This is a genomic window from Pseudomonas sp. LBUM1661 (genome assembly GCF_059695925.1).
This window is the reverse complement of the sequence record NZ_CP166794.1, coordinates 3,768,462-3,826,132: the sequence shown is the minus strand read 5'-3', so window position 1 is coordinate 3,826,132 and position 57,671 is coordinate 3,768,462. Positions and strand designations below refer to the sequence as shown.

At 58.6% G+C, this 57,671-nt stretch carries 41 protein-coding genes; 18 read left to right on the top strand and 23 right to left on the bottom strand.

The window, feature by feature from the left end:
* The first annotated feature begins 74 nt into the window (after positions 1–74).
* From ACA057_RS17380 to ACA057_RS17360, 5 genes are all read left to right on the top strand, one after another.
* Positions 75–1,196, top strand: coding sequence for a sugar diacid recognition domain-containing protein (locus ACA057_RS17380; protein WP_497340780.1), 1,122 nt, complete (start codon positions 75–77; stop codon positions 1,194–1,196).
* Positions 1,197–1,338: 142 nt separating this feature from the next.
* On the top strand, positions 1,339–2,481 hold the full coding sequence (locus ACA057_RS17375) for a glycerate kinase (protein ID WP_497340778.1): 1,143 nt from the start codon (positions 1,339–1,341) through the stop codon (positions 2,479–2,481).
* Between the two features lie 250 nt (positions 2,482–2,731).
* On the top strand, positions 2,732–4,357 hold the full coding sequence (locus ACA057_RS17370; protein WP_497340776.1) for a methyl-accepting chemotaxis protein: 1,626 nt from the start codon (positions 2,732–2,734) through the stop codon (positions 4,355–4,357).
* A 90-nt stretch (positions 4,358–4,447) separates the two neighbouring features.
* On the top strand, positions 4,448–5,635 hold the full coding sequence (locus ACA057_RS17365; RefSeq protein WP_497340774.1) for a pyridoxal phosphate-dependent aminotransferase: 1,188 nt from the start codon (positions 4,448–4,450) through the stop codon (positions 5,633–5,635).
* A 638-nt stretch (positions 5,636–6,273) separates the two neighbouring features.
* Complete coding sequence (locus tag ACA057_RS17360; protein WP_497340772.1) at positions 6,274–6,780, top strand: hypothetical protein; 507 nt, start codon at positions 6,274–6,276, stop codon at positions 6,778–6,780.
* Positions 6,781–6,903: 123 nt separating this feature from the next.
* Here the strand turns inward: ACA057_RS17360 and ACA057_RS17355 are convergent, their stop codons facing one another.
* From ACA057_RS17355 to ACA057_RS17325, 7 genes are all read right to left on the bottom strand, one after another.
* Entirely contained in the window at positions 6,904–7,881 is a 978-nt protein-coding gene (locus tag ACA057_RS17355; RefSeq protein ID WP_497340770.1) for a 2-hydroxyacid dehydrogenase, read from the bottom strand.
* Positions 7,882–7,895: 14 nt separating this feature from the next.
* Positions 7,896–9,194, bottom strand: coding sequence for an MFS transporter (locus ACA057_RS17350; protein WP_497340768.1), 1,299 nt, complete (start codon positions 9,192–9,194; stop codon positions 7,896–7,898).
* A gap of 100 nt (positions 9,195–9,294) precedes the next feature.
* A complete protein-coding gene (locus ACA057_RS17345) occupies positions 9,295–10,281 on the bottom strand; it encodes a sugar kinase (RefSeq protein ID WP_497340766.1) in 987 nt (328 codons plus the stop codon).
* Complete coding sequence (locus tag ACA057_RS17340; protein ID WP_497340764.1) at positions 10,274–11,056, bottom strand: sugar phosphate isomerase/epimerase family protein; 783 nt, start codon at positions 11,054–11,056, stop codon at positions 10,274–10,276. The genes ACA057_RS17345 and ACA057_RS17340 overlap by 8 nt, the downstream gene beginning before the upstream one ends.
* Before the next feature lie 174 nt (positions 11,057–11,230).
* Positions 11,231–12,256 carry a LacI family DNA-binding transcriptional regulator gene (locus ACA057_RS17335; protein ID WP_497340762.1) on the bottom strand — a complete coding sequence of 342 codons (1,026 nt, stop codon included), beginning with the start codon at positions 12,254–12,256 and terminating at the stop codon, positions 11,231–11,233.
* A 130-nt stretch (positions 12,257–12,386) separates the two neighbouring features.
* Entirely contained in the window at positions 12,387–12,995 is a 609-nt protein-coding gene (locus ACA057_RS17330) for a LysE family translocator (RefSeq protein ID WP_497340759.1), read from the bottom strand.
* Positions 12,996–13,047: 52 nt separating this feature from the next.
* Positions 13,048–13,887 (bottom strand): AraC family ligand binding domain-containing protein, encoded by an 840-nt coding sequence (locus tag ACA057_RS17325; RefSeq protein ID WP_497340757.1) that lies wholly within the window; start codon positions 13,885–13,887, stop codon positions 13,048–13,050.
* Between the two features lie 266 nt (positions 13,888–14,153).
* Here ACA057_RS17325 and ACA057_RS17320 point away from each other — a divergent pair, with 266 nt between their 5' ends.
* The 3 genes from ACA057_RS17320 (at position 14,154) to ACA057_RS17310 (ending at position 20,229) form a co-directional block, all read left to right on the top strand.
* On the top strand, positions 14,154–16,187 hold the full coding sequence (locus ACA057_RS17320) for a hypothetical protein (protein ID WP_497340755.1): 2,034 nt from the start codon (positions 14,154–14,156) through the stop codon (positions 16,185–16,187).
* A gap of 237 nt (positions 16,188–16,424) precedes the next feature.
* Positions 16,425–18,635 (top strand): autotransporter outer membrane beta-barrel domain-containing protein, encoded by a 2,211-nt coding sequence (locus tag ACA057_RS17315; RefSeq protein ID WP_497340753.1) that lies wholly within the window; start codon positions 16,425–16,427, stop codon positions 18,633–18,635.
* A 130-nt stretch (positions 18,636–18,765) separates the two neighbouring features.
* Positions 18,766–20,229 carry a hypothetical protein gene (locus ACA057_RS17310; protein WP_497340751.1) on the top strand — a complete coding sequence of 488 codons (1,464 nt, stop codon included), beginning with the start codon at positions 18,766–18,768 and terminating at the stop codon, positions 20,227–20,229.
* Between the two features lie 165 nt (positions 20,230–20,394).
* On the opposite strand, the gene ACA057_RS17305 is transcribed toward ACA057_RS17310, so the two are convergent.
* A complete protein-coding gene (locus tag ACA057_RS17305) occupies positions 20,395–25,353 on the bottom strand; it encodes an RHS repeat-associated core domain-containing protein (RefSeq protein ID WP_497340749.1) in 4,959 nt (1,652 codons plus the stop codon).
* 321 nt (positions 25,354–25,674) lie between these two features.
* On the opposite strand from ACA057_RS17305, the gene ACA057_RS17300 reads away from it, so the two are divergent.
* The 5 genes from ACA057_RS17300 to ACA057_RS17280 all read left to right on the top strand — a co-directional run bounded on the left by ACA057_RS17300 (position 25,675) and on the right by ACA057_RS17280 (position 39,708).
* A complete protein-coding gene (locus ACA057_RS17300) occupies positions 25,675–27,159 on the top strand; it encodes a hypothetical protein (RefSeq protein ID WP_497340747.1) in 1,485 nt (494 codons plus the stop codon).
* Between the two features lie 42 nt (positions 27,160–27,201).
* Entirely contained in the window at positions 27,202–29,517 is a 2,316-nt protein-coding gene (locus tag ACA057_RS17295) for a hypothetical protein (RefSeq protein WP_497340745.1), read from the top strand.
* Positions 29,518–29,573: 56 nt separating this feature from the next.
* Positions 29,574–31,856 (top strand): hypothetical protein, encoded by a 2,283-nt coding sequence (locus tag ACA057_RS17290; RefSeq protein WP_497340743.1) that lies wholly within the window; start codon positions 29,574–29,576, stop codon positions 31,854–31,856.
* Positions 31,857–31,924: 68 nt separating this feature from the next.
* The gene (locus tag ACA057_RS17285) at positions 31,925–34,870 is read left to right on the top strand and encodes a hypothetical protein (protein ID WP_497340741.1); all 2,946 of its coding nucleotides are present in this window, start codon (positions 31,925–31,927) and stop codon (positions 34,868–34,870) included.
* 122 nt (positions 34,871–34,992) lie between these two features.
* Positions 34,993–39,708, top strand: a complete 4,716-nt coding sequence (locus ACA057_RS17280; protein WP_497340739.1) for an RHS repeat-associated core domain-containing protein — start codon at positions 34,993–34,995, stop codon at positions 39,706–39,708.
* 104 nt (positions 39,709–39,812) lie between these two features.
* Here ACA057_RS17280 and ACA057_RS17275 read toward each other — a convergent pair whose 3' ends face one another.
* The 4 genes from ACA057_RS17275 to ACA057_RS17260 form a co-directional block, all read right to left on the bottom strand.
* Positions 39,813–40,097: a LuxR family transcriptional regulator gene (locus ACA057_RS17275; protein ID WP_497340737.1), complete on the bottom strand. Its 285-nt coding sequence runs from the start codon at positions 40,095–40,097 to the stop codon at positions 39,813–39,815.
* 300 nt (positions 40,098–40,397) lie between these two features.
* Entirely contained in the window at positions 40,398–41,039 is a 642-nt protein-coding gene (locus ACA057_RS17270) for a DUF1345 domain-containing protein (RefSeq protein WP_497340735.1), read from the bottom strand.
* Positions 41,040–41,223: 184 nt separating this feature from the next.
* Complete coding sequence (locus tag ACA057_RS17265) at positions 41,224–44,322, bottom strand: multidrug efflux RND transporter permease subunit (protein WP_497340733.1); 3,099 nt, start codon at positions 44,320–44,322, stop codon at positions 41,224–41,226.
* Between the two features lie 15 nt (positions 44,323–44,337).
* Positions 44,338–45,495 (bottom strand): efflux RND transporter periplasmic adaptor subunit, encoded by a 1,158-nt coding sequence (locus ACA057_RS17260; RefSeq protein ID WP_497340731.1) that lies wholly within the window; start codon positions 45,493–45,495, stop codon positions 44,338–44,340.
* A 268-nt stretch (positions 45,496–45,763) separates the two neighbouring features.
* Between ACA057_RS17260 and ACA057_RS17255 the strand changes: the two genes are divergently transcribed.
* Positions 45,764–46,465, top strand: coding sequence for a response regulator (locus tag ACA057_RS17255; RefSeq protein ID WP_059405437.1), 702 nt, complete (start codon positions 45,764–45,766; stop codon positions 46,463–46,465).
* A 4-nt stretch (positions 46,466–46,469) separates the two neighbouring features.
* Positions 46,470–47,771, top strand: coding sequence for an ATP-binding protein (locus ACA057_RS17250; protein WP_497340728.1), 1,302 nt, complete (start codon positions 46,470–46,472; stop codon positions 47,769–47,771).
* A 178-nt stretch (positions 47,772–47,949) separates the two neighbouring features.
* Here ACA057_RS17250 and ACA057_RS17245 read toward each other — a convergent pair whose 3' ends face one another.
* Genes ACA057_RS17245 through ACA057_RS17230 form a run of 4 tightly spaced genes read right to left on the bottom strand, consistent with a single transcriptional unit; the run spans position 47,950 to position 50,378 of the window.
* Positions 47,950–48,711 (bottom strand): anti-sigma factor family protein, encoded by a 762-nt coding sequence (locus tag ACA057_RS17245; protein WP_497340726.1) that lies wholly within the window; start codon positions 48,709–48,711, stop codon positions 47,950–47,952.
* Positions 48,708–49,205, bottom strand: coding sequence for an RNA polymerase sigma factor (locus tag ACA057_RS17240; protein ID WP_497340724.1), 498 nt, complete (start codon positions 49,203–49,205; stop codon positions 48,708–48,710). Before ACA057_RS17240 ends, ACA057_RS17245 begins: the two co-directional genes overlap by 4 nt.
* Before the next feature lie 54 nt (positions 49,206–49,259).
* Positions 49,260–49,790, bottom strand: coding sequence for a tetratricopeptide repeat protein (locus ACA057_RS17235; protein ID WP_497340722.1), 531 nt, complete (start codon positions 49,788–49,790; stop codon positions 49,260–49,262).
* Between the two features lie 27 nt (positions 49,791–49,817).
* Positions 49,818–50,378 (bottom strand): cytochrome b, encoded by a 561-nt coding sequence (locus ACA057_RS17230; RefSeq protein WP_497340720.1) that lies wholly within the window; start codon positions 50,376–50,378, stop codon positions 49,818–49,820.
* Positions 50,379–50,515: 137 nt separating this feature from the next.
* Between ACA057_RS17230 and ACA057_RS17225 the strand changes: the two genes are divergently transcribed.
* The gene (locus tag ACA057_RS17225; protein ID WP_497340718.1) at positions 50,516–51,289 is read left to right on the top strand and encodes a class I SAM-dependent methyltransferase; all 774 of its coding nucleotides are present in this window, start codon (positions 50,516–50,518) and stop codon (positions 51,287–51,289) included.
* Positions 51,290–51,396: 107 nt separating this feature from the next.
* On the opposite strand, the gene ACA057_RS17220 is transcribed toward ACA057_RS17225, so the two are convergent.
* The 5 genes from ACA057_RS17220 to ACA057_RS17200 form a co-directional block, all read right to left on the bottom strand.
* Positions 51,397–52,350 (bottom strand): D-2-hydroxyacid dehydrogenase family protein, encoded by a 954-nt coding sequence (locus tag ACA057_RS17220; RefSeq protein ID WP_497340716.1) that lies wholly within the window; start codon positions 52,348–52,350, stop codon positions 51,397–51,399.
* Positions 52,351–52,363: 13 nt separating this feature from the next.
* A complete protein-coding gene (locus ACA057_RS17215; RefSeq protein WP_497340714.1) occupies positions 52,364–53,389 on the bottom strand; it encodes an alpha/beta fold hydrolase in 1,026 nt (341 codons plus the stop codon).
* Positions 53,390–53,473: 84 nt separating this feature from the next.
* On the bottom strand, positions 53,474–53,908 hold the full coding sequence (locus ACA057_RS17210; protein ID WP_497340712.1) for a YqaA family protein: 435 nt from the start codon (positions 53,906–53,908) through the stop codon (positions 53,474–53,476).
* Positions 53,908–54,354, bottom strand: a complete 447-nt coding sequence (locus ACA057_RS17205) for a DUF411 domain-containing protein (protein WP_008155198.1) — start codon at positions 54,352–54,354, stop codon at positions 53,908–53,910. The genes ACA057_RS17210 and ACA057_RS17205 overlap by 1 nt, the downstream gene beginning before the upstream one ends.
* A gap of 238 nt (positions 54,355–54,592) precedes the next feature.
* The gene (locus ACA057_RS17200) at positions 54,593–55,588 is read right to left on the bottom strand and encodes an aldo/keto reductase (protein WP_497340710.1); all 996 of its coding nucleotides are present in this window, start codon (positions 55,586–55,588) and stop codon (positions 54,593–54,595) included.
* Between the two features lie 117 nt (positions 55,589–55,705).
* Here ACA057_RS17200 and ACA057_RS17195 point away from each other — a divergent pair, with 117 nt between their 5' ends.
* Positions 55,706–56,617, top strand: coding sequence for a LysR family transcriptional regulator (locus ACA057_RS17195; protein WP_497340708.1), 912 nt, complete (start codon positions 55,706–55,708; stop codon positions 56,615–56,617).
* Here the strand turns inward: ACA057_RS17195 and ACA057_RS17190 are convergent.
* Positions 56,614–56,751: a hypothetical protein gene (locus ACA057_RS17190; RefSeq protein WP_497340706.1), complete on the bottom strand. Its 138-nt coding sequence runs from the start codon at positions 56,749–56,751 to the stop codon at positions 56,614–56,616. The two genes, ACA057_RS17195 and ACA057_RS17190, sit on opposite strands and share 4 nt — an antisense overlap.
* A 170-nt stretch (positions 56,752–56,921) precedes the next feature.
* Between ACA057_RS17190 and ACA057_RS17185 the strand changes: the two genes are divergently transcribed.
* Positions 56,922–57,110, top strand: a complete 189-nt coding sequence (locus tag ACA057_RS17185) for a hypothetical protein (RefSeq protein WP_059405111.1) — start codon at positions 56,922–56,924, stop codon at positions 57,108–57,110.
* A 19-nt stretch (positions 57,111–57,129) separates the two neighbouring features.
* Here the strand turns inward: ACA057_RS17185 and ACA057_RS17180 are convergent, their stop codons facing one another.
* On the bottom strand, positions 57,130–57,504 hold the full coding sequence (locus ACA057_RS17180; protein WP_497340704.1) for a fe2+ zn2+ uptake regulation protein: 375 nt from the start codon (positions 57,502–57,504) through the stop codon (positions 57,130–57,132).
* Positions 57,505–57,671 lie beyond the last annotated feature (167 nt).

Sequence of the window (57,671 nt, the reverse complement as noted above, 5' to 3'; positions counted from 1 at the left end):
GAGGCGTTTTTTATCGTCAACGTTACTGTTCTTGCGTCCCCGGCCCGTGCCTTACGCTTTCAAGGATCACCGCTATGTTCGAACTCGATCACGACCTGGCCCAGGACATCGTCGACCGGGCGATGGCCATCCTGCCGTACAACGTCAATGTCATGGACAGCCAGGGCCTGATCCTCGGCAGTGGCGAACCGGAGCGTGTCAACACCCGGCATGAAGGCGCGCAACTGGTGTTGGCCAACGGCCGCGTGGTGGAGATCGACGCGCAGACCGCGATCCACCTCAAAGGCGTGCAGCCGGGCATCAACCTGCCGCTGATGCTCGATCAGCGGCTGATCGGCGTGCTGGGCATCACCGGCGAACCGGAGCAATTGCGCACCTATGCCGAACTGGTGCGCATGACCGCCGAGATGCTGGTGGGCCAGCGCAATCAGCAGGCCGAGCAGCAATGGCGGCGCCAGCGTTGCGATGATCTGCTGGCATTACTGCTCAGCGAGGCCGGGGATTCGCCCCGGCTGATCGACGAGGCGCAACAGTTGGGGCTCAAGCCGCAGCTGACTCGTACGCCGTCTCTGTTCGAATTGGGGACGGCGCACGGTCCGGGGCAGACCGTCGAGGCGCTCAGTGCCTGGTTGACCTCACGCTACCCGGACAGTTGGTGCGTGAGTTCGGCCAAGTCCTCGTTGCTTTGGTGCCGGCCGGCCAACCAGGCGATCGAGCATGATCGGTTGCTGGAAAAACTCGACGGTCTGGGCTGGAGCATCTTGCGTATCGCCGTGGGTGGACAGGCTGATGGGCTGGCGGGATTGCGCCGTTGCTGTCGCCGGGTGAGTGACTTGCTGGCCTACGGGCGTGAGGTGCTGCCCCAGTCGCGGTTGCTGACCCTGAACCGCTATCGGTTGCCAGTGTTGCTCTGGCGTCATCGTAACGACGATGCGCTGGACGAGTTGCTCAGCCCGCTGCGCAAAGTCGTCGCCAAGGACAACAACGGCCAGTTGCTGGCGACCCTGCGCAGTTGGTGCGAACACGATGGCCAGAGCCAGGCGTGCGCCGACGCCCTGGGCATCCACCGCAACAGCTTGCGTTATCGCATGGAGCGGATTGCCGAACTCAGCGGCGTTGATCCGTTGCGCCTGGACGGCATGCTCGCGCTCTACCTCGGCGTACAACTCCTGCCCCAAACCGACACAAATCCGTAAACAACCCGCTCCCACAGGTAACGCGTCCATCCAAAGGGTTTTGTGGGAATGAACAATAATCCTCTGTGCCGCTTGTGCAGCGGACCGGCGTTATTGTTCTAACCTGCTGGCAGCATGAGGGCATTGGAACTGGAGAACTCCCATGAAAATCGTTATCGCCCCGGATTCGTTCAAGGACAGCCTCAGCGCTCAAGGCGTGGCCGATGCCATTGCCCTCGGGCTGGCCGAGGTCTGGCCCGATGCGCAGCTGATCAAGTGCCCGATGGCCGACGGCGGGGAAGGGACGGTCGAGTCGGTTCTGGCCGCCTGCGATGGCGAACTGCGCCGCAACACAGTCCGCGGACCACTCGGCGCGCCGGTCAACGCTGCCTGGGGCTGGCTGCCCCACAGTCACACCGCGATCATCGAAATGGCCGAAGCCAGCGGTTTGCAGTTGGTCCCGGTGGGCCAGCGCGATGCGTGCATCAGCAGCACTTTCGGCACCGGTGAGTTGATCCGCGCGGCACTGGAGGCCGGCGCGCAGCGGGTGATACTGGCGATTGGCGGCAGTGCGACCAACGACGGCGGTGCGGGTGCCGTGCAGGCCTTGGGCGTGAAACTGTTCGACGCGCAGGGCCAGATCCTGGCACCCGGCGGTCTGGCGCTCGGGCAACTGGCGCGCATTGATTTGAGCGACATCGACCCGCGCCTGGCCGAGGTGCGTTTCGACATCGCCGCCGACGTCAACAACCCGCTGTGCGGCCCTCACGGCGCGTCGGCGATTTTCGGTCCGCAAAAAGGCGCCTCGCCGCAGCAGGTCGAACAGCTGGATCACGCCCTCGGGCACTTCGCCGATCACTGCGCCAAAGCCTTGAACAAAGACGTGCGCGACGAACCGGGCAGCGGCGCGGCGGGCGGCCTCGGGTTTGCCGCCAAGGCGTTTCTGGGTGCGCAATTCAAGGCCGGGGTTGAAGTGGTTGCCGAACTGGTGGGCCTGGCGGATGCGGTCAAGGGCGCTGACCTGGTGATCACCGGCGAAGGTCGTTTCGATGCGCAAACCTTGCGTGGCAAGACCCCGTTTGGTGTGGCGCGCATTGCTCGGCAGCACGGCGTGCCGGTGGTCGTTATCGCCGGGACACTGGGCGAGGGCTATCAGGAACTGTATGAACATGGCATCGATGCCGCCTTTGCCCTGGCCAGTGGCCCGATGACGCTGGAGCAGGCTTGCGCCGAGGCACCGCGGTTGTTGCGTGAACGGGCGACAGATATCGCCAGGGTCTGGCAATTGGCGGCCCGCACCCGCTGAAATCGCTATCCCTGTAGCAGCTGCCGAAGGCTGCTACAGGGGATCAATTGTTTCATGGATGAAACACCTCTGACGCCCTGAAAAATATTTCATCTCCCCCCGCAGAAATCCTCAACTCCCGCCGATACAGATAACAGGCGCACACAAACCCATTACAACCCTGGCGCCAAGCTGAAACGGTGCGCGCCAGCGCCTGCCCGACAGCCATCACGGCAAGGATGCTCGCAGCCTCAATCACGAGAATCGTCCTATGTCACTGCGTAATCTGAACATCGCGCCTCGAGCTTTCCTGGGTTTCGCCTTCATTGCCTTGCTGGTCATCGCGTTGGGCGTGTTTGCCGTGAACCGCATGACGATCATCCGTCAGGCTTCCATCGACATGGGGAGCACGCAGTTACCCAGCGTCGGGTTCCTGGGCAACATGACGGAAAACGTCCTGCGGATGCGGATTCTGTCGTTCAGGGTGCTGGTCAACCGTGATCCGGCCGCACTGCAGGAAGCCCAGACGCGCATCGGCGTGCTTGTCGACAAACTGCGCAGTGCGCAAGCCAGTTATGCCGCGTTGCCGACAGGTCCCGAAGAAGCGCTGCTGTACAAGACATTCACCGCCACCCTCGACAACTACATGCAAGCCCAGAACCAGATGCTGGAGCTGTCACGGCAGAACCAGCTTGATGCGATGCGCACGTTGATCAATACGCGGATCAAGGACGGCACCGACCAGATGGGCGAGCAGCTCAATAAATTGGTGGCACTCAACAACGACGATGCCAAAGCCGCTTCGGCCGAAGCGGGCGAGCAGTACCGCACCGCCATCACCGGCATCATCGCGGTTGCCGTGATCGCGGCGCTGATGACGGTGTTGCTGGCCTGGCTGTTGACCCGCAGCATCGTCACACCGTTGAGCCGGGCGCTGCAGGCGGCCGAAACCATTGCGGGAGGCAACCTCACCCACGTCATTGAAATCGACGGCAAGGATGAGCCGGCCCGCCTGCTCAACGCGTTATCCAACATGCAGGCCAACCTGCGTAAAACCATCGAACAGATCGCCGGTTCCGCCACCCAGTTGGGCGCCGCTGCCGAAGAACTCAGCACGGTCACCCAGAAAGCGTCTCGCGGACTGCAGCAGCAGAACAACGAAATCGAGCAGGCCGCCACCGCCGTCAATGAAATGACCGCCGCCGTTGAAGAGGTTGCGCGTAATGCGGTGTCCACCTCCGAAGCTTCGAACCAATCGACCCAGGCCGCCCGCGAAGGTCGCGACCGCGTGGTGGAAACCGTCGACGCGATCCAGACCATGACCCACGACGTGCAAAACACCTCGCTGATGATCGAAGGCCTGGCCGCTCAGGGACGCGACATCGGCAAGGTGCTCGACGTGATCCGTGCCATCGCTGAACAAACCAACTTGCTGGCATTGAACGCCGCGATCGAAGCCGCGCGGGCCGGTGAAGCCGGACGTGGTTTTGCGGTGGTGGCGGATGAGGTTCGGGCCTTGGCCCATCGCACGGCGCAGTCCACTCAGGAAATCGAGAAGATGGTCGCCGGCATTCAGAACGGCACGGGTGCCGCCGTCTCGTCGATGCAGCAAAGCAACCAGCGCACCCAAAGCACCCTGGAAATGGCCCGTGCCGCCGGTGTTGCGCTGGAGCAGATCACGCAGTCGATCCACTTGATCAACGAACGCAACCTGGTGATCGCCAGCGCCTCGGAAGAACAGGCGCAGGTGTCCCGTGAAGTTGACCGCAACCTGGTGAACATCCGCGACCTCGCCACCCAGTCCGCCGCCGGTGCCAACCAGACCAGCGCCGCCACCCACGAACTCTCGCGATTAGCCGTGGACCTGAACGCCATGGTCGCACGCTTCGTGATTTGATCGGCCTTCTGTAGGAGCACGAGGTCATAGTGGCGTGTTTCGCGATTTGAGATAGGGTTGAGGCATGGAACCGCGCCACAGGAGAAAGACATGCGCTATTCAGCCTTGACCCAACGAATCGCCGGTGACGGAGCGGCGGCCTGGCAGATTCATGATCGAGCGCTGGAATTGCGCGAGCAGGGCGTCGATGTGTTGCTGCTGTCGATAGGCGATCCAGACTTCGACACACCGCAACCCATCGTCCTCGCCGCTATCGACAGCTTGCTCGCCGGCGACACGCACTATCCGGCGGTGCGCGGCAGTCAGGGGTTGCGCGAGAGCATCGCCCGGCGTCATCGCCAACGCAGCGGCCAAGAGGTGGATGCCGAACATGTGATCGTGTTTCCGGGGGCGCAGTGCGCGGTGTATTCGGTGGTGCAATGCCTGCTCGATCCGGGGGACGAAGTGATCGTCGCCGAACCGATGTACGTGACCTACGAAGGCGTGTTCGGCGCTTGCGGGGCCAAAGTCGTGCCCGTGCCGGTGCGTCCGGAGAATGGCTTTCGGGTCGATCCGGCCGATGTCGCCGCACGCATCACGGCGAAGACCCGAGCCATTTTGCTCAACAGTCCCAACAACCCGTCCGGCGCCAGTTTGTCGCTGGCCATCTGGCAGGAACTGGCGGCGCTGTGCGTGCGTCACGACCTGTGGCTGATCAGCGACGAGGTCTACAGCGAATTGCTCTACGAGGGCGAACACATCAGCCCGGCGAGCCTGCCGGGCATGGCCGAGCGCACTGCGACGATCAACAGCCTGTCCAAATCCCACGCCATGAGTGGCTGGCGAGTGGGCTGGGTGGTCGGGCCCAAACCCTTGGCCGAGCATCTGGTGCATTTGTCCTTGTGCATGCTGTTTGGCCTTCCGGATTTCATTCAGAACGCCGCGCAAGTGGCGCTGGATAAAGACCTGCCGGAAGTGGCCCTGATGCGTGAGGAGTATCGCCAACGCCGCGACCTGGTGTGTGCGAGCCTCGATCACTGCCCTGGCATGCGCGCGATCCGTCCGGATGGCGGCATGTTCGTGATGGTCGACGTGCGCCAGACCGGATTGACTGCCCAGCATTTTGCCGAGCGGCTGCTGGAAGGTTATGGCGTGTCGGTGCTGGCGGGCGAGGCATTCGGGCCGAGTGCGGCGGGGCATATCCGCATTGGGTTGGTCGTCGACCGGCTCAAGCTGGCGGATGCGTGCCGCAGGATTGCGCTGTGTGCGACCGACCTTTTGGAAGCGCGGCGGGCCTGAAAGTTTTGTGGTGTCTGGGCTCGCGAAGTCGGCCTTACAGGCACCCAACTTCTGTCATTAGCACCTTTCAGTTCTGACAGGCGCGGGGTGAAGTCGCTTTGTGGTAACAAAAAGGACCTTTCAGGCCGGAGCCTAAAATGTCCGATATTTCAGGCGACCCCCGCAACTTGCCGACCTCGCGAATATGCAGCCCTGGCCACGTGAGGGTTGTGCTGTTTTCTGACGGTGTCGTCCTGGTTTTGGGACCCCTCAGAGGACAACGCGACCGTGACGTATTGGGTTGCGCTTAACGGGCGCAGCTGGCCGGCGTTGATTCCCGTTTTCATGCTGCCGGGGTTGTCACCCGATATCACCTGTTCGGTAAAAAACACCGCCGTAGATTCCAGTGGAAACACTTCCGAGCCTACGGACTTTGTTTTCACGACACTTCGACGTCGTGGGTAAACAAGAACAGCGAAAAGATCGCAGTCATGCCAAACAGCCCGCCGCGAGGTTGCCGGGCATTCGGTACAAAATATAGCAGCCGAATAACACCGGGTAACCTATCAGTTCTGATAGTAGGCAGATTGATTGACAAGGCGTAGAAATTAGCCAGCGATGCCCAGTCACTTGTTTTAATCAAGTAAAGGAGTCACGAGATGGTTGTTCTCAGAATACTGTTGATCAGTTTTATGCTCGTCATGAGCGCCTGCACTTCGCAGGGGGTGGCGACCTTTCCGGATGGAACGTTAATGATGACTTCTGATCCGCTGGACCCACGTTTCAATTGTGGTCTTGCGTTAGTCAATGGGGATCAAGTTATTGAGGTAGGGCAGCCAAACAAGTGTAACAACGATCGATTGAACTATTTTAAATTGGACAATGCGCCTTCTGCGACTGAAGTAGAGTTTTTTAGTGAGCATTCGGCGCCTACGGAAGAGGGTAAGTGCCCTAAGCCGTCTCAGGCAACAAGATATTGGAAGTTTAAAATCAGAACCTATATCCATCCTGTTTCTACGGGTTGGATCAGTTTTGGCGAGCTACGGACGGCAAAGGTAGGAACCATCGTTAAGAGAGGGGTTATTCTCATAGAGCAGGATCATCAAGGCGGCGATAATATCGATGAGTTGAGCTGCGTCAGAATTACGCGGTCAGAATTGCCTTAGGCGACAGTAGCAGCGGATATTCAATGACGTGATCAATGGATCCGCCAGATCGCTGCAGGCTTCAAGGCTATTTTCGCGGGCAAGTCGACTTGCCCGCGAAGACGGCTACAAAACGCCCAATAGTTATTTCTCCCACACCCCTGCGTTCACCAAATTCGCCGGTCGCTCGCCCGCCAGCGCTGCCAACAGATTCTCCACCGCACACCTGGCCATCGCTTCCCGGGTTTCATGAGTCGCCGACCCAATGTGCGGGGTCGCCACCACGTTGTTCAACTGCAACAACGGTGAGTCCGCGTTCAAGGGTTCACGCTCAAACACATCCAGCCCCGCCGCGCGAATCTGACCCGCACGCAACGCTTCAATCATCGCCGCTTCGTCCACCACCTTGCCCCGGGAAATGTTGATGAAGATGGTTTCGGGACGCATCAGCGCGAACTCTTCGGCACCGATCAGCCCTTCGGTTTCAGCGGTAAGCGGCAACGTCAGGCAGACAAAATCTGCCTGCTGCAACAGCTCCGTCAGGCTGCGGTACTGCGCATTGAAGCGTTGCTCGACCGCCGGTTTCGGCGAGTGGCTGTGATAGATCACCGGCATGCCAAAGCCGAAATGCCCGCGCTGCGCGAGTGCTTCGCCGATGCGGCCCATGCCGATGATGCCCAGGGTTTTGCCGTGCACATCGGTGCCGAACTGCGCCGGGCCGACGTTGCGTTTCCAATCTCCAGCGCGAACCATGTTAGCCAGTTCCACCACACGCCGCGCCGTCGCCAGGATCAGCGCAAAACCGGTGTCGGCGGTGGTTTCGGTGAGCACATCCGGCGTGTTGCTGAGCAGGACGCGGCGCTCGGTCAGGTAGTCGATGTCGTAGTTGTCGACGCCGACCGAGACGCTGGCGATCGCTTCAAGATGGGGCGCCAGGTCGAGCAGTTCGGCATCCAGTTTCAGGCTGGCGCCGAGCAAGCCTTGAGCGCGGGGCAGGGCCTCGCGCAGTTTGGCCAGGCCTTCAGCGTCGAGGCTGTCGATCAGCGTCACTTCAGTGTGCTCATGCAGCCGAGCCATCAGCAGCGGCGAGAGTTTTTTGTACAGAACGACCTGCTTTTTCATCGCAATACTCTCAATCAGGAATGTGTGGCGGCGGGGCGAGTGACCGCGACCGGGGGACGCTCCCGGTCGCTGGCGCCGGGCTTGAGGAAAATCGTCAGCACCACGGAGAGCATCAGCGCGCCGCTCATCAGCAGGTACGAGGCACCGGGCGAACCGGTGGAGCTGTTCAGGTAACCGACCAGATACGAACCGCCAAACGAACCGAGCGCGCCCATGCTGTTGATCAGTGCCATGGCGCCGCCGGCGACGTTGGCCGGGAGGATTTCCGGGATGATCGCGAAGAACGGGCCGTAAGGCGCGTACATGCAGGCACCGGCAATCACCAGCAGGGTGTAGGACCACCAGAAATGTTCAGCACCCAATGCGTAGGAGCCGTAAAACGCAATCGAGGCAATCAGCAGCGGCGGCCAGACAAAGCGTTTGCGCTTCTGCATTTTGTCCGAGCCCCAGGACACCAGCAGCATGCCGATCACCGCCGCCAGGTACGGCAGCGCCGAGAGCCAGCCGGCTTCGATCATGTCCATTTGTGCGCCAGCCTTGAGGATCGACGGCAGCCACAGCACGAAGCCATAGACGCCGATGCTCCAGCAGAAAAACTGCAAGGCCAGGATGATCACCTTGGGCGAACGGAACGCTTCGGCGTAGTTCTTCACCGCTTTGATGCCGACCTGTTCGGCGGCCAAGGCACTTTCCAGATCCTGCTTCTCTTGATCGGTCAGCCACTTGGCTTGAGCGGGACGATCATCGGCCAGACGCCACCAGATAAACGCCCAGAGCACCGCCGGCAAACCTTCGATGATGAACATCCAGCGCCAGCTGTAATGCTGCACCAGATACCCGGAGACCACCGACATCCAGAGCATGGTCACCGGGTTGCCGAGGATTAGGAAGGTGTTGGCGCGCGAGCGTTCGGCACGGGTGAACCAGTGGCAGAGGTAGATCAGCATCGCCGGCATCACGGCGGCTTCGACCACGCCGAGCATGAAGCGAATGACGATCAGCCAGTAGGCGTTGGAGACGATCCCGGTCAACGTGGCCAAGCCACCCCAGAGGATCAGGCTGACGAAAATCAGTTTCTTCACGCTGTGCTTCTGCGCGTAGATCGCGCCCGGTACCTGGAAGAAAAAGTAGCCGAGGAAGAACAGCGCGCCGAGCATCGACGACAGGCCCGGCGTGATCATCAGGTCGGCGGCCATCCCGGAGGCGGCGGCGAAGCCGTAGTTGGCGCGATCGAGGTACGCCAGGCTGTAGGTGATGAACACGATGGGCATGATGTACCACCAGCGGCGGGTGGCGAGCGTTGCGGTTTTCATGGTTGATGCTCCTGAGCTTGTTGTTTTTGTCGCAGCAGGTGTTGCAATCTTCAGTGAACGGGCGGACCTAATCGCTAGCAGGCTAGCTCCCACAGGGGTTCTACATCCGGCACAAATCCCCTGTGGGAGCCAGCCTGCTGGCGATGGCGGCCTCAAATTCAACGGACATCTCAAGACGGGTCGGTAAACCCTCCATATCCCCGCGACTCTGCACCGCCCGGCTGCCAATCCAGTTGGCGCGCTTCACGGCATCGGCAAAGCTGTGGTTTTCCAGGAGTGCGCTGATCATGCCGACGGCAAAACCATCGCCGGCACCGACCGTGTCGACCACCGTTTCCACCGGCACGCCCGCCACGAAACCGGCATCCAGATGCGTGCGGTAGTAAGCACCGTGCGGTCCCAGTTTGATCGCTACGGCTTCGGCACCTTGGTCGAGGTAAAACGCGGCGATGTCGGCCGGGTCTTCAAAACCCGTCAGCAGGCGACCTTCGCTCAGCCCCGGCAGCACCCAATGGGCGAGGGCGGCGAGGCGGTTGATCTCGGTGATCATCTGCTGCTCGCTGGCCCACAGGCTCGGGCGCAGGTTGGGGTCGAACGACACGCTGCGCCCGGCATCGCGCATGCGGGTCATCAATTCAACAGACATTTCCCGCGCGGTGCTGGACAGCGCCGGGGGAATGCCCGTGGCGTGCAGATGCCGGGCGTTGAGCAACTCCGGCACGATCGAATGCGCCGACAGGTGACTGGCCGCCGAACCGCGCCGAAAGTACTCAACCACCGGATCACTGCCATCGTCAGTGCGCGACTTGAGCTGAAAACCGGTGGGGTGTGCGGTATCGATATCGACATGGCTGCAATCCAGGCCTTCCTTCTCCAGGGTATCGATCACGAACCGACCCAACGAATCGGCACCGACCCGGCTCAGCCACGCGACCTTGAAACCCAGCCGCGACAAACCGATGGCGACGTTGCTGTCGGCACCGGCGATGCGTTTATGAAAGGCGCCGATATCGGCCAGATCGCCAGCCTGCTCGGCGACGAACATGGCCATGGTTTCACCGAACGACAGAATATCGATCTCAGACATGAGCGCTCTCCAACCGGGTGTGGCCGAGGCGGGCGAGGGTGGCGACATGCTCGGTGGTCAACTGCAGCAGATCGTCGCCTTGCAGTGGATATTCCGCGGCGCGCATGACGCCTTGGGGCATGTGCCGCAGCAGTTGTTCCCACTGATGAACGTCACTGGCGGCAGGCGGTATGGCAACCAGTTTGCCATCGGTGCGGCGCGATACCGCTTTGCAATGCACGTAGCCGACATGGCGACCGAGCAGGCGCGCGGCACTGGCGGCGGACTGATCCTGCCAGTGCCAGTTGCCGATATCGAAGGTCATTTTGATCGGCAGCGTGTGCTGCTCGACCGCCGTGAAAAAGCGCTGGAACGGTTCGATGCGGCCACCGTGCAAGGTCTGGTCGTTCTCCACCAACAGGTGCACCGGGCTCTGCGTGAGGGTGCGGGCCAGGGCTTGCAGGTCATTGTTGTCGGTGAAGTAGCCCAGCGACACTTTCAGCCATTTCGCGCCGAAGGCTTGGGCGCGTTGCAGGGCCGTGACCAGTTCGGGATTGGGTTTCGACTGGCCGGCCAGCCACAACTCCATCGGCGAGGAATACACGCTCTCCAGGCCTTCGGCCGCCGTGGCATCGGCCAGTTGCGTGGCGTCTTCGGTGGTCAGCAATTCTTCACGCCATTCGATGCGCGTGGCGCCGGCGGCGGCGAGTATTTCGATAAAACTGCCCTGGCCGCGTTGGCGCACGAGGTCGGCGCCGTAGCTGGACAGACTGATGGAAACGGCGGGTGTGTTCATTGTTTTTCTACCTCTGAAACCGGTTTCATTTTTGTTCAAAAAAAAGTTTTTGGTGAACATTTCGGGCCTCATCGCGGGCAAGCCCGCTCCCACAGGGATCTGTGGTGGTCGTCAAATTATGCTCATCACCCATCACCTGTGGGAGCGGGCTTGCCCGCGATGAGGCCGGAAAAGTCAACGCAAATCCCCCTGGGTTGACCCTCTAACAATCAACCGCGCCGAAAAATCCAGCGTCCGCACCGGCCCGTCATCACCACGCAACCGCTTGAGCAAACACTCAAACGCGCTGGCGCCAATGTCGGTGGTCGGTTGGGCGAGGGCAGTAATTCCGCTGCCCACCAGCGGGTACCAATCCAGATCATCGAGGGCGATCAAGCCCACGTCCCTAAACAGATCACACTGCAACTCGCGCAACGCATGAGTGCTGGCCAGCGCCGCAATCCCGTTCGCGCAAAACAGCGCTTTCGGGCCTGGGCCGGGGGTGTCGAGGAAGGTTTTCAACCGCGCAGTCAATTCGCTACCCGTTTCAAGGAGGCTGCCCTGAAGTGCCGGCCGCAACGCGATGTGCGACTTGAAACTGCCGACCCGTTCAATCCGCGAGCTGGTGCCGTCAAACGGTTCGGTCACCAGCAGCACATCGCGATAGCCGCGCTCTTCAAGGTGCGCGAGGGCCATTTCGACGGCCGCCGGGTTGTCCAGCCCGACCATGTCGCTCTCAAGTTTTTCGACCTTGCGGTCCACCAGCACCAGCGGCATTTCCCGGTGCAGTTCGAGCAGTTCGTCGCGGTGGTGGCCGAGGGTGTTCACGATCAAACCCTCGATGTTGTACGAGCGCAGCAGCGCCAGGTGCTGGCGTTCCTGCTCGTCGTCGCGATCGGTGTTGCACACCACCAGGCTGTAGCCGTGCTGACGGCAGGCGGTTTCCACCCCGTGCATCACGGCGATTGAATAAGGGTTACGGATATCGGCGACGAGCATGCCGATCAGGCGCGTGCGCCCGCGTTTCAGGCCTCGGGCCATCTGGTTCGGGCGGTAGCCGAGTTCGGCAATCGACTGCTCGATGCGCTGGGCAATGGCATCGGAGAGCAGGGCGCGATCCTCGCCAATGAACCGCGAAACGCTGGCCTTGGAGACCTTGGCGTGTTCGGCCACGTCGAGCATGGTCACGCGGCTGCGCTGGGCGGCGGAGAAGTCGTTCACGGTCTGAAACCTTTCTTATTGGATTTATCAGGTCAGGTGCATTGGATGCAGCACTGAAACCGGTTTCAGAAGACACCAAAAGCCAATACGTCGTCAAGCCCCTGCGCTGATATAGATCGACGGACGGCGCTTAGACCCACACGCTCATCCACGCCGAGCCCAGCAGCAACAACGCCATGCAACGGTTGAAACGTTGCAGGGCGCGGGGCGAGCGCAGCCAGCGACTGGAACCGGCGCCGAGCAACGCCCAAGCGCCAAGGCAGGGCAGGGAAATCAGGAAAAATACCAGGGACAGGTACAGCACATGTTCGAAGCGATCCTCACCGACGCCGGCAAATACGCTGATCACGGCCAGCGCCATCATCCAGGTTTTCGGGTTGATCCATTGCAGGCCGGCGGCGCCCAGCAGTCCGAGGCGGGCTTGGCTTGACGCTGTCGTAATGACGTCGGCCGGGGCGCGGAAAATCTGCCACGCCAGATAACTCAACCACGCCACGCCGGCCCACTGCATAAACGCTTGAACGCCGGGCCAGGTGGTCAAGGTGGTGCCGGCGCCAGTGCCCACCAGCAACACCAGCATCGCGGCACTGGCGCAGGCGCCGAAGATGATCGGCACGGCAGCCGCCAAACCGAATCGGGCGCTGTTGCTCAGCACCAGAATGTTGGTCGGGCCGGGGGTGATCGAGGCGACAAAGGCAAACAACAGAAACGGCAGCAACGTCGGGAAAGAGGACAGCATCGCAGGCAAACTCCAGTGAAGATCGTTGAGATCGATCTTCACAATCCACGCGTCAGCTGTCTGGAAGATTTGAGCAGCGCTTGCGATACAGCGCCGGCGTCAGGCCATAGGCGCGCACGAACCAGCGGCCCAAGTGACTCTGATCGGCAAAGCCCAGCGTCATGGCGACAGTCGCCGGTTGCTCGCCTCGGGCCAGCATTCGTCGGGCCTTGGCCAAGCGCAATTGCACCAGATACGCGTGCGGTGCCAAGCCATAAGCCGCCTTGAAGGCGCGGGTCAGGCGAAAGCGGTCGACGCCGGTGACAGCGGCCAGTTGATCGAGGCCAATGTCGAAGTGCGCGTTGGCGTGCAGATACTCCCGCGCCTTCTGCGCCACCAACGGCAGGCGCGGATCGTCGCGGTAACGCGCGCGCCAGTGCAAATGGCGGGTCAGGCATTCGAACAAGGTGTCGAGAGCGGTCTGGCGGACGATTTTCAGCTCACTGCGATGCAGGGCTTCGAACGCGTGGCTGGTGGCCTGGGCCAAACGCGTGTCGCTGGCCAGGGTGGTGGCGAAACTCAGTTCACCGTTGTCCGGAGCATTGTCGAATACGGCGCCGAGTTCGCGCTGCAACCACTGCGGGTCGAGGTACAGCATGCGGTAGGTGAAACCCTCGGCGGTCCGCGCTTCGCCATCGTGGATGTCGCCCGGCTCAAGCAAGAACACCTTGCCCGGCGTGCTCTGATGTTTGGCCCGGCGACAGTTGAACTGCTGAACCCCTTGTTCGGTGACGCCCACCAGGTAGCTGTCATGCCAGTGCGGATCGTAGGCATGGCCTTCGAAATGTGCGCGCAGGGTCTCGATGCCGGTGTCGGCATCCTGGGCCAGGTCGAGCCAGTTGTGAGTGGTCATAGGCACCTTTTGGAACAACGCATAGCCGGGATATTTAACGCTCGCATCGCGTGCAATGACTAGAAGATTTGTGCAACGGGCGACGGGGTACCTGTCAACTTTGACAGTTACGCTTTTTGTTCCATAAGCGCTTAATCCGTCCAGGGTCAGTTCGGCCTGCTGAGCGAAGGGAGTCGTTTGCCTTGCTTGCAGTCCTCAAGTTGTCGACCGACGGAACGGCCGTAGCATCGCCTATGGCTCCAATGGCGTGGCAGGAGAGTGAAAACATGGCAACTGAACAGGTCAAACGCAAGCAGGATGAGGCCAACAGCGCCTACCTGAAAATGCGCTCCGAACATCGTGCGAAGCTTGTCAATAAGGTGATCGAGATTAGAGACGACGCCTACGCGCACAAAGCGTCCGGGACGTTGGACGGTCCGAAGCTGAATGCGCAGGGGCTGACGGTGTACATCCCCAAGTGGGATAACCTGCCACCGCCCGGAGAACCTGAGCATGTCCGGCTGATGATCAAGATTGGCAGCGGCAACTTTACTCAGTTGGGGGCGCCGATCGCGTTCATGATCCCGCCGGGAAGCAGCGACTTTCCGCAGACCTTCCCTTTTCCCGTCACCATCGCCGCCAACGATCTACCCGATGCAGCGACGTGCCAACTGCGCTACATCCATCGCGACTACACAGGCTATGACACGGAGTCACTGGACATCACGGTCATTTGCGATCGGCTGCCACCTTATAAACACCTGCCGCCGAAGGAGCCGGTATTCGCGGGGGACTTCCTTGACGACACCACTCTTCCAGCCGGCAGCAAGTTGAAGGTCACCATCCCGGGCTACCCTGACTGGCAGAGCACAGACATGGTTGCCTTTTTTCTGATTGATTCGAACAACATTCCCGACGATCCGACCGCCACACCTCCGATCTTGTTCACCCCGGTTCCCTCGCCGGGTATCACCGATACCGTTGTAGAACTCGACGCGGACAAGATCCGCGCTTTTGGCGATGCCAGCGGGTTGCTGACCTACGCCTTGATTGATCGGGCGCTGAACCCGAGTCCACCGGCGATCTACAAAAAAGTCAGCCTCACCTTCGGGCCGCTACCCAGCGGTTTAAAAAAACCAACGGTGCCGCAAGCCACGCCCGGGCCGTTGACAGTGGCACATGTTCAAGACGGTGTGAGTGTCTGGATCGACAAGTACGACCACTTCAAGGGCGGAGATGCCATCCGGCTGAAGTGGGGCGGTCAAACCCTGCCGGATTTCCCCATCGGCAATAATTCGCTGCCCACTATCGAGATCCCGGTGCTGCCTGCGCTGCTGATGCTTGAAGACTATGGGCAAGCGACCACCGGAACCAAGGCGACTGTCGTCAGCTATGAGGTGATCCGCAACGGTCGGGTGTTCGGCCCGGAATCCGAGCCCTTCAATGTCAACTTCCAGGTGGCGTTGCCGTGGCTTCCCTGGCCACCGGTGGACTGGCCAAACCCGGTTCACCCGGATCTGGACGCCGGTGAAGTCAAGAACTTCGACGACACCCGGACCAATGAGCTGATTCGGGCGGACAAGGACGAAGATGCCTTCTTCCACTTCACCTGGTACGCGGCTGCAGACAACGGGCACGTCATCGATTTCTACTGGAACGGAACGCGGGTCGTCGAAGCTCAAGTTACCTTTGATTCGACAGAACCCGGCCATGTCCCGGGGGGGGATTTTGACGTTGAGATTCCGTGGAGTTACATCAAGGACGGTGGCAACGGTGATCCTGTACCGGTTCACTACCAGGTCAGCGGTTCAGGGATAGTCAATCAGCTGCACTCGGACACGACGGATGTCGTTGTCAACGCGATTGTCGTGGAACTGCCCGCCGGGAGTTTTCCTTCGTTTGCGCAGCAGCCTAATCCGAATTACCCGGGGTGCGGATCACTGGAAGCCAATGGTGACCTCAGGGTCACCATCCCTGATCTCACGGGTGTGCTCAAGCCTGGGGACAAGATCAATGTCGAATTCACACCCATGCGCGGAGAGACGCTGGGCGCCCCGGACGATCCAATTACCTCTGCGATTTTCAGAAAAGAGTTTACGCTGGGCACTGCTTTCCCCGTGTCCGGATTTGAATTCCTGGTGACCCCCTACACCACGCATATCCTGCCGCTTTACACCGAAAACGCGGCTACAAACCGACGCGGTCGGGTCAAGATCCAGTACTTTTTCGACGACGGTACTGAAATCATAGGCTCCACGCCTTTAATCGCACGCACTGCATTCCACCGGCCGAGTGATTCGTGCGAAATCCCCAGACCCTAGCTTCATCTTCAGACAACTCACGGGCGGCTTTCGCCCGTGATGTCTGCTGCTTCAATCGGTACTCGGTTATGGAGTCACGCAATAGCTGAAGCAATTTCCAGTGTTCAAAAGGATTAGTCCTACATACCCGGCGTAGGAAGTTTCTTAGGATCGCCGCCCTTTGACGCCAAACCCTGTCGCGAAGTACCGGGTGAGCGTTTTGCCGACAATCCTTGTCTGTACCTCAGGAGCGATACCATGCCTGTCAGCCCTTCATTCACCGTCACACCACTCGCACGCTTGCTTAAACTCGCCACCTTCGGGCCGCTGATTCTGCTCAGTCCGTGTGCGCTGGCGCAGACCTTGATTGATGAGGGCGGCCAAAGAATCATTGGTCCTTCCACACGGGTCGACGACTATCTGGTCAATAACAAAAGTCGCCTGACAGCCAATGACGCCACCACCCACCAGATTGTGTTGTTTGCCAATTCCACTGTCGTGCTCAATGGCACTCGGGTGACGGCCCAGGGTACCAGCAGCGGCGTCGACATTTCTGCCAGTGATGCAACGATTACCAAGAGTAAAGTCACCAGCTCGCGCACCGGCCTGCTCCTGGCGCAATCGTCCGCTGGCGCGTCAACCGCACGGGTCAGCGACAGCGAAATCAGTGGTGACTTCATGGGCGCTTCCCTGAGCCGCGACAGCCGTCTGACACTGGAATCAAACACCAAAATCATCGGCACCAACGCGAACAGCATTGGTGTTCGCAGCTTCGGTGGAACGGTTTCTGCCTCGGACAGCAGCATCACCGGCGGACGTAACGGGATCAGTCTGTTTGCGGCGGGTGCCGTGCCTGCCGGCAACTCATTTGTTCTAAATAACACTCAGGTCGAAGGCCTGAACGGTTCGGCTGTGCTGGTCGACAGGCTGAACCAGACAAACAACGAGCAAATGAATATCGACGTCAACAACGGCTCTACTCTCAAAGGGGGTAACGGCACGGTGCTGGAAGTCATCAGCGGCGCGTCAGTCAATTTCAAGGCCGATAACAGCCGCTTGATCGGCGATGTCGTCGTGGCCAGCGGCAGCAGCGCCGATGTCTTGTTGAACAACGCCGCGACGTTGACCGGGCGCCTGGAAAACGTGCGCAGCCTGACGGTCAATAACGACGCACGCTGGGTGATGGTCGGTGACGGCGTCGTCGGCAAACTTGATCTCAACGGCGGTGGCGTGCAGTACGGCAATCCCGGCGAGTATTTCAAGTTGTCGGTGGGTGAACTGTCGGGTAACGGCACGTTTTACATGCACAACGACTTCAGCACCGGGCAGGTCGATACGCTGGACGTGACGGGCACCGCCAGCGGCAGTCACAAGGTGTCGCTCGACAGCAGCGGTTCGGAACCGGTGACCTCGCAGGCGACGCCCGTGGTGCACATCGCCGCCGGTGATGCGCAATTCGAACTGTTGAACGGGCCAGTGGAGCAGGGCGCCTTCTCCTACGACTTGGTCAAGGTGGGTAACAACGACTGGTACCTCAACAGCGCCACCCGGACCATCAGCCCCGGCACGCAATCGGTGATGGCGCTGTTCAATGCCGCGCCGACCGTCTGGTATGGCGAACTCAGCACCCTGCGCAGCCGCATGGGTGAAGTGCGCATGGACCATGGCAAGGCCGGCGGCTGGATCCGCGCGTATGGCAACAAATTCAACGTCAGCGAGAGCGCCGGCGTTGCCTACAAGCAAAACCAGCAAGGCCTGTCGTTCGGTGCCGATGCACCGCTGCCGATCGGTGACGGGCAATGGCTGGTCGGGGTGCTGGCCGGTTACAGCCAATCCGACCTGGACATGAGCCGGGGCACCAGCGGCGAAGTCGACAGCTACTACCTGGGCGCCTACACCACCTGGCTGGATGCAGCGCGCGGTTACTATTTCGACGGTGTGGTGAAATTCAACCGCTTCCAGAACGAGTCCGACGTGCAGCTCAGCGACGGCAAAAAGTCCAAAGGCGATTACCACAACAACGGTGTCGGTGCGTCCCTGGAGTTCGGTCGACACATCAAATTGGCGGACAACTACTTTGCCGAGCCGTACGCGCAATTGTCCGGTGTCATTATCGACGGCGCCCAATACGACCTGGATAACGGTCTGGCCGCCGATGGCGATCGCGCCTATTCCTTGCTCGGTAAAGTGGGGGCCACTGTCGGCCGCAACTTCATCTGGGCTGAAGGCAAAACCCTGCAACCGTATCTGCGTGCCGCCTATGTACACGAGTTCGCAGACAATTCGGATGTGAAAGTCAACGACAACCGCTTCAGCACTGACCTCTCGGGTTCTCGCGGCGAGCTGGGTGCGGGCGTTGCGCTGGCGATGACCGACAAGGTATCGATGCATGTCGAGGCCGATTACAGCAACGGCAACAAGATCGAGCAGCCATGGGGCTTCAACGTGGGTGCGCGTTATCGCTGGTAATCGCTGGGCTTGAGTTGATAAAGCCGGGGAGGTGAGTGCGCTACCCGTTCAGCGTTCTTTTCATAAGGCAAGGAAGGAAGGCCCGAAGCCGGGGTTTTCTTCCTTGCTTTTTATCCGAGGAGTCTTGTTCATGGTTCAGTTCAGCGATAACCGTTCTCCCCGCATTCCGACAATGTCCGCACCCGAGGTGCAAGGATTACTGCCCGACATACCGGGTGGTGAGACCAATCTGTTACCGGAGGCACTGACCCGCACCGATCTGAAGGTCTGGTTTACCGTGCCGGTCAACTCCGATCCTACGAAAGGCAAGGAAACCGTTGAGCTGTTCGTCGACGGTAATCCGACACCGCTGGTGACCCGTGAGTGGACCCAGCCCATCGGTGATACGGACCGCTATGTCGTCGTGCCGCAGGCATGGCTGCGTGGCAATGACGGGGAGCACCGGTTTGCTTACACCATCACCATTTACAACGGCGAGAAGGCAGACTCGTTCGACCTGGTGATGACCCTCGATACCGTTGCGCCACTCCTTGCAAGCAACAGCAAATTGGACTTTCCTGCCGCAATCCTCCCGCCGAACAAACTCACCGCCCTCTACCTTGACCAAAATCTCGATAAGGTCGAGGCGACTATCCGCCCTGCCTATATTTCCCCCCTACCCGGGGACCGCATCACCTGGTATTGGGGCTCGTCGCCGGGCAACCAGGAGCAGGGCGGCGTCATCGTACTCAATGACAAAAATTACACTGACCCATTGGTCATCACCATTACGGGCGAGCTGATTCGACAACGCAAGGACGGTTGGCGCTACGCGTGGTATCAGGTGCAAGACCGCGCGGGAAACCCCAGTCAACGTTCCGAGCCGGTGGAGCTGGACGTTGACGCCACTCCCATTCCGCGCCGGTTGCCGGCAGTCAAGGTCAAGGACGCTGTCGGATCGACTTCCAGAGGTGTACTGAACCCACGCGATGCCGTCAGTGGTGCGGTAGTGACCGTGTTGCCCGGAGCGGACATCCATCCTGGCGAGCAACTGTTTTTGCAGTGGGCGCAGAAGGACACGCCGGGTGCGCATCGCACCGACATACCGATCGCTCCGAACACGCGGGATTTCCGCATCCCCGCCGCCAAGGTAGCCTGGCACATCGACAAAACACTGTTCGTGGAGTACGACGTCTTCGAACCAGACGTCGTCGAACCGCATAAATCCACGCGGTATGAATTGCGTGTCGATAGTTTGAGCGGGACGCCGATCGTCCAGTGCTCGCACGTGTCGGGCAACCAGTTGAGCCTGGCAAGCCTGACGACGGGGTGGGCCGACTTCACGATCCGGCCCTGGACACTCATCGCACGGGATCAGTTCTTCACCATCGCGGTGGTTGGCACCGCCATCGATGGCACCGAGTTAACAATTCCGGTGCAGACAGCGGCATCGGTGCCGGAAGTGGAAACCAATATGCCTGTAGGGCGGATTTCAAAGGCCAATCTGCAGCGCTACAGGATCGGCGGCCAGTTGGAAGTGACGTTCAAAGTGAGCTTCGATAACAAGCTGACCTGGCAGAGCTTCTTGCCGTTGAAGCCGACATTGGTTCTTTGAGGTTTTGTGAAAAAGCGGGCTTGTCGATGATGGCAAGCCCGCTTTTTTGTGTTCTTAAAGGTTGGGGATGCGAACCGAAATCTGTAGGAGCTAGCTAGCTCGCGAGCAAGCGCTCCTACACACTTCATCATTGGCAACAAGCGTGTTTGTGCTCTTGTTGCTGGGTCAGTATGACATCGGGTCGTCACTACGAATATTTGTATTGCCCGCCTGTGCGCCACTTGTAGACTCGTCTGTGACCTTTACGGGTTCTATTTTGCTTCGCCAATTGACGTCTCTCGAACCGTACTGAACTGCAGAACCGGACGGACCAGGACGAGAAGCCGGTGCTGTTGTTACTGTTGGAGAGGCTTGAGGACTAACAGGATTCGATTGCCTGCCAGTCCAGGCGCGTGGGAGGTACCGTCGCAAAACACGACTGAGACCCCAGCCTCCCTGACCAGGTGCATCATCCATACCTGCGGCTGCTGAGGCTGCCAGGTTTCTAGCCCTATCAGGTCCCATGCCCCGCATATTTCCCGTTGAAAGGGGTTTTAGTTGTTTCAGCAGGTCATCAAAACCCTCTCCAACGACTTTTGCCAGACCACCAAGAACCGACGCTGCCGCCCCAGCTGCAAAAGAAGCCAGTCCCAGATACATACCCCATTCACCCGCCGATTTGTCCCCGGTGGCGGCACTGATCGCGCTGGTGACTGTCGATCCGACCGCAAGGACTGTGCCAACAGCAAGCACTGAGGCTTTTGCAGCGGTGAAGGCAAAAGCCGCCCCTAAAAGTGGGGCGGCAGCGCCCGCCGTGAGAACTGTCAATACGGCCGACACCACAGTAGCAACAGCACCTATAACAACGAACACCCAGGATAACCAGGCGTTGCTGCTACCCATCGGCCGCTTCCGAACCTCATTCTCATCCGGTCGCTTCAATCTGCCGCTCCAGCCAATCGAGGAATGCCCGGTCGGGTCGCGCAGGGCAATCGGGTTACCCAGGCAATAGCTGTAGGGGTTGATGCCGCCACTGCCGAACGGGCTGAGCGAATCCGGGCTGTGGAAGCGCATCAGGTTTGGGTTGTAAGCACGATAGCCACGGCCCAGCAGGTACCAGCCGCGGTCTTCACGGACTTCGCCGTTGAACGCCTTGAGGCTGAGCAGCGGTTTTTCGCCGTGGCGGTCGCCATACGCGTTATACACGGCGGTGCGCAGTTCCCGGCGTTGGCTTTCACCGATAACGCTGTGGTTGGGGTCGGTCAGCAGGAGCAACGTCTGGGAATTATCGCCGGCCTGTTGCTGGCCCAAGGGCTGGTCGGCGTAGGAAAGAAACTGGATTTTGCGGCCGTTCTGGACCGTATTGGTCAACTGCTCATCCTGATAGAAATGCAGGGTTTCGCTCTGATTGCCCTGTTGTGAATTGACCAGGTGATCGTGGCCGTCATACCAATACCGGTTGAGAACCTGGCCGGCATTTTCGACGCGCAGCAGACGGTTCTGGCTGTCATAGGTCAGGTTGTTTCCGCGTTCGTCGTTGAGCAGGCAACCATTGAGGTTGTAGCTGAACGTCGGGTTCGCAGTCGATCGGGCGGACGCATACTCAATACTTTTCAACTGGCAGGGATCGTCTTCGGAGTAGCTGTAAAACGCCAGTTCGTTTGTGTCGTCCGGGAATGTCGTGGTCGACATCAGGATGTTGTCCAGAGCATCGAAGTACCAGGACTGGTCCTTGATCTGCCGGCCTTCAGCGTCCCTGGGCAGTGTGCTGCCCTCGCACTCGTGCAGGGTCAGGCGGCCACGGGAGTCATAAGAGAACGTCTCCTTGAGCAGTGTTACGCCGTTTTGTTTTAAATCTCGGGTTGCCAGCAAGCCATCGACTTTCCAGATCTGCTCCAGGGTACGAACAGGTTGCTCATCCAGCTCCAGGGTGCGAAGGATTTCACGGCCCTGATGGTCGTACGCAAGTGTCGTCACAAGGGAGCTGTTAGTGGCGAGGTCCTTGGTGGTGGTACTGGCGACCTGGCCCAGGCGGTTGTACGCGTACTCGACGTAGAGCTGGCCCTGACTGATGTTTTTTACCCGTCCGTAGTCATCGTAGACATAAACAGTGTCCAGCCCTGTGCCGTCTGCTTGCTTCACATCGGTGCGCTTGAGTTGCCGGCCTTGCATGGAGCTGGCGTAGAGGGTTTCCCAGGTCACCTCTTGCTGATCCACCCAGTGCTCGCTGCGCAGTTGGTTGGCGGCGTCGTAGGTGTATTCGCGCCTGCCTTGTCCGCTGCGGGCCTGGGTCAGACGTGCGCTGACGGGATCAAATGTGAAGTCGACGGCTTCGTCCGGCGCGTGACAGCTGATCGGCTTGGCCGTGAGGTCCAGGTTGTAGTCATACACGATGCACTGGTTGGCCGGCGTGGTCCTGGTTTTGACTTGGAGCTGATCGTCCTGATAGGTGTAGCGCTCAATGCGATTGCCGGTGGTCGACTGGGTCAGGCGACCCAAACCATCAAACACTTGCTCACCTGCCGTGATGTCTTTTCCCCCGCTTTTCACGCTCAATGCGACAGCCAATTCCGAGCTACTGTGAGCGGCATAGGATTGTGTGACGATGCTGCCGTCGGGCAGGGTGGTAGTGATCAGGCGCGACCAGGCATCGTACGCAAAGCGGGTGACGAATCGCGAGGCATCCGTGTGTTTGGTCGTCTGCCCCAGGCCGTCATATTCGTAGTCCTGCGTGGCATACTCCGCCTCGGCTGCATCCAGGTTGCTGACCTTGGCCGGCTTGCCGAACAGGTTTATCCAGGCCTTGCTGATGCCGCTCTTGACCGGGGGCGTGTCGTCGCTTTGGGTCCAGCTTTTGTGGATCGGAGCTCGCCAGTCTGCTGTCCCGATAGGGTCGATGGTGTCGTAGGTTTCGACACCGTCGGAGCCCACCACGCGGTACCGGTGCGCCCAATCGTCATAAAAAAAACTGCTTTTGAGCTTCAGGCCTTTACCGTCCAGCCAGTCGAAATCGGTCTCTTCAACCAGGTTGGCCCACTCATCGTAAACGGCTGCGTAGGTTTGTTCGACCTGTTCGGCATTATCACTATAGACATGGTCGCGCTCCTGGAAAACCAGACGGCCCAAGCCATCCATGACACTGCGCGTTTTGACGCCTTTGGCGTTGATAGCCGTTTGCTCGGCCTGTTGCCCGTACGCCGTACTAAGGGTGTATTCATACGTGCGTTCGGCCGGGAAGGATTCGGAGTTGACGAATTCACGTACCAGCCGGTTCAGCGCATCGTAGAAATAATGGATTTCTACCCCGTCAATGCGGTTCAACACTTCCTGTGATGTGAACAGTGAGTGTTCGCGAATGACGGTTCGTTTGACCGTATCGAAAGAGGTCGTCAGGATTTCCGTGGTTTTCTGCACGGGGATCTTCAGTTTCTCGCTGATGAGCTTTTCGTAGGAATAGGAGATGACGGTCGTGTTGCCATTGAGGGTCTTTTCCTGGCTGGAGAGGCGGCCGTGAAGGAATGGATCGCTCGGATCGTCGGCGTATTTGTAATCCGTATGCTCCAGTTCAGTCTCGATGCCGTCCTCAACTTGTATCAGCACCTGGCGATCAAGGGTGATCCAGTTCGGCAGCGTGGTGCCCTCCAGCGCTTTCATCTCTTTATACCGGCTGCGCGTGCGCAGTGTGGGGGCTGCGCTGTCAGTTGACGCAGCCGGGGTGACGGTAACGTCCTTCAAATAGCGCACGAAGCCTTCCGGGTCGGGCGGGCACTGACCTTCTTCCCCTTTCGCGGGGTACCACGTTTGGGTTTCGACAACGCCGGTGGCCTGGGTATACACCAGTTGGTTGCCGTAGCTGTCGTAGGTTTTGCTTTCTGTTTCAGTACGCCGACTGTTCGAATTACCTGCTATTGACCAAATGGTTTCGACCTTTTGGGGTAACTGGCAGTTTTTGGGCTGGCGATCGAACGAGTACCCTGGCGTCAGGTTATAAGTGGTTTTGACTGTCCTGACATGCGTGTTCTGGGTGGTCGTTTCCTGGGTCAACAGGTGGAACTTGTTGTATTTTCTATCAATGGTCCGCACTGCGCGGTCCGAGACAAACAGGGTTTCGATGCACACATACTCATAGTCATCTGGCCATCTGTAGAGATTGTCCAAGCCATCGTCGAGCCAGTCGATATTGAGCCCGTAGCCCAGGAAATTTGTCTCCGTGTCATTGGGGTGACTTTTGTAGGTGTAGCGAACATCGAGGACGGGCTGGTCCTTGTAGCCCGTCAGCGTCAGATGCTGGCTCACCCTGGGCAGCCTGCGCGTGCTTCCACCGGGAAACCGGTGCCCGTCCAAGTCATAGTAAATTTCTTCACGCCCGCCACTGGGTGTTTCGACCGACTGCATGCACAGCTGGTTGTTGATAATCTCGTACGCGAATCGCCAGGAAGCGCGCTCTTCTGTGGGCAGGGTGATTCGGGTGACGTAATTGGTTGAGGACTCCAGGGTCATTTCAAACGTTGCGAGCGGGCCGTCTTCAGGGCCGTCAAAGGGTCGCAGCATCATCTTGATGAACGTGCTGGCGCGTTCGAGCGTCAACAGCGTGACGTCCGAATCATCCTTGATCCATTCCAGAATCTGATGAACGCCGTTGAACGTCTTGTACTGCAACTTGATTCGGTGTCCCGCGGGGGAGTAAATCTCGACCGGCAGCGCCACCCGATTCTGCAGACTGCCATGCACTTCCAGAATTTCAACCAGGCCGGACTTGTGCACGACTCGGTACAGTTCGTCTCTCTTCACCTCATAGAAGTGAAAGCTGTCGAGTCTCTGCTCTTTCATCACCAGCCGAGTCTTGTCGCCTTCGCTTTCGCTGCCGGTGACTTTAAAGGTTTCACCGGTACTCACTGACAGGATCCTGCTGCCGAGCGAGTACTCCGTCAGCTGCATGTTCCAGCCATAACCGTAGCCACTGTCCCGGGTATTGAGCGGGCTGTAGGCCAGTGCCAAGGCAAACCCCGGCCCACGCAAATCGTTGGTTTTGATTTCGGGGAGGCTGATCGACACCTTGTAAAGGCCGGTGCGTTCGTCGACACCATTTTTGATGGCACTCATGAAGTTGAGTGCGTTTGAGGACACGGAGCTGGTAGCGGTCATTGAAATGCACCTCGTTGTCGATAGGTAAAACCGCCAACCGAAACATTTGTCGGTATCCGCGATGTCAGCGTCTACCGCTCCGAACTTCAGCTGCCCCGGCGCGCAAAGAGGCCCACTAACGCGGCGTTTTATCTGCATTCAGTGATTCAACACAGGCGGTTGGCAAAAACAATAACAGCCAACCCGCGTCGGGGAACCTATCAGTTCTGATAGTAGGCAGGTCGCGAAACAAGGCGTAAAAACTAGCCATCCACGACGAACAACTTGACTGATACCGCCGTGCAACTGGCATCGATGCCTGGCAAGTAAAGGAGTTGAATGATGGCAAGTAAGCAACCGGTGACAAAACTATCCGATTCAGCGCCGGCCGGCATGACGACGCTGTTACCGGTTGCCCAGTTCGAGAAGTCACATAATCTCGAGTTTGATCCGAGGGCGATCAAGGACGTTATGCTGGTGATTGTTGCACCGGCTTATCAAGCGATGTCAGCTGGCGATAGCGTGCCGTTGACCATTGAATTTGAGAAGAAAGGATTTCCGATTGAAATTGATCCGGTCATACGTGAGAAAACCTTGACCGAAAGCGACATTGGGCTCCCTCTGCAGTGGACGGTGGAACCAAGCAAGTTTTTCCAGTTTCCATCTTTCCACGCAACATTCAGCTATCGCATCGACTATGCCACCGACGACGGCGATGAAACCGTGAGGCCAACCACCCATTCGGAAAAACAGGAGTTCCACCTGGTTGCGCCTACGAGCGATTTGTTGCCACGTCTTGCAATCAAGGACTATGACGGTGACATACTCGACCCTGAGGCATTTCCAAAAGGTATTGTGCTGAGTATTCCGTGGTACGACGGCATTCAAGTGGGCGATGACGTGGTGTTGTACGCCTTGGGCAAAACGCTCGAGGTCAAGACGGTGCGAGTGGATCAATCGACACTGGACAGTAAAAGACTGCACATCAAACTGGGCCATGAATGGTTGATGCAAAACATCGGATTGACAATTAGCCTGTCATACCAATACGCCCGGGTCGGTAACGCGGGCACTTCGGTAGAGAGGACCTTGACTCTTAGCGAGCCACTAAACCTTCCTCACCCCATCGTCGAAGATGCTGAGCATGAAGGTGAAGACGAAGAGTATAAGCGCTACTTGCTGAGCGAATACACCACGGAGGGTATCTTTATTCAGTATCCGCCCGAGGCAGTGGTGAGTGGCAAAGTGCAAATGATCTTTGATGGTTTTTCAGAGTCAGGCCGATGTGTTGCTGACCCTTCGATTGGCAATCAAAGGCGTTTCTTCATCCCTCCGCGGTACGTGCCGGCGAACTTGGGCAAACGTCTGTTTGTTTACTATGAAGTCACGCCGACCGGAGCGGCTACTGTACGCTCCAAGTTGATAGATCTTCGAATCAATGACTTTCCAGCGTCACAATGGCGGTCTATTCAGGTCAGTTTTCCTGAAGGTAACAACAATGCCAAAGTGTCGTTGGCAACGGTGACCGATTCGCTGGAACTGACGTTGATCAAATGGCCGTACTTTGCCCAAGGGCAGCGTGTGAGGGTCATTGCCAATGGCCTTTTGGCAACGGGCGGTGAAGAGCGTTTTGAGATGCGCATAGGCGATGCCGAACAGGTTACCGAAGCGGAATATACCCTCGGCCAATTGAAAGTGCCGTTACCTCGGTCCTACCTGGCTACGTTGATGCTCAATGTAAAATTCGATGTAACCGTTGAAATCAGTTTCGATGGCGGTGTCAGCTACAAGAAACATTCTTATATTGAACCCCTGCTGGTTTTGTAGCACTGCGCGAGACGTTAGTTAACTCATTGGTGAGGTGGAATTATGTCAAGCAATTCATTGGCCGATATTCTGGCGTGGATGAAAGATGAGTCGAAAATGTTGGGGTGGGGGCTGGTTGTTGCCCTTGAACGACGTAAAGCGAATTTGATTGTTCTGCAGGAATATATAAATCGTTTTGGCGTGGGTAGCTACATTCCAGCCATCAAAGGCGAAGTACCGATTGTCGAAAACAAACGAATGGAGTTGATCCATGACTTTGTCATGGGCGTGCCGCTCCTTTCATTTGAAAATGCTGATCTTAACGATTCCAAGGCCATGTTGACGATGTCGGTCATGGGTGGAAGTCAATTAACCCTCGAGAAAGAAAGCGTCGGATGGAAGGTTTACAAGCTTGATGAAATAGATCCGCTGCAGGGTCCGAAGTTATACCTGGACTTGTTGTTGCATCAGGTGCCCGGTGATGTCGAAGTTGACGGGCGAGTGCTACTGGATCTGAGTGAAAGTGATAATTTCAGATTGACGTTTGCCGAGTCGGAGAATGAGCAGCGTATCGGCGGCAACTTCTTTAAAGACTTGTTTAATAAGTTGAAGCCCGAGCAACGAATTTATCCCTTGGGCAAGATTGAGCGTGGATCAAATGGGCTAATGCGTCCGGATTCATTCGAGTTGCGTACTCAGCATGACGGTGGCTCTGTCGACTCCGGCAATGGCTGCATTCTGGCCCTGGTTTGCATGGAAGGGGAGAAAGGCGGAAATTTGCCAGGTGCTAACTACAAATACTTGATCCCTGATGACCAGGGGAAAGACTATTCCGCCACGGTGTTGTTTGATCAGCAATTGATAATGGTAATGACATTGCTGAAAGAGGCTTTAAAATTTGTCTCGGGCGATGAGGTTGAATTAGTACGCGATAATTCTGGAAGGCTGTTAAAAGTGACGTTCATGTCCGGGTCGCTAGCGTTTGAAGCTTTTAGCGCCACCGCACCATTCTACCTGCTGGATGGCTCTAAGCATGACGTAAACGTTGCCATAGGCGCGTATGAGTTATTAGTCAGCCGATCGGCGCCACTGGTGGTTGATCTGTCGAACGGAACAGTTGCAGTGCGTTGGCAATCAGTAACAAACGTTCATACTACCTTTAACACTGAGGGGCAGGACCCCGCTACATTTGTACTGCAATATGGTGTTGATATGTTAATGGAGTACGAGTTTAGAGATACTCAGGGGGAGGGCGTATTAGTCCAGACGAAATCGGATGTTCAGCCAATCGTGTCGATGCATCAGGCTTCGAACGAAAACCAAATCAACGGTTTTTTTGATCCGCTCATTCCACACCTTGCATCGTTTGTCGCAAGCTTCTACGCATTCGTTACAATCGTATCGAAAATATTGACATTTTTTGAGGAGCTACTGAACTCCCAACATTCAGTCAATTCAACTATTGACGAAATAGTCAAACTAAACTTCGGCCAAGCCATACAAGGCAACGAAATTTACGCACCTCACGACATCGGCTTCTTCGGGCGCATCAATCCTCAACAAACCACATTCCTGACCACTCCGACACATCCGTTGATGAAACAAGGCAGTACCCAGCAGTTCAGCACCGACCCGGTGGTGACAGGCGTGCAATGGAAGGTTGAAAATCTGGTTGGAGACACGGGTAACCCAGGGACCATCGATAGAAGCAGTGGGAGGTACCAGGCACCCGCGTCGATCGAGAACCGTTTCACTCGGGTCCGCGTCACGGCGACCGCGCCAGGCACGGGTTATCACAGCTCGGCCCTGGTGACCATTGTGGCCAACGAACTGTCGGTCCATCCCTTGATCCAGATCTGTGACATCGACGCCACGGTAGAACTCACCGCGGGCGTGATGGATGAGGGCGAACTGGTCTGGTCGATCAAGAATCCTGTCCCGGGTGAAAGCGGCCAACTGCGACCCAGTGTCAAACCCGGGGGTCATTACACCTATCACCACGGGCCAGTGGTCGCGGGCAAGACCTACGTACTCGATGAAATAGAAGTCAAAAACCCCCGGACCAATGCCACTCGGTCGGTCCGTGTGTTGTCGTTGCAAAAGGATCCCATGCTGGCGGTACAAATCGATCGTATCGATGTGCAGACGGGTCAGGTTCAATTGTCGGCGTTGTTCGACGGTGAAAAGGAAGACGCCGTGTGGAGCCTCCCGTTGGGCGAGGGTTCGATTGACTCGACCGGCCTGTATCGGGCGGCGCCGACGTCCACCCAACGCTTCGCCCTGATTTTCGCCGAGGTGCCATTCGGCTCGCGCAAATTTGAGGGGCACCTGATCCTGCCACTGCCCCTGGTCGAGTTTCCCGCTCGCCTGAAGGGGTGAGCACATGACGACTCACAATCAAACACACAAAATAACTTCAGCCGGGAGCCACCATCATGGCCGGTAATTCGCTGGAAAGCTTGTTGGCGTGGATGAAGGACAACTCCCGCATGTTGGGCTGGGACCTGATCGTCAGCCTGGACGGTCGCATGATCAATCAGGGGCTGCGGCAAGATCACACCACGCGATTGAGCCGGGGCACCGATCTGGGAAGTTTCTCGGGCTCCGTCGATATTTGCGAAACCAACATCAGCCAACATCTGTCCGGTTTCAGGCTGGCGGCGCCCCTATTGTCGTTCGGCGATGCCTCCTTTCAAACCGATAAAACGGCCTTGAGCCTGGCGGTGGCCGGTGGCACACACATGATGGTGGAAACTGTCCAGGGCCAGGAAAGAATCCTTGAGTTGAGCGAACACGACCCAAGGGACGGAATGCAAGTAACGCTCAAGCTGCCGTTAACCGCCGATGCGGGCAGTGTCCTGCTGGATCTTAAAGACAGCGAGGAAGTATTGCTGACAATGGTCGGTACCCCCGCGCAGCAACGCGCCACCGGGGCACTGTTCAAGGCCTGGTTCGACGGCATGGACAATGAAAGGCGCGTGCACACCGTGGCGACATTCCCCGGTGAGGGCAACCCATTGATGTCCACGCGTCGACTGGATGTGCGCACGCAAAAACGCGACGTGTCGACGCACACGCCTGCCGCTGTCGATGAGCGCGGCGCGGTGGTGCTGTTCGCCAGCATGGTCGATGGCGGTTCGGGTGACTTTCCGGGAGACAACGCCGGCTTCAAAGACTTGATTCCCGACGACGATGCGCAACATCGCTATTCGGCCACCGAATTATTCTCGCAGGCGTTGATCCACCGTGCCGCGTTCGGCCAGGCGGTTTTACAGCTGCTTGATGATGCTGAGTTCGATCACGTCGCCGGGGAGGGGGGAGCATTGGCCAGACTGGTGGCCAAGGCAGGCAGCCTGCCAGTGCCCAGAAGCATTTATGAAAGCAGCGAATATGAGTTCAACGCCGATCCCATCAGCCTCTCGGCGGTTGAGGGGGCATTGCCGCTGACGGTCGAGTTTGATCGCAATCTGGTGACGCAACGCTGGCAGAGCACCTTCACGCTGCCTTTCAGATACCGCCCTTTGAAAGGAGCGGAGTGGAAAAACCTCACTGGCGTCTTCAACATCAACCTGCAGCATGAGTTCCGTTTATGGGCGGACGAGTCGGGCGTGTCGGCCATGGAAGGGGAGTTGTCCACGCCGTACACCGAGACACAGGAAGTGGAGGTCGTTTCCGGGCTGCCGGCAATGGGCAGCAATGAGCTGGAGCAAATCAGGGACTTCGTCGCCAATACGGTCAAACGGGCGATCCTCGAACGCTTCTCCAATACGCTGACGACCACGGCGTCGGAAACCTATCTGGAAGAGGTTGAAATTGTCGGCGCCAGTACGTTGCAGGCTTCCCACGTGGCCTTGCCTTTTGATTTGGCGGTGTTTGGCCAGATCAATCCCGCGGGCTCGGCGTTTTCCATTGTCCAGCAACAACCGCTGATTATTGCCGGCGAGACCCTGAAGTTCACCACGGAGCCGGAACGCAGCGGATTGAGCTGGGTTGTTGAAAGTCTGCCTGGCAGTGCCAGCGAACCCGGAAGCATCGATCCGCAAACCGGTTTGTATAAAGCACCGCCCGGCCATGCAATAGCCGGTTCGTTCAACCGTGTGCTGGTGGCGGCCATTGACCCGGATACCGATGAGCGAAGCGTGACATTGCTCACGGTTCAGGTGAATCCGATTACCATCAACCCACAGGTATATGAGTGTTATTTCGGCGATGCGGTTGAGTTGTCCGCCAATGACCTGCACGGCAACGAGCTTGTCTGGTCGATCAAGAACCCGATTGAAGGCGAGAGTGGCAAGCTTGTCGTCAGTGGGAGTACCTGCACCTATACCGCCGGCCCTCAAGTAACCGGTAAGAACTATGTCCTCGATGAGATAGAGGTGCGGGACCGGCAAGGCACACGCACCCGGTCTGCGTCTATCCTGGTCATTCAGAAAGACCCGCTCGTGGTGGTCAAGCCTGTCGGTAATCCCGGCCCTGGCCAGGTTCGGTTGCAGGCCTTTTTCGACGGAGAACCCATTGACGGTCAATGGAGTCTGCCGATCGGCGGGCCTGGTTACATCGACGATGGGGGGCTGTATAGCGACGACCCCATGGCCAAAACACGATTTGTGCTGGTGTACGTATCGGTGCAAGTGATCGGTAGGACGTTCTTGGGTCATATTATTTTGCCGCTACCCTTCGAAGACTTCACTTTCCTGGTTGGCAAGTCGGCTCAATAAAAACGTTATCGAATTGAAATAACGCGGTTTTTGCTTTGTTTTTTAAACAATGGCAGAGGGGCACTATCATGTCTGGTAATTCGCTGGAAAGTTTGCTTGCTCGGATGAAAGAAGGTTCGATCACTCAAGGGTGGGGCGCTGTTTCGGTATTCAGCCGCAGCCGGATCAATCGTTTGCTCGAACAACAATATATTGAACGGTTCAATGGCTACGGGTTTATCCCTGCTTTTTCAGGGCGAGTTTCCTTGAAAGAAGGGAGCTACGACAATGTTGAACTGCAAGACATTGCGCTAGGGCAGCCGCTGCTGTCATTCAACACCGCATCACTGACCAACTCCAGTGCCGTGTTGACGATGAACATCATTGCCGGCCGTTATAGCGCTTTGCGTGAAACGCCCGGTGCTCAGGCCACCTTGTTGTCGGAGTTCAACTTCACTGAACCCGCCGGCTTTAAACTGGAAATGGATATTGATCTTTCGCTGGTGGTTGGCGAGATCGACAGGCAAGGCAAGGTCAAACTCAATTTGTCCGATGCTGTGAATTTTCGTTGCAATATCGCTGATCATGATGACGTGGCGAATGCGCAATTTTCCGAGTTTTTCAAACGGCGTTTCGCAGCATTGCCCGCGGATCGAAGTGTCTTCGAACTGGGCATGCTTGATTTGAAAGGCTACAACCACTTGACCCCGCAGTCGTTCCGGATTGCCACCCAGTCAGCGCCAGGCGCCAAGATAAAAAATGCATTGAATTATGGAGATGGCGGCGTGGTGGTATTCATTCGGTTGCGTGGCAATGCCACCGATGGCCGCTACCCGCCGGATACCAACTTTCCGTATTTGATCCCCGATAATCAGGAGGCGGATGGCAGCGAGCGGTATTCAGCCTCTCTAGTGCTGTCCGAGGCGATGATTCCGTATGTCGTAGACAACCAAGCGGATATCCTGAAAAACCTGCTGTTTCCCGGACAGAACGTTTTCGAAGAGCGCGAACGGCATACACCCCGTGATCTGGCGGTCTTCGGCAATGTCAGTGCGAAACAGACACGTATCTCGCTGGACCCCGCCTTCAAGACCATCAAGGCCGGCGACACCCAACGCTACACCTTGCGCAATTGGAAAGGGCAGGAAATCCAGGCCAGTCAATGGAGCGCCGTCAGCCTGCAGAGTCATACACCCGAGGGCCATGGCACGATTGTAAACGGGTTATATACCTCGGCCTCCAAAGCGCTTATCGGCCATGATTCACTGCACGTGGTGGTGACCGCTGAATACGTCAACGAGGGCATCACTTACACAGCTTCGGCGCTGCTATTGGTTGCCTTCGATGAAATGACGGTTACCCCGCGAGTGGCGGTTTATGGAGCACGTACGCAAGCAAATCCCATTGTGTTGACGGCGTCCACTGCTGCCAATGCAACGGTGACCTGGTCGTTGCTGGCGCCTGAATACGGCGCCCTGAGCCAAAGCGCCGGCCAGGCCCGGTTCTTTCCCGACGCTCGGGCAAAAGCCAAAGGGCTGGTTGTTCAACGACTGGAAGCGTCGGGTGGTGAAAAGCGCCAGGCATCGCTAGTGCTGGTGAATAACCAACAGTTGTTGCAAGTCGCCCCCGGGTACGTTCCAGCGATCAAGGCCTTCACATCTGTTCAACTCCAGGACGATACCACGCTGTTGCCAGGCGCGACGCGGCGTTGGAAAGTCATCAGCGGTGGCGGCACCGTCGATGCCTCCGGGCGATTCACTGCACCGGCCCAAGGCATTACCTCCACCAGCGTCGTTCAGTGCGAAATCGTGCGCAACGGCGTGATCCTCTCCAGCGGCTACAGCGTTGTCGGGCAATCGGAACTGGAACCGGAACCGACCTGGAAAGACCTCAAGTATTTCACCCTCAAAGTTCCAAACGGGCCTGAAGAAGGTCGAACGGGCAGGCTGTTCGGCAATGGCTACCAGCAACTCAGGGTACAGATCAGAATCGAAACGATGCCGGTAGGCACAAAGGTCTATCCATTGAGCGCGACCGAAAGGAGCAGCATCAGGCTGGTGGACAACATTTCGAACAGTGATTTGCAGTTCGTGGACGCTGCGCTTCCCGGTATACCAGAAAATGACAAGGCCGAGTGGCGCACCCGTCGAATCGCGAATCGGTTCGTGATGGCGCTTCCCATGATGCCGTCACAAGATCTGCCTACCCGCGCCGAACCGGAAATCGTCACTACGATCAACCTTTTCCTCCATTCCCGGGGAAGAGAAGGAACCTCGGAGACGTTCCATGCGGCGTTCGACGCAAAAGACAATAATTTGTGGACCTCTGTCGGAAAGTCTGCGCTCGATGGCAAGATCAACGTGACGCCACTGGAACTTCCGGTGTTTTCTGACGCGGAGTATAGCTTCGTACGCGAACGGATCGACGGCGGCTCAGGCGGAGGCGATCCTGAAAACCCTGGGGAAGATGATGATTTTGATTTTCACTTGCAGTCTGTCGATTACTGGAAGTTGAAATACGATGGAAGAGTTAACCGGGAAGGGACAACGTTCGAGACCGTGGAGTTTTTAGACACGCAGGGCGTCGGAACATATGCTTCGCCTTCGACTTCCACTGTTCGTTGGGAAAGCGAGCAATTGTCCGAAAAAATGTTCAGTTGGACAGGGTATATCTTTCATGAAACCGCTGAACCCGATCCAACTAAACCGGAGATCGAACCTCCTGAATATGTGGTATTCGATGAGTCCGTCAAGAACGTCGCGCCAGCGAAACCTCTTGATATAACCGTGGTTGATAGAGGGTTTGAGAAAGGATCATTAGTTATCAGTTTGCACCGTACTGACGACGTCTCGTATATACGCGAAACGAATGATCCTGCTAAACCCGGACCTCGAGATAAACTATCGCGGGACCTGGCGGTGCGATTAATAGACAAACGCGGCAATACGCACTATCGACGAATCTCTTTTCTTCAATCAGGCACGGTGGGTAATCGCAACAAGCTGAAACACACCCTCTTCACCCCAGGCACTTGACGATTTATTAACGTTAGTTGTTTGGCAGTGCCTTGCTAAAACAGGTGGCTGACAGTTTGCTCATTTAATTACTTTATAAGGCCACTGCTTGACGGTGGCCGCACGATGCTGAGGATCAGAAAATGGCTGCTTCAACTTCCGTTCATTCCAACGCTTTCAATTTTATGAGTTTCCTGCAAAGCGGGGTCGACCCACGGACCGGTCAATATACGGTATCGATCAATTTACCCGAGCTCAAAACCAATGACCTGCGAGGCCCGGAGGTCCCGTTGGCGCTGATCTTCAACCCGCTCAATACGGTCGACAGCGGGTTCGGCCATGGTTGGGACTTGAAGCAGACGCAGTACAACCTGCGCAATCAGGTCCTGTCACTGCACACCGGTGAATCCTTCAAGGTCACCGGCAGCGAAGGTGACCAATTGGTGATGAAGGAAAAGAAACTCGACAGCTTCCACTTCTATCAGGATCCGGAAAACCCATCCCGTTTCCGGGTTATGCACAAGTCCGGCCTCGTCGAGATTCTCGAAGTGCGTGGCGGTACAGACAATCGAGTAGCGGTACCGGTCGAGGTTCATTCCCCCGAAGGTCACAAGGTCACACTCGACTATGTCACTTTCAACAACACTTACCCGTTGCTGAGCTGGATCAAGGATGATTCCGACCAGTTGTTGTTGACGGTCGCTCGCAACAATTCGTCGGTTGAAGTGCTGCTCCTGCCTGACGCCGGCCCGGACGAAACGCCAGTGGCCAGTTTTGTCATGACCCTGGGCGGCACCAACAATCACGTCGACACGATCAGCCTGCCAACTGAAAACCTCGCCTCCTGGCGCTTTGGCTACGAAACCGTAAAGGGTCATCTGTGCATGGTCTGGGCGGAAACACCCGTCGGCGGTCGTGAAGAGATGACGCATGACGACGGTGGCCATAGATTCCCGGAAGGCAGCCTGCGCACTCCATTGCCACGTGTAACCCGGCATCTCGTAAAACCAGGCGCCGGTCAACCTGATATCGAAAACGCCTACACCTACCCGGAAGGCAAAAATTTTCTGGGCTTTACCCTCAAAGGTATCTCGTGGAATGACGACGGGGAGGACAACCTCTACCAATACATTGGCCCCTATGAATATGGCTCCATCGAGACACTTCATGTTGGCGGTCAAGCGGTGCAGACCATCGAGCGTAAATTCAATCAGTTCCACCTGCTGACCAGCGAAACGACTACGCGCAAAAATAACGTTCAGAAAGTCGAAACCACCTATTTCCTGGACCCGCAAAAATCTTTCGTCGCGCAGCCCAAGTACTTCCAGTTGCCCAAGGACGTCACAACCAGTTGGTCGATTACCGGGACTGACCAGCATCGTAGCGAAACCGCCAGCAGCACCTATGACAGCTACGGCAACCTGCTGACCCAGACCTACGCCACTGGCGTTGTCGAGACCAGCACCTGGCACCCGATCGACATGGACCCCGAGAAATTTGTGCGGCACTTGAAGGACCTGACCGTCACCCCGGCTTCATCGTCGGACGGCGAGGCGCCTACGCTGCGAACACATTATCGCTACAAGGCGTTGCCGCCCATCGAAGGCAGCCTGTTGAAGAATTGGCTGACAGTAGAGAGCGAAACGCTTGTGCAAGTGGACGGCGGTAAAGAAGTTGAGCTCGAACGTACGGTGTTCGTCTATAACGAAACGCCGAAGGACGCATTCCTGCATGGCCGCGTCAAACGTCAGACGGTGACGATGAAGCACGACGTGGAGGGCACGATTACCGACTACAGCACAATGACCGATTACGGCTACAGCAAGCTCGACGGCACGGAACTCAAGGATGCCGTGCTGCAAACAGTGGAAACCCTGACCGGTTTTGACCACGGGGTTGACGGACGAAACGTAAAAAAAGAAGTCACCCGGCAGCATTCAATTCTCAACGGCGAGATTCTGCGGCAGCATGACGATAACAACGTAATAATCAGCTACATCTATGACGCGCTACGTCGCGTCATCAGTGAAACCGTCGCTCCAGACACCGACTTCGCCGCGACACGTCGCTATACGTATTTTCTATGCGCCAACGCCGGCGAAAAGGCTGAACAGCATCTGTTCGACGTCAAGGGCGTGGAGACCTGCACGGAGTTCGACGGCCTCAACCGCGCCATTTCTGAAAAGCGCGCCGATGCCGACAACCCCAATCCCGGTAATACACTGCGCCAGACCTATGCCGCGAAATACGATGCCTACGGCCAGATGATCGAAGAAACCGAATACGACTGGCGCGATGATCAAAACGTTGCCCAGCTCACTCGGTTCGAATTCGACGATTGGGGCGCGCAATACTGTGTCATCTCACCTGACGGTATCAAGGCCTTCGAGGAAACCGACCCGACCGGCACAACTGATTGGAGGGGGCCGATCCAGCGCAGTTGGCGTGAAGGGCCAGCGCCCAATCCGAAGAAAACCGGTGTCACCGAGACATGGCTCAACCTGTTCGAGAAACCAGCCCAGACTAAACGGCTGAATCTCAGCAACGACCAAGTGAGCCTTCATAGATATTTTTATGACGGACTGGGGCGAACCCGAAAAGAAGTGGTCGGGTTCGGCACTGTGCAGCGCACGACACTCTATGAATACGACAACTTCGACCGATTGACGTTAAACACGCTGCCGGATGGAAACGCAGTGGTCCGCACCTTCGCTCCCCATAGTCGCGAGGACCTGCCGACGTTGATCCGCGTCAAAGGCAAAACCCTCGGCACTCAGACTCACGACGGCCTGGGCCGCATGATCAGCTCGAACACTGGCGAGCGTGTGCAGCTGTTCGCCTATGAGCCCGGACAGACCCAACCCAAATCAGTCACCACACCCAGCGGCAAAGTCATCGAGTACGGCTACCAGCCTCAACTGGGCACGGAGCCGATCCTCAGACGCCTGCCACCGATGGACGCCATCGGCGAATTTTCCGAAGCCACCTACGACTACGATTTGAAAAACGCGCGCCTGGTTTCGTGTCAGGAACAGGGCGTTCAACTGACGCGGGACTATTTCAGCACCGGCGAGCCAAAAAGCGAGACGCGAACCGTCGACGGTGTCTCGTACACCATGGACTACCGCTACAGCCGGCTCGGTCGTCTGCTGAGCTACACCGACGTCCTGCGCCAGGAACAGACCTATCGCTACGACGCTGTGGGACGCCTTGAGCACACTGAGCTGGGCGACACCGCCTCGACGTTTACCTACGACTCCCTGGGCCGTACCGCCACCATCGTGACGCATGACAAAGCCGGTGCACAGACCGTCGGCATCGCCCTGGAGTACGATGAGTTCGATCGGGAAACCCTGCGCAGCTTCGACCTCAACGGCGTTAAACAGACGCTCTGCCAGGTTTATAACGATGTCGATAACCTGTCCCGGCGCACGTTGAAAGAAGGCACTGTAACGCTGCGCGATGAAACGTATTACTACGACCTTCGCGGCCGGTTGGTTCTTTACGAGTGCAGCGGCACTCAGCCGCCGGTTGATCCCTGCAATAAAAAAATCACCAGCCAGTCGTTCCTGTTCGACGAGATCGATAATCTCCTGATGGTGACGACTGAGTTTGACGGTGACTCAAATATAGCGTTCTACCACTACGGTCCGGTCGACCCTGCACAATTGTACAAGGTCGAGAATACTCATAAAGATTACCCGCCGTTGATTGAACTCACCTACAACGAGGACGGCCATCTGATCCGTGACGAGGAAAAACGTACGCTGGAATATGACTCACTGGGACGCTTGATCAGTCTCAGCGGCTTGCCGGGTGAGACGCCGTGTAGTTACAGCTATGACCCGCTGGACAAGGTGTCCGGTTTGAATGGCCAGGGCGGCTCGGAAAAACGCTTTTACCAAGGCGATAAGTTGGCGAGCCAGATCAAGGGCGCCAACAGCAGCACCTTCATGCGTGGCGGTGATGCAGTGCTCGCCGAGCACCAGGCTGGTGCTGACCCAAAGTCGGTATTGATGGCCGGGGATGACAAGAACAGTGTGTTGGGTGAGGTTAGTAAGGCTGGGCGCAAGGGTATTGCCTATACGCCTTACGGCCATCGTGCGCAGGACGCTTCGATGAGTAGCCATTTAGGCTTCAATGGTGAACGGCGGGAAAGGCTGACTGGATGGTACATGTTGGGGCTGGGGTATCGGGTGTTTAGTCCGGTGTTGATGCGGTTTTATAGCCCGGATAGTTGGAGCCCGTTTGGAGCAGGTGGGATGAATGCTTATGCGTATGTGGGGGGGGATCCGGTTGGTTATGTGGATCCGACGGGCCGCTGGCGCATAATTCCAGCCTTTTTAAGTAAATGGCTAGGCAGGCTTTTCGAAACAACGGCGAGTTCTGGAACAAAGACAGCAAGCGCTGCGGGGAAAGCAGCCAAACCAGCCAAAGCAGCCTCTGATACATCCACCAGGACTACCGCAAGCGCTGGTTCCAAGTCAGCAGGCACAACAGCCAGGACGACCTCTTCAGGTGGAAAAAGCGCAGGAAAAAGTGCAGACGGAGCCTTCAAAAGGCCGGGCGCCATTTCGAACGGACGGGCCAAAGAAAACAGCCTTTGGGACTATTTGAAGGCTCAAGAACAGGAAGAGGGCATCTATCGCCCGGCACCATACAAGCCTTCGCCACCGCTAAAAAATGCAACAGGCCCAAAATTTGATGACGGACTGAGCGACCCTCCCAGCGGATGGGACCAAATGAAGGCCAAGTCGAAACAACCTGAGTCGATGTTCCAGAGTATGGCTAAGACTTTACGTGGTAATGTCAGTCAACGAGACGAAGCAATGGAGTCTGTAACGAAGAATTTCAGTTAACAATGTGAAACAGTCCATGCTCAAGATAACTTTATCGAGCATGGACTGGTGTTACCACGCACGTGTCTAAAGGATAGCGCACCTCGCGTCATGCAAAATCTGCATCACCCCAACTGAATCAACCCCAACTCCAACGCCATCCTCGCCGCCACCCAGCGCGAACTCACACCAAACTTGCGTCGTATATTACTGAAGTGATAATTCACGCCAGCCTCGGTGCAATCGAAAATCCGACTGATTTCCCACGACGACTTGCCTTTGGCGCTCCATTGCAAAGCTTCTTTTTCTCGGCGGGTCAGGGTGATGCGTGGCTGTTTCGCGCAAGGTGTTACCGAGAGGGCAACCTGGACCGGGCGAGTGCTATGGGTGATCGGGGTCTGGTGGTACATGACGGGCACTCCCATTTCATTCAATGAGGTGGGCGCGGCGGATCCTTCCTGAGGCGGGCGTGGTCCCTGCGTCCAGCGTGAAGCGTGAGTCCCGTTTATAGCGTGGTTACGACGTCTTGAAACCTGTAAGAACTATCAGGTTTGGCAGGAAAATGCGGTGCTGCGGATTGCGTCGGCAGTCTGTAATTTTCAGCGAATACAGGCGTTTGGTCGGCGCAGAACGCGCGAAGGGAGGAGATGTTCCGTTTGTCGCTTTTCTTCGAGACACCGGTCATTTCTGTCAGGTCGGTAGCGCTCGCATCACCCAAACAACCCCGCCGCAATATTGATCGAGAACCCAAGAATCGCCGTGTTGAACACAAAACCGATCAGCGACTGCGCCAGCACAATCTTGCGCATTTCCCGTGTGGCGACGCCGACATCCGCTGTCTGTACCGCCACCCCAACGGTGAATGAGAAATACAGAAAGTCCCAATAGTTGGGTGTCGTCAGGCCTTCGGCAAAACGCAGCGCCGGCTCCTTGCCGTCCCAGGTGTAAAACAGCCGCGCGTAATGCAGGCTGAAAATCACCCCGATCAGCAACCAGGAACCGATGACCGTCAACGCGGTAAAACCGTAATGCAGCAGTTTGCTGGTGGTTTCCAGCTCTTTGCTGCCGGCCAGTTCGAAGGTGATGGTCGCCAGGCTGGCCATCGCCGCCATGCACACCACGAACAGTACCAGCCCGGCGTTTTCATCCTCGACCTCGGCGATGCGCTGCACATCAGGCGCCTTGGCGCGTGCGGTGAGCCAGAACATCAGGATCAGGTAAGTCCAGACCCCGGCGTTCCAGCCCATCAGGATTTTACTGATGATCGAATCGACCGGCGCCAGAATGCCCACTGCGATGCCGAACGTGGTGGCGGCGGAGAGGCGAGGGTGGGTGTGGGTGAGGAAAGGCATGGAGGCTCGATGGGGTCAGGGCATTGCAAACACCTTAGCCCAGCGCGGTCGGGTGTGACCACAATCATCAGGCGAACCAAATCTGTGTAGGAGCCGGCTTGCCGGCGAAGAGGGCCTTGAATGTTGCGTTGATCTTCAGGCCGCCTTCGCTGGCAAGCCAGCTCCTACAGGGGGATGTGTTGGGTCAGATGTTCTTGTGGCGTTTGCGCACCAGCTTCATCACCACCACAAAAAACACCGGCACAAACACCACGGCCAGGGTCGCGGTGATCATCCCGCCGATCACCCCGGTGCCGATCGCTTGCTGGCTCGCCGAGCTGGCACCGGTGGCGATGGCCAATGGCACCACGCCGAGGATGAATGCCAGCGAGGTCATGACGATCGGCCGCAATCGCAATCGCGCCGCCTGTAGCGTGGCGTCGATCAGGTCATGGCCTTCGTCGTACAGGCTCTTGGCGAATTCGATGATCAGGATCGCGTTCTTCGCCGACAGACCGATGATGGTGATCAACCCGACCTTGAAAAACACATCGTTGGGCATCCCGCGCAACGTCACCGCGAGTACCGCGCCGAGCACGCCGAGCGGCACCACCAGCAGCACCGAGGTCGGAATCGACCAGCTCTCATACAACGCCGCCAGACACAGAAACACGATCAGCAACGACAAGCCGAGCAGAATCGGCGCCTGACTGCCGGATAAGCGTTCCTGCAGCGACAGTCCGGTCCATTCCTGACCCAACCCGGCAGGCCCCAAAGCAACGAGCCGCTCGATTTCCGCCATGGCTTCACCGGTGCTGTGGCCCGGCGTCGGTTCGCCGGAAATACTGATCGCCGGATAACCGTTGTAACGGGTCAACTGCGCCGGCCCTTGGGTCCATTTGGCCTGGACGAACGCCGACAGCGGCACCATTTTCCCGGCGTTGTTGCGCACGTTAATCTTCAGCAAATCGGCCACCTGACTTCGCTGATCACCCTCAGCCTGCACCACCACCCGCTGCATCCGCCCCTGATTGGGGAAGTCGTTGATGTAGGCAGAACCGACGGCGGTGGACAGCACACTGCCGATGTCGGCAAACGACACGCCCAGCGCATTCGCCTGTTTACGGTCGACGATCAGTTGTACCTGCGGCGCTTCCGCCAGGGCGCTTTCGCGCACGTTCATCAGGATCGGGCTTTTCTCGGCCGCCGCCAGCAATTCGCTGCGCGCCTGCATCAACGTCGCGTGGCCGAGGCCGCCGCGATCCTGCAAGCGGAACTCGAATCCGCTGGAAGTCCCGAGGCCATCCACCGGCGGTGGCAGCACCGCAAACGCCACGGCGTCCTTGATCTGGCTCAAGGCGATGTTGGCGCGGTCGGCAATCGAACTCGCCGAATCGTCGCTGCCGCGATCAGACCAATCCTTCAACGTGGTAAACGCCAACGCCGCGTTCTGGCCGCTGCCGGAGAAGCTGAAACCGAGAATCACCGTGCTGTCGCCCACACCGGGTTCGGTGGCGTTGTGCGCTTCGATCTGTTCGACCACCTGCACCGTTCGGTTCTTGCTCGCGCCCGGTGGCAGTTGAATGTCGGTGATGGTGTAGCCCTGGTCTTCAACCGGCAGGAACGAGGAGGGCAGGCGACTGAAACACACGCCCAAACCGATCAGCAACACACCGTAAATCAACAGGTAGCGACCGCTGCGTTTCAGCGCATAGGCGACCCAGCCCTGATAACGCTCGGTCAACTGTTCAAAGCGGCGGTTGAACCAGCCAAAGAACCCCCGTTTCTCATGATGCTCACCCTTGGCAATCGGCTTCAACAGCGTCGCGCACAGCGCCGGGGTCAAGGTCAGGGCGAGGAACGCCGAGAACAGGATCGAGGTGGCCATGGACAGCGAGAACTGCCGGTAAATCACCCCGACCGAACCCTGCATGAACGCCATCGGAATGAACACCGCCACCAGCACCAGCGTGATGCCGATGATTGCGCCGGTGATCTGCTTCATCGCCTTGCGCGTCGCCTCTTTGGGCGACAGGCCTTCGCTGGCCATGATCCGCTCGACGTTCTCCACCACCACAATCGCATCGTCCACGAGGATGCCGATGGCCAGGACCATGCCGAACATGGTCAGCACGTTGATCGAGAAGCCCAATGCCAACATCGTCGCAAACGTGCCCATCAGCGCCACCGGCACTACCAGCGTCGGGATCAGCGTGTAACGGATGTTTTGCAGGAACAGGAACATCACCGCGAACACCAGCAACATCGCCTCGCCAAGGGTGTAAACCACCTTGGTGATCGAGACTTTGACGAAGGGCGAAGTGTCGTACGGGATCTTGTATTCGACGCCGGCCGGGAAGTAGCGCGCCAGTTCATCCATCTTCGCCCGCACCAGCGTTGCGGTGCTCAGGGCATTGGCGCCGGGCGCCAGTTGCACGCTGACGGCGGTCGACGGTTTGCCGTTGAGGCGAGTGGAGAATTGATATTCCTGGCTGCCGATCTCGACTCGCGCGACATCACCGATGCGCACGGTAGAGCCGTCGGGATTGGCCTTGAGCACAATGTCGGCGAACTCTTCCGGAGTCGACAACTGGCCTTTGACCAGAATGGTCGCGGTGATTTCCTGGGTGGTGCGGGTCGGCAAGTCGCCGATGCTGCCGGCGGAAACCTGGGCGTTCTGCGCGACGATGGCGGCGTTGACGTCGGCCGGCGTCAGGTTGAAACCGATCAGTTTCTGCGGGTCAATCCAGATACGCATCGCCCGTTCGGCGCCGTACAGCTGGGCCTTGCCGACACCGTCCAGACGCTTGATCTCGTTCATCACGTTGCGCGCCAGGTAATCGCTGAGCGCCACGTCGTCGAGCTTGCCGTCGCTGGAGGTCAGGGTGATCAGCAGCAGGAAACCGGCGGAGACTTTTTCCACCTGCAAGCCTTGTTGCGTGACCGCCTGGGGCAAGCGCGACTCCACCGCTTTGAGGCGGTTTTGCACATCAACCTGGGCCATTTCCGGGTCGGTGCCCGGCTGGAACGTCGCGGTGATGGTGGCGCTGCCGAGGCTGCTCTGGGATTCGAAATACAGCAGGTGGTCAGCGCCGTTGAGTTCTTCCTCGATCAGGCTGACCACGCTTTCGTCCACGGTCTGCGCCGAGGCGCCGGGGTACACGGCATAGATTTCGACTTTCGGCGGCGCGACGTTGGGGTACTGCGCCACTGGCAACTGCGGGATGGCCAGCGCGCCGGCCAACAGGATGAACAGCGCGACCACCCAGGCGAACACCGGGCGATCGATAAAGAACTGCGGCATAAACAAGCGTCCTGCTTACTGACCAGAAACCTGGGCAAGTGGAAGAGGGGTGTCGTCGATCTGCACTTTTTCGCCGGGACGGGCGTGTTGCAGGCCTTCGGTAACGATGCGGTCACCGGGCTTGAGGCCATTGGTGACGATCCAGCGATCGTTCTGCACCGGCCCCAGTTCGACCGGTTGCTGGCCGACCCGCTGCTCGGCGTCGAGCACCAACACTTGGGCGATGCCGGCGCTGTCACGCTGGATGGCCCGTTGCGGCACGCTGATGCCTTCTTGATTGACCGCTTGTTCCACACGCACGCGAACGAAACTGCCCGGCAGCAAGTCGAGGTCGGGGTTGGGGAACTCGCTGCGCAGGATGATCTGACCGGTGCCCGGGTCGACGGTGATGTCGGTGAACAGCACCTTGCCGGGCAACGGATAAAGGCTGCCGTCGTCCTGAATCAGCGTGGCTTTGGCCTCTCCCTGACCCACTTCTTTCAGTTGCCCGGAACGGAACGCCCGACGCAGGTCGTTGAGTTCGCGGGTCGATTGGGTGAGGTCGGCGTGGATCGGGTTCAGTTGCTGAATCAACGCCAGCGGCGTGGTTTCATTCTGTCCGACCAGGGCGCCTTCGGTGACCAGTGCACGCCCGATGCGCCCGGAAATCGGCGCGGTGACGGTGGCGTAACCCAGGTTGAGTTTCGCCCGCTCGGCGGCGGCTTTGTTGGCGGCGACGTCGGCCGCGGTTTGCCGAACGCTGGCCCGGGCGTTGTCGTAGTCCTGACCGCTGATGGCGTTGCCTTCGATCAACTGGGCGTAGCGTTGCTCTTGCAGTCTGGCCTGGAACGCGTTGGCCTCGGCCTTGCGCAGCGCGGCTTCGGCACTGTCGAGGTCGGACTTGAACGGCGCCGGGTCGATGCGAAACAGGACCTCGCCTTTTTTCACGTCGCTGCCTTCGCGGAAGGCGCGTTGCAGCACCACACCGGCCACTCGGGCGCGGACTTCGGCGATGCGCGGCGCTGCAATCCGACCGCTCAGCTCGCTGCTGATCGACAGCGGCCGGGCTTCAATCGTCTCGATGCGAACCGTGGCCAGGGTTGCCTGCTCATCGGCGATCGAGGACTTGTCACACGCGCTCAGCGTCAAGGCGAGTGCAATCAGGCTGAGCCACGCAAGCAGATTTTTTGACATGTACATACCCCAATAATGACCCCCCGCATCCTACGGGGAGCGGACGAGGGTAGCGGTGAAGCTTTGTAGGCGCTGTGTGAAATTGTGTAAGGGTTTTACTCAGGTGGGTGTGAGGGCGTATATCCTTGGCTGCTTGATTATTTTTGCGCCAGTCAGGCCGCCATCGCGAGCAGGCTCGCTCCCACAGTTGAAATGCGGTCCCCTGTGGGAGCGAGCCTGCTCGCGATGGCAATCTATCCGGCGCCACAGCACTTTCTGGAAACACCCCATGCCCAACATTCTCCTGGTCGAAGACGACACCGCGCTTTCCGAACTGATTGCCAGCTACCTGGAACGCAACGGCTACTCCGTCAGCGTGATCAGCCGCGGTGACCAGGTGCGCGAGCGTGCGCGGGTCAATCCGCCGGACCTGGTGATCCTCGACCTGATGCTGCCGGGGCTCGACGGCCTGCAAGTCTGTCGCTTGCTGCGCGCCGATTCGGCGGCGTTGCCGATCCTGATGCTCACCGCCCGCGACGACAGCCACGATCAGGTGCTGGGCCTGGAAATGGGCGCCGATGACTACGTCACCAAACCCTGCGAACCGCGCGTGTTGCTGGCCAGGGTGCGGACCTTGCTGCGGCGCAGCAGCCTCAGCGAACCGCAGACCGCCAACGACCGCATTCTCATGGGCAACCTGTGCATTGACCTGTCGGAGCGCACCGTGACCTGGCGCGAGCAATTGGTCGAACTGTCCAGCGGTGAGTACAACCTGTTGGTGGTGCTGGCCCGGCATGCCGGCGAAGTGCTGAGCCGCGACCAGATTCTGCAACGTCTGCGCGGCATCGAATTCAATGGCACCGACCGCTCGGTGGACGTGGCGATCTCCAAGCTGCGGCGCAAGTTCGATGACCATGCCGGCGAGGCGCGCAAGATCAAGACCGTGTGGGGCAAGGGTTACCTGTTCAGTCGTTCCGAGTGGGAATGCTGAGGCGATGTTCAGAATCCTCTTTCGCCTGTACCTGGTGACCATCGTCTCGTTCAGCGCGGCGATTTACCTGGTGCCGGACCTGGTGATCAAGGTTTTCCATGAGCGTTTTCTCACCTACAACCTCGATTATTCCCGAGGGCTGCAAACCCTCATCGTCAAACAGTTTCACGCCGTGCCCCAAGAACAATGGCCGGCATTGGCCGCCGAGATGGACCGCGAATTCGCGCCGCTGCACATCGCGCTGACCGGTCACGACGATGCCGATTTCACCCTTGACGAGCGGGAACGTTTGCAGCGTGGCGAGAACGTCGTGCGCATTGGCGACTGGGGCTGGCGCACGCTGGCGGTGTCGCCGCTGAACGAGCAAACGGTGGTGGAAATGATCGTGCCGCCGGACCCGACGGACGTCAGCTGGCTGTACTGGAGCATCAACGTGCTGATCGGCGCGACCATGCTTGCCTGTTTGCTGTTGTGGTTGCGCCCGCACTGGCGCGATCTGGAGCGCCTCAAAGGCACCGCCGAACGCTTCGGCAAAGGCCAGTTGGGCGAGCGCACGCAAATTTCCCCCAGCTCCAACATTGGCAGCCTGGCGAATGTCTTCGACACCATGGCCGGCGACATCGAGAACTTGCTGAACCAGCAGCGGGACCTGCTCAACGCGGTCTCCCACGAACTGCGGACACCGCTGACACGCCTGGATTTCGGCCTGGCCCTGGCACTCTCCGACGACTTGCCCGCCGCCAGCCGCGAACGCCTGCAAGGTCTGGTCGCGCACATTCGCGAACTCGACGAGCTGGTGCTGGAACTGCTGTCCTACAGCCGCCTGCAAAATCCGGCGCGCTTGCTGGAGCAGGTTGAAGTCTCGCTGGATGAATTCATCGACAGCATCCTCGGCAGCGTCGACGAAGAACTGGAGTCGCCGGACATCGTCATCGACGTGCTGCTTCACGGCCAACTCGAACGCTTCAGCCTCGACCCACGCCTGACCGCCCGCGCCCTGCAGAACCTGCTGCGCAACGCCATGCGCTACTGCGAAAAGCGGATTCAGATTGGCGTGCAGGTCTGCCCGAAGGGCTGTGAGATTTGGGTGGACGATGACGGGATCGGTATTCCGGATGACGAGCGTGAGCGGATTTTCGAGCCGTTTTATCGGCTGGATCGCAGCCGTGACCGGGCGACCGGTGGATTCGGGCTGGGGCTGGCGATCAGTCGGCGGGCGCTGGAAGCCCAGGGCGGCACATTGACAGTCAAACCCTCACCACTGGGCGGCGCGCGGTTCCGCCTATGGCTGCCAACCCCGGTTTGACGCTTTTTTGTAGCAGCTGCCGAAGGCTGCGTCCGGCTGCGCAGCAGTCGTAAAACCAGGCAACACGGTCCAGCAGATAAACCGCGTGCACAGGATTGGCGAGGACTGCGTCCTCGAACGCAACCTCGCGGGCTCGGCAGCTGCTACAGGGGAGATCGGGGCGCCATTGGGATTTTTGTCAGGCGCTCAGTCGGCTTTGCAGCAGCTTGGCCATGTCTTCCAGCTCCGCCGCCGGGTTGCGCCCGATCAGCATCCAGGCGTGTTCCCGTTCGGCCCAATAGACAACGTTCATCTCATGCCGACGCTCATGGACCAACGGCCGGCTGCCGCTGTTGGAGCGGGTGACGCACAGGGCCATCGGGCCGTGCGTCGGGTCCAGATAGGTGATCTGGGCAATGGCCACGCCGTCGTATTCGAGGATTTGCGCGCGTTTGAACTCGGAGCGCGGCAGCGCCAGTTGTGCGGGTGCGAGCTTCAAGCCCAGGCGCGCGTCGACCGTGCGCAGTTGCACCCGTTGGGCGGCTTCATCGCTGGGCAAATGTTCCAGGGTCTGTGGCACGTAGAGCGACATGTAGTCGGCCACCAGGTCACGCCAGTTGTTCTTTTGCTGGCTCAATTGCCAGCCAAGGAACAACCGGTCCGCGAGCACGCCGCTGACCACCAGGCCTGCCGCCGCCGCGAGGAACCAGCGCCGGTTCATGCCCGGGCGGGCAGGCGCGGGCAAGGTGTCGAGCATGTACTGCAAGCGATCCATCGGCGCCTGTTGCCCCAACTCGTCGTAAGCCGCCTTGAACGGCAGATTGCTGCGCGCCAGCCATTGCAGGCGCAGGTTGAGCGTCGGGTCCTCAGCGATGGCGCTGTCGATGCGGGCGCGCTGTTCATGGTCGAGCTGGTCATCGAGGTACGCCACCAGTTGCTCGTCCGAGGGGATCGCGTTCATCGATGTTCTCCGGTGGAAGGGTTCGGCACAGTGTGCAGCGGTGGATACTCGGCCAGTTTCAGGCGGGCAGTGGCCAGGCGGCTCATGACCGTACCGATCGGCACCTGCAACACCTCGGCGACTTCGCGGTACGACAAGCCCTCGACGTAGGCGAGAAACACCGTTTCGCGCTGGGCTTCGGGCAGCGCGTCAACGCGTCGGATCACTTGCGCCGCCAGCACGTGGGTCTGCGCGGCGTGTTCACCGTCGAACGATAACGCGTTGTCGGCCTCCACCAGTCCTTGGCCATGCCGCACCCGGCGAGCGCGCACTTCATTGAGCCAGATCGAATGCAGAATGCTCATCAGCCAGCGGTCCATGCGCGTGCCCGCCTCAAACTGCCCGCCGCGTTCGAGCGCCCGCACACAGGTCGCCTGCACCAGGTCTTCGGCGACATGCTTCTGCCTGGACAGCAGCAGGCCGTAGCGCCATAAGCGCGCCAGATGCTGGCCCAATTCTGCTCGTATTGCCTGATCGCTGGCGATAGCGACCTCCGTCTGTCCGGTGTGTCAGGTTTTCGATGAATCGTTGATGGCTTCGGCCAGGTCCTGGTATTCCTCGCACGTGTTGCCGCAGATCGATTGGATCTGCTGAAGCTGTTCCTGCGCCAGGTCCAGGCGACCTTTGATCACGTAGGCTTCGCCGAGGTATTCACGCACTTGCGCATACTGCGGGTCGAGCTTCACCGATTGCAGGTAGTAACCGATGCCTTCATCGGTACGCCCCAGTTTACGCGTGGCGAAACCGCGATAGTTCAGTGCCTTGGCGGTGTTGGGCTCTTTCAAGGTGTCGAGCAGGGCCAGGGCTTCTTCGTAGCGACCGTCCTTGGCCAGGCGATAAGCGTAATCGGTACGGTCAGCGTCCGGTACCAGGCTGCTGGTCTGCTTGAGGCATCTCTGCTGTTTGCTGTCCCAGACCTGGCCTTTGGGACAGTTGGGCTTGGCCGGCTCCTCGTCATCGCCATTGGCCAACGCAAGGGAACTGGACAACGCGACAGCGAGCAGCAACGGGGCGGTCACAGCTGTGAAACGGATATTCATGGTCAAGGCTCCACACGTGGGGTCGTTTCAGCTTACATCACGCCCTGGCAACATCCGGCGCAAGGTGTTATCCCGCAGGCCGTAATGGTGAACCAGCGCCATGACCGCATGCAATCCGGCCAGAATCACGATAACCCACGCCACTTGCTCGTGCAGGCCGCCAAATACCGACTTCATGCTTTTATCGAAGGTGATTAGCGTTGGGACATCGAACAGGCCAAAAAAGCTGAACGGTTCAGCCTGCGCCCAGCGGAACACAAAGCCCAGCACGATCTGACTCAGTAACAAGGCATAAAGGGTCACATGCGCGGTTTTCGCCAGGATGTTCATCACGCCTTGGTTGGCGCCTGGCAAACGACGGCCTCGGGTCAGGCGCCAGAGCAACCGGCCGACGACAATCACTGCCAGCAGAATGCCGCAGGAAATGTGCAGCGCCTGCAATTCCTTGCGCAACGGCGTGCCCTTTTCCAGTTGATCCCAAATCTGCGCACTGGCGAACAGGCCAATCACCAGCAGGGCCGTCAGCCAGTGCAGGCTCATGGTCAGGCGGTCGTAACGTCTCGGTGCGACAGGGTTCAAGCGACTCATGGATAATCCTCAGGGGCGATACAGGATGAACACGCAGGGGTGAACAATTATTCATTTCTTTATGACGATCTTTGCAAGGAAAGCGCAAATCGAGGGGCTATGCTCGTCAGCATTGGTTGTCGATCTGGAGCACTGCCATGCGAGATCAGGTTCATCACGCCGCCGCGGCGGGCTATAAAACCGGCGCCGACAGTTACGTTCGCGGTCGCCCGGATTATCCGCCGCAAGTGGCCGATTGGCTAACGGGTACGCTGGGCTTGAACGCGGATAAAACCGTGATTGATCTGGGCGCCGGCACCGGCAAGTTCACCGCTCGGCTGGTCGCGACCGGGGCGCAGGTGATTGCCGTGGAACCGGTGCCGCAGATGCTCGAAAAACTCTCTGAAGCATTACCTGAAGTGCTGGCCGTCAACGGCACCGCCAATGACTTGCCACTGCCCGACGCATCCGTGAACGTGGTGATCTGCGCCCAGGCGTTTCACTGGTTTGCCAGCGCCGAAGCACTGACCGAAATGGCCCGCGTGCTCAAGCCCGGCGGCAAGCTGGGGCTGGTGTGGAACCTGCGTGATACCACGGTGAGTTGGGTGCCGAAACTGGACGCGATCGTCAATGCGCTGGAGGGTGATACCCCGCGCTTTTACACGGGCGCCTGGCGTCGAGCGTTTCCGCATGCGGCGTTCGGGCCGCTGCAGGAACAGCACTTCAGTCATAGCCACACGGGAGCGCCGGAGGACGTGATTTTCAACCGTGTGCGTTCGACCAGTTTTGTCGCGGCGTTGCCGGCGGTGGAGCGGGCGAAGGTGGATGAGCAGATTCGGGCAATGATTGCCCGGGAGCCTGAGTTGCGGGGAAAAGAGGTGGTGACGGTGCCATATGTGACAGTGGCGTTTGTGGCGGTGAAGGGCGGTTAGATCGGTGGCGAGGCCATTCGAGAGCAAGCCCGCTCCCACATTGGCTTTGTGAACGACACAGATCAAATGTGGGAGCGGGCTTGCCCGCGAAGAACGATAACGCGGTATCAGCTCAGCAGGCGTATCGGTTTTCCCGCCGCCCACGCCTGAATGTCCTCAACCATCTGCGAAAAGAACTGGTGATAGTTCTGCTGGCTGACATACCCGACATGCGGGGTCGCCAACACATTCTCCAATGTCCGGAACGGATGATGAGCGGGCAGCGGTTCCTGGTCGAACACATCCAGCGCCGCGCCCGCCAGTCGCTGTTTTTGCAGCGCCTTGATCAGCGCCGCTTCATCGACAATCGGCCCGCGCGCGGTGTTCACCAGCAGCGCCGTGGGCTTCATCCAGTCCAGAGCCTGAGCATCGACCAATCCGCGGCTGCGCTCGCTGAGCACCAGGTGCACCGACAGCACATCGGCCTGTTCGAACAGTTCCTGCTTGCTGACATAGGTCACACCGGTTTCGGCCGCGCGTTCCGCCGTCAGGTTCTCGCTCCAGGCGATCACGCGCATGCCGAACACCTGACCGAACTGGGCGACACGTTGGCCGATGCTGCCCAGACCGAGGATTCCCAGGGTCTTGCCATGCAGGTCGCCACCGAGACTTTGCTGCCACTTGCCGGCGCGCACCGCATTAGCCTCGACCAGCAGGTTGCGGGTCGCGGCCATGATCAGCGCCCAGGTCAGTTCCGGGGCGGCGTGTTTGTAGCTGTCCGTTCCGCTGACCTGAATGCCCAGCGCGGTGGCGGCCTTCAAGTCGAGGGCGGCGTTGCGCATGGCGCCGGTGACCAGCAGTTTGAGTTTCGGCAAGCGCCGCAGCAGGTCCTCATCGAACCGGGTGCGCTCGCGCATCACACAGATCACCTCAAACTCGCCCAAACGTGCCGCCAGGGTTTCGTTGTCGGCAGGGTAATCATGGAGAAAACTCACCTGGCCGATGCTCCCCAGCGCTGACCAGTCCACCACGTTCCGGGCCACATCCTGCCAATCGTCGATCACCGCAATCTGCACAGCCATTCGCCTCACCTCATCAATGAACGGGGTTGGTTTTGTTCAGCCAGGCGAGCAGGGCCTGGTGGAATTTTGCCGGTTCTTCCATCTGCGGCGCGTGGCCCATGCCGGGGAATTCAACCAGCGTTGATTGGGGAATCAGTTTCGCCACTTGCTTGCCGAGTACGTCGTAGTGACCGAGCTTCGCCTTGACCTCGGGCGACGCGATGTCGCTGCCGATGGCGGTGGTGTCGGACGTACCGATCAGCAACAGCGTCGGCATCTTCAGGTCCTTGAACTCGTAGTACACCGGCTGGGTGAAGATCATGTCGTAGATCAGCGCCGAATTCCACGCCACCTGCGTGTGCCCCGGGCCTTTGTTCAGGCCGGCGAGCATGTCCACCCAGCGATCGAACTCGGGCTTCCAGCGGCCACCGTAATAGGTGTTGCGTTCGTAGGTGCGGATGCCGTCGGCGGTGAGTTTCAGTTCGCGTTCATTCCATTGATCCACCGTGCGATACGGCACGCCGAGGGCTTTCCAGTCTTCCAGGCCGATGGGATTGACCAGCGCCAGTTGTTCGACTTGATCGGGGTATTGCAGCGCGTAGCGGGTGGCGAGCATGCCGCCGGTGGAATGCCCGAGCAGGCTGGCCTTCTGGATGCCGAGGGCTTTGAGCAGTTGCTGGGTGTTGCTCGCCAGTTGCTGGAAACTGTACTGATAGTTGTCGGGTTTGCTGGAGGTGCAGAAGCCTATCTGGTCCGGGGCGATGACGCGGTAACCGGCCTCGCTCAAGGTCTTGATCGAAGCGTCCCAGGTCGCACCGCAGAAATTCTTGCCATGCATCAAGACGATGCTGCGCCCGTTGGCCTTGCCGTGGGCGGCAACGTCCATGTAGCCCATTTGCAGGGCTTTGCCCTGGGACTGAAAGGCGAAATGCTTGACGGTGTAGGGGTATTCGAAACCCTGCAGCTCGGGGCCATATGCCGGGCCTTCGGCGTGGGCAGTGACGGGCAGTGCAGCGGTAAGCAGCAGGCTGGGCAGCCAGCGGGAGAGGGCATGGGACATGGGGAACTCCATTGGAAACCGGTCGATGCTGGATCGGTACGATTAGGGCGACATTAAGCACAGGCAATCGCGCTGCGCGATGGTTCAACCCATCCAGCCCCGCGTTGCCAGGGCCAGTACGCCATAACGGGCGCCTTTGGCGAGGGTGACGATCAGCAGGAATCGCCAAAACGGCTCGCGCATCACCCCGGCCACCAGCGTCAGTGGGTCACCGATAACCGGCACCCAACTCAGCAGCAACGACCAATGGCCGTAGCGCTGATAATGCCGTCGGGCCTTGTCCAGATGACGGGGGCTGACCGGAAACCAGCGCCGCTCACGAAAGCGTTCGATACCAAGCCCCAGCCACCAGTTCAGCAGCGAACCGAGGACATTGCCCAGCGTCGCGACCGCCAGCAGCGACCAGAGCCAATACGAGTCGCTGAGCAACAAGCCCACCAGCACCGCTTCGGATTGCAGGGGCAGCAGCGTCGCCGCACCGAAGGCGGCGAAGAACAACCCGATGTAGGCCGCGGACATCAATGGGCGGGGTAGTCCGCCACCACCACGTCAGTGCCGTCTTTCTTCAGGCCGATCACTTGGTACGCATCGCTCATGCCGTCCATTTCCATGCCAGGCGAACCCATGGGCATGCCAGGGGCGGCAACACCCAGCAGGTCATCGCGTTTGCTCAAAGCCAGCACCTGATCGGCCGGGACGTGGCCTTCAACGAATTTGCCGTTGATCAAACCGGTGTGGCAGGACGCCAGGCGCGGTGGCACGCCGTGCTGTTGCTTGAATTCGCTCATGTTGGCTTCAACGTGATCGTCGACCTTGAAGCCGTTGGCTTCCAGGTGGCTGATCCATTTTTTGCAGCAGCCGCAATTGGCGTCACGGTGCACTTCGATCGGGATCAGGTCGGCGGCCTGGGCCAGGGAAGAAATGAACAGGGCGCTCAGGGCGACCAGACGCAGGTGGGTTCGCATGGGGGGAATCTCGTTTCGGATTGCGGCCAAAAAAAGGCATTCTGACCGGTTTTTCTGGCGAGGAGGTACGAGATTGTTTCGAACTAATACCGCATGCGGTGATGGGGCAAGCGCGATCCAATGTGGGAGCGGGCTTGCCCGCGATGAGGGCGTGTCAGTCGACATTACTGTTGCCTGGCACGCCGCCTTCGCGGGCAAGCCCGCTCCCACAAGGGGTATCGTATGGCTGAATAAACGGTTACCGGTCGAGCAACTTCATGACTTCTTCCGGATAACGCAAACCGGCAGTGGCATGCGCCGGGAATATCGCTTCCAGCGCGTGCAGTTCTTCGCGACTCAGCGTCACGTCCAGTGCCGCGACGTTCTCTTCCAGGTATTTGCGCTGCTTGGTCCCCGGAATCGGAATCAGATAATCACCCTGGACCAGCACCCACGCCAGCGCGAGTTGGCCGGCGGTCACGCCTTTTTCTGCCGCCAGATCCTGCACTTGCTGCACCAGCATCAGGTTTTTCGCGAAGTTTTCCCCTTGGAATCGCGGGCTGAAGCGACGGTAGTCGTCTGCCGCGAAATCCTCCGGACTTTTTAGCGCGCCGGTCAGAAACCCCCGTCCCAGCGGGCTGTAAGGCACAAACGCAATGCCCAGACGCTGGCACGCCGCCAGGCAACCGTTTTCCTCCTGATCGCGGCTCCACAGCGAGTATTCACTTTGCAGCGCGCTGATCGGGTGAACCTTGTGCGCTCGCTCCAGCGTCGCCACCGAGGCCTCGCTCAACCCCAGGTAACGCACCTTGCCTGCCTTGACCAGTTCAGCCATGGCGCCGACGGTTTCCTCGATCGCCACCTGCGGGTCGATCCGGTGCTGGTAGTACAAATCCAGGGTCTCGACACCGAGGCGCTTGAGGGTGCCGTCGATGGCGGCGCGAATGTACTCCGGTCGCCCGTTGACGCCGCGCGCAACCGGATCGGCAGGGTCGCGGACGATGCCGAACTTGCTGGCCAGAAACACCTGGTCGCGCTTGCCGACGATGGCTTTGCCAATGAGTGCTTCGTTGGTGTGCGGGCCGTACATGTCAGCGGTATCGAGCAGGTTGATGCCCAACTCCAGTGCGCGATGCAGGGTGGCCGTGGCTTCTTTGGTATCGACGCCTGTGGTGTAGAAATCGGTCATGCCCATGCAGCCCAGACCGATCGCGCTCACCTGCGGACCGTTTTTGCCCAGTTGACGTGTTTTCATGAAATCAGCTCCCTGTGACTGTGAAACCCATTGTTGATCTCGACAGAAACAAGATAAACCGGCTAAAACTGCTATCACTGTTCGTCATTTCTAAATAATCAACCGGTACGCCAAGCAATGGACCGTTTCAACGCCATGCGCGTGTTCACCCGAATTGTCGAACTGGGCGGCTTTGCCAAGGCTGCGGACAGCCTGCAATTGCCCCGAGCCTCGGTGACCATTCTGATCAAGCAACTGGAGGCGCACCTCGGGGTGCAACTGCTGCAACGCACGACGCGGCAGATCAGCCTGACGCTCGACGGCGCAGCGTATTACCCCCGTTGCGTGCGTTTGCTGGCGGACCTTGAGGAAACCGAAGCGGTGTTTTCCGCTGCCCGCCATAACCCCAAGGGTTTGCTGCGAGTCGACATGCCGGCGGGGATAGGGCGTTTGATTGTGATCCCGGCGTTGCCGCAATTCACCGCTCGCTATCCGTTGATCGAACTGGAAATCGGCCTCAATGACCGGCCTGTCGACCTGATTCGCGAAGGTGTCGATTGCGTGCTGCGCGGCGGTTCGTCGCTGGACGATTCACTGGTGGCGCGGCCGCTGGTGATGCTCGATCAGGTGACCTGCGCCAGTCCCGACTACCTGCAACGCCAAGGGATGCCACGGTGTCTGGCGGATCTGCCGGAACATCAAATGGTGGAATACGTGGCCAGTAGCGGCAAGCGCTTCGGCCTGGAGTTTGTCGTCGATGGCAAGGTCCAGCCGATCAACCTGCCCAAGCAGGTCTCGGTCAACAGCGCCGATGGTTATCTGGCGGCGTGCGAGGCCGGGTATGGTCTGGTCCAGACCCCGTATTACCACGTGGCCCGGCAATTGAAGGAAGGACGTTTGACCGAGGTCTTGAGGGAGGTGCCGCCGCCAGGCATGCCGCTGACGGCGCTCTATCCTCCTCACCGCCAGTTGTCACGGCGGGTGCGGGTGTTCGTTGACTGGATGGTGGAGCTTTGCGCGCAACCGGGAAACGGCTTTCTCAGAACCTAGCGATGTTGGTAGTAACCCGGTCCGCCATGGTCGTAATAGCGGTCGTGGTGCCCGCCGCCGTGGGGGAAAATAATGCAGCCGCTCAAGGAAAGTATGGCCAGCAGGGGAATCAGCAGCGTGATTCGACGCAACATTTGAAAGTCCTCATGGTTATCGCCGCTATGAAGCCAAAACTCTTCATCGGCTGTAACATGAGACCCCGTTTGCAGCGCTCCATCCCCGGAAAACGGTAGGGGCTTGGCATGCGTTCGGATACAAACCGGATACAATTTTTTTAGTTCAAGCTCACAGTCAGGAAATGGCAATGACCCAGTCGCAACGTTTGAAATACTCGATTCTGATCTCCCTGGTGGTGCTGGGGATCATGTTTGGCCTTTCCTATTTGCAGAACACCGGCGTTATCAGCGAAAAGCTGTTCCAGTACATCGCCATTGGTGTGGCGGTGATCGTGGTGGTGGTCAATGGCGTGATGCGCCGCAAGGTCAAGCCCTGAGCGACGCGTCGGGGGCGGGTTACTCGCCGTGGAGAGCGGCGAGCGCCTGTGGGTGCAGGCTGTAGCTTTTGTCCGGATTGAGGACAATCACGCCTTCGATGCACAAGCGTTTCAACACTTCGCGCACACTCAGAAAAGACAGGGGAATGTCCAGGTCCAGCAAGTACGTGTGGACGCCGCGAACCCCCAGGCTGCGCTCGCTCTCGGCGGCGGAGAGCAAGGCGTCGATGACTTTCAGGCGAATCAGACTGGTGCGCAGGCCAAAGCGCTTGAGCAGGAATCTGATCCGGTCGTTGCCGTGACGCTCGGTGCGTTGATTATTGAAGACGCCGGAGCCCATGGAGGTGCCCGTTGGCGCAGTGCTACCGTCCGTTGGCAGTTGCGAGTTGTACATGCAAAAACTCCTTTTCAGAGCCTGAACAGGAAAAAATGGGTGCTCTCAATCAATAAGACGGATGAGCTACGCAAATAATGAAGGCTCAAATGTAGAAATTTTGTCGACGCCACGTTATCAAGCCGTCAGAGACCGCCAATTCCCCTAATTTTTTGTCGTTTGCTTCG

What these genes read in the sequence shown, in the direction of transcription:
- ACA057_RS17380 (WP_497340780.1), top strand. Translation starts at nt 75, where the DNA reads ATGTTCGAACTCGATCACGACCTGGCCCAGGACATCGTCGACCGGGCG.
- ACA057_RS17375 (WP_497340778.1), top strand. Translation starts at nt 1,339, where the DNA reads ATGAAAATCGTTATCGCCCCGGATTCGTTCAAGGACAGCCTCAGCGCT.
- ACA057_RS17370 (WP_497340776.1), top strand. Translation starts at nt 2,732, where the DNA reads ATGTCACTGCGTAATCTGAACATCGCGCCTCGAGCTTTCCTGGGTTTC.
- ACA057_RS17365 (WP_497340774.1), top strand. Translation starts at nt 4,448, where the DNA reads ATGCGCTATTCAGCCTTGACCCAACGAATCGCCGGTGACGGAGCGGCG.
- ACA057_RS17360 (WP_497340772.1), top strand. Translation starts at nt 6,274, where the DNA reads ATGGTTGTTCTCAGAATACTGTTGATCAGTTTTATGCTCGTCATGAGC.
- ACA057_RS17355 (WP_497340770.1), bottom strand. Translation starts at nt 7,881, where the DNA reads ATGAAAAAGCAGGTCGTTCTGTACAAAAAACTCTCGCCGCTGCTGATG.
- ACA057_RS17350 (WP_497340768.1), bottom strand. Translation starts at nt 9,194, where the DNA reads ATGAAAACCGCAACGCTCGCCACCCGCCGCTGGTGGTACATCATGCCC.
- ACA057_RS17345 (WP_497340766.1), bottom strand. Translation starts at nt 10,281, where the DNA reads ATGTCTGAGATCGATATTCTGTCGTTCGGTGAAACCATGGCCATGTTC.
- ACA057_RS17340 (WP_497340764.1), bottom strand. Translation starts at nt 11,056, where the DNA reads ATGAACACACCCGCCGTTTCCATCAGTCTGTCCAGCTACGGCGCCGAC.
- ACA057_RS17330 (WP_497340759.1), bottom strand. Translation starts at nt 12,995, where the DNA reads ATGCTGTCCTCTTTCCCGACGTTGCTGCCGTTTCTGTTGTTTGCCTTT.
- ACA057_RS17325 (WP_497340757.1), bottom strand. Translation starts at nt 13,887, where the DNA reads ATGACCACTCACAACTGGCTCGACCTGGCCCAGGATGCCGACACCGGC.
- ACA057_RS17320 (WP_497340755.1), top strand. Translation starts at nt 14,154, where the DNA reads ATGGCAACTGAACAGGTCAAACGCAAGCAGGATGAGGCCAACAGCGCC.
- ACA057_RS17315 (WP_497340753.1), top strand. Translation starts at nt 16,425, where the DNA reads ATGCCTGTCAGCCCTTCATTCACCGTCACACCACTCGCACGCTTGCTT.
- ACA057_RS17310 (WP_497340751.1), top strand. Translation starts at nt 18,766, where the DNA reads ATGGTTCAGTTCAGCGATAACCGTTCTCCCCGCATTCCGACAATGTCC.
- ACA057_RS17305 (WP_497340749.1), bottom strand. Translation starts at nt 25,353, where the DNA reads ATGACCGCTACCAGCTCCGTGTCCTCAAACGCACTCAACTTCATGAGT.
- ACA057_RS17300 (WP_497340747.1), top strand. Translation starts at nt 25,675, where the DNA reads ATGGCAAGTAAGCAACCGGTGACAAAACTATCCGATTCAGCGCCGGCC.
- ACA057_RS17295 (WP_497340745.1), top strand. Translation starts at nt 27,202, where the DNA reads ATGTCAAGCAATTCATTGGCCGATATTCTGGCGTGGATGAAAGATGAG.
- ACA057_RS17290 (WP_497340743.1), top strand. Translation starts at nt 29,574, where the DNA reads ATGGCCGGTAATTCGCTGGAAAGCTTGTTGGCGTGGATGAAGGACAAC.
- ACA057_RS17285 (WP_497340741.1), top strand. Translation starts at nt 31,925, where the DNA reads ATGTCTGGTAATTCGCTGGAAAGTTTGCTTGCTCGGATGAAAGAAGGT.
- ACA057_RS17280 (WP_497340739.1), top strand. Translation starts at nt 34,993, where the DNA reads ATGGCTGCTTCAACTTCCGTTCATTCCAACGCTTTCAATTTTATGAGT.
- ACA057_RS17275 (WP_497340737.1), bottom strand. Translation starts at nt 40,097, where the DNA reads ATGTACCACCAGACCCCGATCACCCATAGCACTCGCCCGGTCCAGGTT.
- ACA057_RS17270 (WP_497340735.1), bottom strand. Translation starts at nt 41,039, where the DNA reads ATGCCTTTCCTCACCCACACCCACCCTCGCCTCTCCGCCGCCACCACG.
- ACA057_RS17265 (WP_497340733.1), bottom strand. Translation starts at nt 44,322, where the DNA reads ATGCCGCAGTTCTTTATCGATCGCCCGGTGTTCGCCTGGGTGGTCGCG.
- ACA057_RS17260 (WP_497340731.1), bottom strand. Translation starts at nt 45,495, where the DNA reads ATGTCAAAAAATCTGCTTGCGTGGCTCAGCCTGATTGCACTCGCCTTG.
- ACA057_RS17255 (WP_059405437.1), top strand. Translation starts at nt 45,764, where the DNA reads ATGCCCAACATTCTCCTGGTCGAAGACGACACCGCGCTTTCCGAACTG.
- ACA057_RS17250 (WP_497340728.1), top strand. Translation starts at nt 46,470, where the DNA reads ATGTTCAGAATCCTCTTTCGCCTGTACCTGGTGACCATCGTCTCGTTC.
- ACA057_RS17245 (WP_497340726.1), bottom strand. Translation starts at nt 48,711, where the DNA reads ATGAACGCGATCCCCTCGGACGAGCAACTGGTGGCGTACCTCGATGAC.
- ACA057_RS17235 (WP_497340722.1), bottom strand. Translation starts at nt 49,790, where the DNA reads ATGAATATCCGTTTCACAGCTGTGACCGCCCCGTTGCTGCTCGCTGTC.
- ACA057_RS17230 (WP_497340720.1), bottom strand. Translation starts at nt 50,378, where the DNA reads ATGAGTCGCTTGAACCCTGTCGCACCGAGACGTTACGACCGCCTGACC.
- ACA057_RS17225 (WP_497340718.1), top strand. Translation starts at nt 50,516, where the DNA reads ATGCGAGATCAGGTTCATCACGCCGCCGCGGCGGGCTATAAAACCGGC.
- ACA057_RS17220 (WP_497340716.1), bottom strand. Translation starts at nt 52,350, where the DNA reads ATGGCTGTGCAGATTGCGGTGATCGACGATTGGCAGGATGTGGCCCGG.
- ACA057_RS17215 (WP_497340714.1), bottom strand. Translation starts at nt 53,389, where the DNA reads ATGTCCCATGCCCTCTCCCGCTGGCTGCCCAGCCTGCTGCTTACCGCT.
- ACA057_RS17210 (WP_497340712.1), bottom strand. Translation starts at nt 53,908, where the DNA reads ATGTCCGCGGCCTACATCGGGTTGTTCTTCGCCGCCTTCGGTGCGGCG.
- ACA057_RS17205 (WP_008155198.1), bottom strand. Translation starts at nt 54,354, where the DNA reads ATGCGAACCCACCTGCGTCTGGTCGCCCTGAGCGCCCTGTTCATTTCT.
- ACA057_RS17200 (WP_497340710.1), bottom strand. Translation starts at nt 55,588, where the DNA reads ATGAAAACACGTCAACTGGGCAAAAACGGTCCGCAGGTGAGCGCGATC.
- ACA057_RS17195 (WP_497340708.1), top strand. Translation starts at nt 55,706, where the DNA reads ATGGACCGTTTCAACGCCATGCGCGTGTTCACCCGAATTGTCGAACTG.
- ACA057_RS17190 (WP_497340706.1), bottom strand. Translation starts at nt 56,751, where the DNA reads ATGTTGCGTCGAATCACGCTGCTGATTCCCCTGCTGGCCATACTTTCC.
- ACA057_RS17185 (WP_059405111.1), top strand. Translation starts at nt 56,922, where the DNA reads ATGACCCAGTCGCAACGTTTGAAATACTCGATTCTGATCTCCCTGGTG.
- ACA057_RS17180 (WP_497340704.1), bottom strand. Translation starts at nt 57,504, where the DNA reads ATGTACAACTCGCAACTGCCAACGGACGGTAGCACTGCGCCAACGGGC.